The organism is Ramlibacter sp., assembly GCF_035627355.1.
In the GTDB taxonomy this organism is placed as follows: Bacteria; Pseudomonadota; Gammaproteobacteria; order Burkholderiales; family Burkholderiaceae_C; genus Ramlibacter.
The window spans coordinates 1-55,512 of sequence record NZ_DASPLW010000030.1; the positions used below are offsets into that span (position 1 = coordinate 1).

Consider the following 55,512-nt stretch of genomic DNA (forward strand, 5'->3'; position numbering starts at 1 on the left):
GGCGGGAATCCAGTGCGTCCGCCTTCGGCAGCGCCGTAGGCGCGCTGCTGGGTCACGGGGGAGTTCGCTCGCTTCGCTCGACCATGATCTGGGTCCCCGCCTTCGCGGGGACGACGCGCTTCGCTGCGCTCAGCGCGTCGATTGCCACAGCGGGACCTTGCCGCCCTTGTCGTCGGCGCCCAGGCGCTCGATCAGCTGGCCCAGGTCGCGGTCCAGGCGTGCGAGGGTGCGCTCGTCCAGCTCGGTGAGCGCCTTCGGCAGCACGCCGGCAAAGGGGCCGGGCGCCTTCTTCAGGATGCGCGCCCCGGCCGGCGACAGGCTCAGGTGCACGGCGCGCTTGTCGGCTTCGGTGCGGTCGGACAGCACCAGGCCCTGGGCCAGCAGCGGGCGCAGCAGGTTGCTGGCGGTGGACTGGTGGATGTCCATGGTGCGGGCGAGCCGGCTGACGCCGATGCCGGGCGAGTCGCCGATCACGCTGAGCGCCCACAGCTGCGCGCCGGAGACGCCGGCCCGGGTCTCGACCGAGCGGAAGTGCGACTTGACGCTGTTGACGACGATGCGGAACTGCCGCAGTACCCGCAGCGCGGACGGCGAGAGCTCGGGGGCCGGTGTCGGCACGGCGCGGGCCGCGCGGCGGGGTGTGGGCATGGGCGCAATGATAGGCAGCCCGGCGGGCAGCCGCCGCGCCCCGGCCGGCGCCAAGGGGCGCGCCCTCAGGCCTGCTGCAGCGCCACCCTGCGCTCCTGCAGCCAGGCGCGCAGCGGCACGTAGGCGGCGCCTGCCACGGCACCGAACAGCAGGTGGTCGATGACGGTGGTCAGGCCGCGGTTGTCCGCGAACCAGGGGAACAGCGTGGGTGCGATCAGCCAGAAGTTGAGGGCGTACAGGGCCAGGCCGACCAGGGCGCCGCGCAGGCACGCCGCGGGCAGGTCGCGGTCGCGCACCAGCAGGTCCACCACGCGGCCGAAGTTGATCGCCAGCGCGAGGTGGATCAGCAGCCCGAAGCCGCCGATGGTCAGGTCGATGTCCGCCGGCGGCGGCAGCGCCCCGTCGCCCAGCAGCATGGCCGAGATGCGGTGCAGCGGCTCCCAGCCGACGCCACCCTGTACGGTGGCCGCGAAGCCCATCTGCGCCAGCAGGTAGGCGATGCCGGCGACGAGGCCGGCCAGCACGCCGGCGACGGGTTCGGGCGGGGAAGGGGAGCGGGAAGCGGTGGACCGACTCATGCAGCCAATTGTATTTGGACAAATTCTTTTGTCTTCACCGGGCAATCCCGGCCCCGGCGCACGGAACTGCGCCGGCCGCCGCGGGTCGAAGCCGCGCAGCCCGGCCGGGAGCCGGCCTGCGCCTACACGGCTGCGCCCGGGCCGGCCGCAGCATCGACGGAAATCCCACGACGGACGGGCTTGGACATGCGCGTGCTGCTGGTCGAGGACGACCGCATGATCGGCGAAGCGGTGCAGGACGCGCTGCGCGCCGAGCACTGGGCGGCCGACTGGGTGCGCGACGCCCCCATGGCCGATGCGGCCCTGGCGGCCGGGGCCTACGACGCCGTCGTGCTGGACCTGGGCCTGCCGCGGGGCAGCGGCCTGGACGTGCTCGCGCGGCTGCGTGCCCGCGGCAACCGGGTGCCGGTGCTGGTGGCGACCGCGCGCGATGCCGTGGCCGACCGGGTGGCGGGCCTGGATGCGGGCGCCGACGACTACCTGGTCAAGCCCTTCGACACCAGCGAGCTGCTGGCCCGCCTGCGCGCGCTGGTGCGCCGCAGCGCCGGCCAGGCCGACGCGCTGATCCGCCACCAGGACGTGACGCTCAACCCGGCCACCCGCGAGGCGACGCTCGCCGGCCGCCCGGTCACGCTGTCGGCGCGCGAGTGGGCCGTGCTCGAACCTATGCTGCTGCGCCCGGGCGTGGTGTTCTCGCGCGCCCAGCTGGAGGAGAAGCTGTACGGCTGGAAGGAGGACATCAGCAGCAACGCGGTCGAGGTCTACGTGCACGGCGTGCGCAAGAAGCTGGGCGCCGGGCTGATCCAGACCGTGCGGGGGCTGGGCTATGTCGTCCCGCGCGAGTGAGGCCGCCGCGCCGGCGCATTCGCTGCGCCGGCGGCTGCTCTGGCTGGTGCTGGCAGCGGTGGCGCTGGCCAGCGTGCTGCAGGCGGCCAGCGCCTATCGCACGGCGCTGCGCAACGCGGACGCGCTGTTCGATGCGCAGCTGCAGGCGCTGGCGCGCTCCGCGCAGGCGGGCCTGCCGCTGCAGCCCGGCGCCGGCGAGGCCGACTACACGGTGCAGATCTGGACCGGCAACGGCGTGCTGCTGTTCCGGGCCGGTCCGGCGCTGCCGCCGCCGGCGGTGATCGGCTTTTCCGAGGATCGGGTGGACGGCACGCGCTACCGCCTGTACACGCTGCGCGCGGGCGACCGGGCCGTGCAGATCGCGCAGGACCTCGACCGGCGGCAGGCCCGAGCGCGGGCCATGGCGCTGGACGCGGTGCTGCCGGTGGCGCTCCTCGGGCTGCTGCTGATGCTGGCGGTGTGGATCGTCATCGACCGCTCGCTGGCGCCGGTGCAGCGGCTGCGGCGGCAGGTGGCCGCGCGGCCGGCTGAGGACCTGTCGCCGCTGGATGCGGCCGGCCTGCCGCAGGAGGTCCGGCCGTTGGTGAACGACCTGAACTCGTTGTTCGGCCGGGTGCGCGAGGCGCTGTCCGCGCAGCAGCGCTTCGTTGCCGATGCGGCGCACGAGCTGCGCTCGCCGCTGACGGCCCTGAAACTGCAGGCGCAATCGCTGCAGCGCGAGCCGGCGGGCCCCGCGCGCGACGCGGCGCTGGCGCGGCTGGAGCAGGGGATCGCCCGCGCGATCGGGCTGGTCTCGCAGCTGCTCGCGCTGGCGCGCGAGGACGCGCAGCCGGCCGGCGCGTCCGGCGCCGTCGACCTGCAGGTGCTGTGCCGCGAAGCCGTGGCCGACGTGCTGCCGCTGGCGCGGGCCAAGGCGGTCGACGTCGGGCTGGCCGAGGTGCCGGCCGGACCTTTGGCCGTGCAGGGCGACGGCGAGGGCCTGCGCACGCTGCTGCGCAACCTGCTGGACAACGCCGTCAAGTACGCGCCGGCCGGCGGCCAGGTCGACATCCTGCTCGCGCCGCGCGGGGCGGGCGGGGTGCTGCTGGCGGTGGAGGACAGCGGCCCCGGCGTGCCGCCCCAGGACCGCGAGCGCGTGTTCGACCGCTTCTGGCGCGCGCCCGGGCAGGACGCCCCCGGCAGCGGGCTGGGCCTGCCGATCGTGGCGGCGATCACGCGGCGGCACGGCGCGCAGGTGCGGCTGGCGGCATCGGAGCGGCTCGGCGGGCTGCGGGTGGAGGTCGAGTTCCCTGGGCGTTCCGGCACCCCTGCGCAGGTGTAGGCACGGCAGCGCGCCTCTGCCGTCGTCCCCGCGGCGGCGGGGACCCAGGGCGTCCAGGCAGGCCGCGAAAGCGGACGCACTGGATTCCCGCCTCCGCGGGAATGACCAAACTTGGCTTAAGCGAGGCCTAAGGACCGCCGCGCACAGTCATGGTCGACGAAATCCCCAGGAGGACTGCACCATGAACCTGAACCGCTTCCGTTCCGCCCCCCTCGTGCTCGCCCTGGCCGCCGCCGGCATTGTCGGCGGTGCCGGCGTGGAACTGGCGTACCGCATGCCGGCCGCACAGGCCGCCGTGACGCAGCCGGCCGCGACGCAGCAGGCCTCGGCGCCGGCCGGCATGCCCGACTTCGCGCAGATCACGCGCGAGCAGGGCCCGGCCGTCGTCAACATCACCGTGTCCGGCATGCGCAAGACGCTCGCGATGCCCGAGTTCGGCGGCGACCCGTTCGAGTTCTTCCGCCGCTTCCAGGCGCCCGGCGGCCCCGGCCTCGAGCGCGAGGTGCCCGTGCGCGGCGCCGGCTCGGGCTTCATCGTCGACCCGAACGGGCTGATCCTGACCAACGCCCACGTGGTGAAGGGCGCCGACGAAGTGACGGTCAAGCTGACCGACCGGCGCGAATTCAAGGCCAAGGTGCTGGGCAGCGACGAGAAGACCGACGTCGCCGTCATCAAGATCGACGCGAAGGACCTGCCCACCGTCAAGCTCGGCTCCACGCAGAACCTGGACGTGGGCGACTGGGTGCTGGCCATCGGCTCGCCGTTCGGCTTCGAGAACACCGTCACCGCCGGCGTGGTGAGCGCCAAGTCCCGCACGTTGCCCGATGGCAGCGGCGTGGCCTTCATCCAGACCGACGTGGCGATCAATCCCGGCAACTCGGGCGGCCCGCTGTTCAACGCGCGCGGCGAGGTGGTGGGCATCAACTCGCAGATCTACAGCCGCTCGGGCGGCTACCAGGGCGTGTCGTTCGCGATCCCGATCGACCTGGCCGCGAAGATCCAGCAGCAGATCGTGGCCCACGGCAAGGTGGACCACGCACGGCTGGGCGTGGTGGTGCAGGAGGTGAACCAGGCGCTGGCCGACTCCTTCAAGCTGCCCCGGCCCGAAGGCGCGCTGGTCGCGCGGGTGGACCCCGGCAGTCCCGCCGACAAGGCCGGGCTGAAGGTCGGCGACGTGATCCACGCGGTCGACGGCAAGGCGGTCGTGGCCTCGGGCGACCTGCCGGCGCAACTGGCGGCCCGCCGCCCCGGCGAGCAGGTGCAGCTGGAGGTGTGGCGCAAGGGCCAATCGGTGGACCTCGCCGCCACCCTGGCGGCCGCGCAGGAGCAGCAGGCATCCGCCGACGACGAGGCCGGTCCCGCCAGCCCGGCCGGCGGCGGCAAGCTGGGCCTGGCCCTGCGGCCGCTGGGCGAGCAGGACGGGCGCAGCGGGCTGGTGGTCGAGCAGGCGGGCGGCCCCGCGGCCAAGGCGGGGGTGCGCCCCGGCGACGTCATCGTCGCGGTGAACGGCACGCCGGTGAAGACCGTCGAGGCCGCGCGCGCCGCGGTGGAGCAGGGCGGCAAGAGCGTCGCCTTGCTGGTGCAGCGTGGCGACGACACGCTGTTCGTGCCCGTGCCGGTGGGTTGACGCGCGGACGCGTGCGCCTGTTCACCTTGCTTACGGCATGCAACACGCGCACGCACGGGACGGCCGCAGCATGGACCCATGCACGCCACGTCCCGCTCTCCGCTCGCCCGCTCCCGCCTCGCGCTGCCCGCTGCGGCACTGATCCTGGCGCTGGGCCTGGCTGGCTGCGAGACCGTGCAGACCACGCAGCCCGGCGCCGTCGGGGTGACGCGCACCCAGCGCATGGCGGTCAGCTCCGAGGAGATCCAGGCAGCCTCGGCCCAGGCCTACCGGGACCTGCTGCAGGAGGCCGCGTCCGAGGGCGTGCTCGACCGGGACGCCGCGCAGGTCGCGCGCGTGCGTGACGTCACCGCGCGGCTGGTGCCCGCGACCAGCGCCTTCCGGCCCGAGGCCCTGGGCTGGACCTGGGAAGCGCACCTGTTCGACACCAACGAGATCAATGCCTTCTGCATGGCCGGCGGCAAGATCGGCGTCTATTCCGGCCTGCTGGACCGCCTGCAGCTCACCGATGCCGAGCTCGCGGCCGTGATCGGGCACGAGATGGCGCATGCGCTGCGCGAGCACGTGCGCGAGCAGGTGTCGCTGCAGCAGGCGCAGGAGCTGCCGCTGGCCATCCTCTCGGCCGTGACCGGCAACGAGGGGCTGGCCCAGCTCGGCGACATGGTGGCCGACGTGACGCTCTCGCTGCCGCGCAGCCGGCAGGCCGAGCTGGAGGCCGACCGCATCGGCGTGGAGCTCGCGGCGCGCGCCGGCTTCGATCCCACGGCGGCGGTGAGCCTGTGGCGCAAGATGCGATCGGCCGGTGGCGGCGCTCCGCCCGAGTTCCTCAGCACGCACCCGTCGGCCGCGGATCGCGAAGCGCAGCTGGTGCAGGCGGCGCAGGTGGTGATGCCGCTGTACCGGCAGGCGGTGGCGCGCCGCTGATGGCTTGCGACACCCGAAGGAGGTTTGCCAGCCGCAGCTGTCGCACGAGCGAAAAAAAGGGCCCCCGGTGAGGGGGGCCCAACCAGATGAGTCTGGCGGATCTCATCTTCCCAAAGGACCTCTCGGATCCCGGCTCCAGTGTATTTGCCCAAATGGGAATGGCATTCCGGGATATCCCCGTGCGCGGGCTGCACGGCGGTGGGAACTTTCCTGGATCATTCGGGTTAGCCCTAGGCGAAGGGCGCGAAGCTGACGGATCTGAAAGGCTAGCGCCGGTCGAGGACGCCGCCGCTGCCTTTCCCTTCGACCCGACGCTTGCCACGAAAACAGGCTCGTTTTCGTGGCAAAAGCATTCAACCCGTCCACTGCTCGCGCAACTGCCGCTTGAGCACCTTGCCGATGTCGCTGCGCGGCAGTTCGTCCAGGTAGCGCACGCCGGCCAGGCGCTGGGTCTTGCCCAGGCGCTCGTTCGCCCAGGCCTTCAGTTCGTCGGGCGACGGTGCGCCGGGTCCGGCCACCACGAAGGCGGCAGGCGACTCGCCCCACTCGGCGGAGGGCACGCCCACCACGGCGACGTCGGCCACCGCCGGGTGCTGGCGCAGCACCGCCTCGAGGTCGCCGGGGTAGATGTTGAAGCCGCCGCTGATCACCATGTCCTTGCGGCGGTCCATCAGCACCAGGAAGCCGTCCTCGTCGAAGCGGCCCACGTCGCCTGTGCGGATGAAGCGGTTGCCCTGGGCGTCGTACCACTCGGCCTCGCGCGTCTTGCCCGGCTGGTTGTGGTACGCCGTCATCATCGCGCCGGAGCGGCCCACCACCTCGCCGATCTCGCCCGGCGGCACCTCGCGGCCGTCCTCGTCGATCAGCCGGATGTCGTGGCCCTCGGCCGGCCGGCCCACGGTGTGCAGCTTGTGCGGGAATTCGTGCGCGAAGAGCATGCAGGTGCCGCCGCCTTCGGTCATGCCGTAGTACTCGGTCAGGCCGCCCGGCCAGCGCTTCAGGATGTCGGCCTTCAGCGCGGCGGAGAAGGGCGCGCTGGTGCAGAACTTCATCACGAAGGACGACAGGTCGAAGCGGTCGAAGTCCGGGTGGGCCATCAGGCGCTGGTACTGCACCGGCACCAGCATGGCGTGGGTGGCGCGCTCGCGTTGGGCCAGTGCCAGCCAGGTGCCGGCGTCGAAGCGCCCTTCGGTCAGCGCGATGGTGCCGCCGCGCGACAGCGCCGGGAACAGGCACACCAGCGTGGTGTTGGAGCACAGCGAGGTCGACAGCAGGGCGACCGAAGTGGGGCCGTAACCACCGGCTTCCGCCCGCGCCACGTGGGCCCAGCGCATGCCGTGCGACTGCACGATGCCCTTGGGCGTGCCGGTGGTCCCGGACGAATAGATGATGTTGAACGGCCAGTCGGGCTGGACGTCGACCGGCTGCGGCCTGGTGCCGGGCGGGGCGAGCCACTCGCTGACGCTCGTGGGCGCGCTGCGCTGGATCCCCGCCTGTGCGGGGATGACGGCATCCGGGTCCATCGAAATCCGCGGCACCGTGCTCTCCAGCGCCGGCACGCTGTCATCGGCGAACAGCAGCCGCGCTCCGCTGTCCGCAACCATGCCGGCCAGTTGCAGCGGCGTGGCCCCGGTCGGCAGCGGCGCCACGGCCACCCCGGCGCGCAGCGCGCCGAGGAACAGCACGGCATAGGTGATGCTGTTCGCGCCGCTGATCGAGATCGCCTGCCGAGGCTGCACGCCGTCGCGCTGCAGCGCCGCCGCCACGCGGTCGATCGCCGCGTCGAGTTCGCCCCAGGACAGGCGCCGTGCGCCCTGCACGAAAGCCGTGTGCCGCGGCCGCGCGGCAGCGTGCTCGCGCACCAGGTCGGCGATGGTGCGGAACGGGGGAAGCGGATGGGGTGCGGGTGCCGGGGCGGTCATGAAGTCGGGGCCATGCGGATCAGCAGCCTGCGATTCTGCCCCGCGCACGCCACCCAGGCGCGCTCAGCCCACCCAGGCGCGCTCAGGCCTGCCCCAGCATCTCCTTGGTCACCAGCACGACGCCGCTCTCGGTCCGGTGGAAGCGTTCGGCGTCCTGCTGCGGGTCCTCGCCGATCACGGTGCCGTCGGCGATCCGGCAGGCGCGGTCGATGACCACGCGCGAGAGCCGGCTGCCGCGCCCGATCTCGCACCCGGGCAGGATCACCGCCTCGCGGATGTTGCAGCACGAGTGCACGCGCACGCTGTTGAACAGCACCGCGTGGGTGAGGTCCGAGCCCGACACGATGCAGCCGCCCGAGGCCAGCACGTTGGCGATGGCGCCGTGCCGGCCCTTCTCGTCGGGCACGAACTTGGCCGGTGGCAACTGCTCCTGGTGGGTCCAGATCGGCCAGTCGCGGTCGTAGATGTTCAGCTCGGGCATGTCCGAGGCCAGGTCCAGGTTGGCCGCCCAGAACGCATCGACCGTGCCCACGTCGCGCCAGTACGGGTTGTGGCGCGTGCTGGCCGGCACGCTGGAGAGGTTGAGCGGATGCGCCAGCACGTCGCCGCGCGCCACCAGCCGCGGGATCACGTTCTTGCCGAAGTCGCGCTGCGAGGCCTGGTCGGCGCCGTCCTCCTCTAGCAGCCCGTAGAGGAACTCGGCATCGAAAACGTAGATGCCCATGCTGCCCAGCGCGCGGTCCGGCTTGCCGGGGATGGCCGGCGGGTCGGCGGGCTTCTCCAGGAAGCCGGTGATGCGGCGGCGCTCGTCGATCGCCATCACGCCCAGTGCGGTGGCCTCCATGCGCGGCACCTCGATGCAGCCAACGGTGCAGCGCGCGCCCGACTCCACGTGGTCCAGCAGCATCAGCGAGTAGTCCATCTTGTAGACGTGGTCGCCGGCCAGCACCAGGATGTACTCGGGCGCGTAGGACTTCAGGATGTCGATGTTCTGGAAGATCGCGTCGGCCGTGCCGCGGTACCAGTCGGCTTCGCTGATGCGCTGCTGCGCCGGCAGCAGGTCGATGAACTCGTTGGCCTCGCCGCGCAGGAAGTTCCAGCCGCGCTGCAGGTGGCGCAGCAGCGAGTGCGACTTGTACTGGGTCAGCACGCCGATGCGCCGGATCCCGGAGTTGATGCAGTTGGACAGGGCGAAGTCGACGATGCGGAACTTGCCGCCGAAGTACACGGCCGGCTTGGCGCGCCGGTCGGTCAGTTCGTGCAGCCGCGATCCCCGTCCGCCGGCCAGCACCAGGGCCACGGTGCGCTTGGGCAGCTGCCGCGCCAGGCTCAACCGCTCGGCGGTACGCGCGTCCTCGTCGAGCCGGGCCGTGGGGCCCAGGTGTTCGAATGCCAGGTCTTCCTTGGCCATGCGCGCCTCCTTGTTCAGGTTGCACTGTCCTCCTGCGGGGCGGCCTGCCCTGTAGGACTTGGGCGGAAGTGCGGGGCGGATGGCCGGCGCCGAGCCGCGTCGCGCGGCGGCGCTCAGGCGGTGGGGGCGACTTCGGCCTGTTCCAGCAGCTGCAGCAGGGCGGCCGGGTCCACCGGCTTGACCAGGTGCGCATCGAAGCCGGAGGCCAGCGTCAGGCGGCGGTCGCCGGCCTGGCCCCAGCCGGTGACGGCCACCAGCTTGAGCTGCCTGCCGCCGGGCCGCGCCCGCAGCGCGCGCGCCACCTCGTGCCCGTCCATGCCCGGCATGCCGATGTCCAGCAGCACCCATTGCGGCTCGAACTCCGGCGCCAGCCGCAGCGCTTCGGGGCCGTCGTAGGCGGTGCGCACCTCGTGCCCGCCCGACTCCACGAGCAGGGCCAGGCTGTCAGCAGCGTCGTGGTTGTCGTCCACCACCAGCACGCGCGCCGGCTGCGCGCGCGACGTCCATCCCGGCGGGGCGGAGCCGGCGGCCAGCGCGGGCGCGGCCGCCATCAGCGGCAGCCGGACTGTGAAGCGCGCGCCGCTGCCGATGCCGGCGCTCTCGGCCCGCACGCTGCCGCCGTGCATGCGCACGAGCTGCTGCACCAGGGCGAGCCCTATGCCCAGCCCGCCCTTGGCGCGACCGAGCGTGCGATCGACCTGCGTGAACAGCTCGAAGACGCGGTCCAGCATCTCGGGCGGGATGCCGGTGCCGTTGTCCTCCACCTCCAGCACCGCCTGCCGGCCCTCCACCCGCAGCGCCACGCGCACCTGGCCGCCGTCGGGGGTGTACTTGCACGCGTTGCTCAGCAGGTTGTCCACCACCTGCGCGATGCGCGTCGGGTCGGCGTGGATCAGCACCGGCTGGGCCGGCAGGTCCATGCGCACCTCGTGCTCGGCGGCATGGAACTGCGGCTGCAGGGCGTCGAGCGTGGCGCGAACGACCGAGCGCAGCTCGACGACCTCGCGCCGCAGTTCGATCTTGCCGCGCGTGATGCGCGACACCTCCAGCAGGTCGTCCACCAGCCGCACCATGTGCTGGACTTGCCTGTCCATCAGCTCCAGCATGCGGTCGCGCGTGCCTTCCTCCAGGCCGGGCACGCGCAGGATGGCCAGGCCGTTGCGGATCGGCGCCATCGGGTTGCGCAGCTCGTGCGCCAGCGTGGCGAGGAACTCGTCCTTTCGGCGGTCGGCGTTGCGCAGCGCCTCCTCGGCCTGCTTGCGCCGCGTGATGTCGAAGAACACGCCGACGAAGCGCACCGGCTCGCCATCCTCGCCATAGAAGAAGCGGCCGGCGGCCGACACCCAGATCTTGCGGCCGTCGATGCGCCGGTAGCGGTGCTCGGAGCGGAACACGTCGTGCGATTCCAGCGCGCGCTTCCATTCGGCCTGCAGCGCCGGGACGTCCTCGTTGGGGATGGAGTTGAGCCACATCTCCATGCTCGCCTCGCCGGTGGGCGTGGGCTCCATCCCCAGCACCTCGAAGCGGCTGCGCGACCAATGCATCCGGTCGTGGCTCATGTCCCAGTCCCAGGTGCCGACCGCGCCTATGGTCATGGCCAGCTGCATGCTCTCCTCGGCCGCCTGCAGCGCCTCCTGGGCCTGGCGGGCCGCGTCCTGGGCCCGGCGACGCTCGGTGACCTCGAAGATCACGCCGCATCCGCGGACCGGCTGGCCGTCCGCATTGCGTTCGACGTGGCCGCGGGCCAGCAGCCAGCGCGGGCCGCCGTCGGGCGCGCGGGCGCGAGTGCGGAACTCGACTTCGTACGGCGTGTCGTGCAGCAGCGCCCGCTCCCAGACCGCCTGCAGGTGCGGCAGGTCCTGCGGATCGACGGCCTCCTCCCAGTCCGTGGTCGTGAAGTCGCTGCGGTGCAGGCTCACCAGCGCCGAAGCGATTTCCGACCACTCGCCGCGGCCGGTCGCCAGGTCGATCTCCCAGATGCCGACGCCGGCCCCGGCGGTGGCGGCGAGCAGCCTTTCCTCGCTGACGCGCAGGGCCGCGGTGGTCCGGGCCGATTCGGTGACGTCGACGGCCGAGAAGAAGATGCCGGTGACCCGGCCTGCGTCGTCGCGGATCGGCTGGAACAGGAGATCGAACAGCCGCTCCTCCAGCGGCGCTTCGCGCGCGCGGCGGAAGCGCGCCGCCATCGAGCGGCCGATGAAGGGAACACCGCTGCGGTGCACCTCGTCCAGCAGCTGGATGTAGCCCTGCGCTTCGAGGTCGGGAAGGGCCTCGCGCACCGTCAGCCCCACCATGTCGGCATGGCCGGTCAGCTCGTGGACGGCCGCGTTGGCGACTTCGATCCGGTGCTCGGGACCGCGCAGCACCGCCAGCAGGTTGGGCGCCTGCGCGAACCACTGCTGCAGCCGCTGCGACTCGGCCTGCCGGTTGCGCTCGGCCAGCACCCGCTCGGTGGTCTCCTCGATCAGGCACAGCACGCCGGCGACGGCGTCGCCGGCGCGCACCGGGCTGCAGGACAGGCTGAACCAGGCCTGGCGCTCCGCGCCGTCGTGCGGCACGCTGCATTCGACGTTCTCCGCCTCGCAGGCTTCGCCCTGCAGGGCCCGCTCGTGCAGCCGGCCGACACACCGCCACATCTCCGGCCAGGCCTGTTCCAGCGGGCGGCCCAGCGCGGCCGGGTGCCGGTGGCCGAGGATGCGCCGGCAGGCGTCGTTGTAGACCAGGGAGAGCTCCGGGCCCCAAGCCAGGTACATGGGCCGGGCGGCCTCCAGCACGAGTGCCGCCACGGTGTGCAGTGCGGCCGGCCAGCACGTGGGTTCCCCCAAGGGCGAAGACGCCCGGTCCTGTGCCTGGAGGAGGTGTGCGACCTCGCCCCGGGCCGGGGGCAAGCGGGGGCTCATGCGTGGGTGCGGGAGCTTGGCCGGCACATGGTAGTGGCAACGGCAGGCCGGCTCAAGCAAGCGGCGGGCACGACCTTGGCAGAATCGGCCCATGAAAATCACCAAGGACACCGTGGTCACGCTGACGGTCAGGATTGCCGACAAGCAGGGCCGCCTGCTCGACCAGAGCCGCGGATCGGAGGCCTACCTGCACGGCGGCTACGGGAATACCCTCGAAAAAATCGAGGCCGCGCTGGAGGGCCGCGAACCGGGCGACCAGCTCACGCTGCAGCTGTCGGCGCAGGACGCCTTCGGCGAGCGTGACGAGAACCTGGTGCGCACCATCGCCAAGCGGGACTTCCCGCCGGGCGTGAAGGTGGGCGGCGTGCTCGAACTGCCGGGCGAGCAGGGCCAGCGGCAGGCCTTCCGGGTCGCCAGGATCAAGGGCGACACCGTGCACCTGGACGGCAACCATCCGCTGGCCGGTCAGGACGTGCGCTTCCTGATCAAGGTGCAAGGGGTGCGGGCGGCCACGCCCGAGGAGATCCAGCATCGCCACGCGCATGGCGAGCATGGACACCATCATTGATCCGGCCGGAGTCCCCGCATGAAGTTCCGCATGGCGGAGAACTCGTTGTTCGCGGTGCTGCTGCGCTCGTCGTGGTGGATCAGCATCGCGGTGGCGCTTGTGCTGGTCGCGCTGACGCAGGCGCTGCTGCCGCCGGACTACCGCAACGTGGGCAGCATGGGCGCGCTGCCTTTCTTCGTGATCGGCGCCATCGCCTTCTGGCGCCAGCTCGGCGCGCCCAGCCCGGCGCAGGCGCAGGTGCTGCTCGACGGCGCGAGCCGCATGCCGTGGCCCGAATTCGAACAGGCGCTGCGGGCCGGCTTCACGCGCGAAGGCTGGCAGGTGCGGCCGGGGCAGGGCGGCGCCGACCTGCTGCTCGAGCGCAACGGGCAATCCACCCTGGTGTCGGCACGGCGCTGGAAGGCGGCTCGGCACGGCGAGGACGCGCTGCAGGCGCTGGACCAGGCCATGCAGCGGCAGGAAGTCGGCCGCGGCGTCTACGTCGCGCTGGGCGAACTCAGCCCGCAGGCGGCCCGGCTTGCCAAGTCGCGGCAGATCGAGGTGCTGCAGGGGGCGAAATTGGCCCGTCTGCTGCGGGGCTGATCGCTCACGCCGCCGCTATTCCCGACTAAACTGAGCAGGCTTGCGCGCGACCCGCGCAGGACCTGAGGAGGGCGACGGCTTACCCGCCGTCGCGTTCCGACCGTTGCAGACCCGATGGCGCGCCAGAAGCGCGCGGAGCGATTGCATGAGCGAGCACCAGCCCCTGCGGCTGCACGTGCCGGAGCCCTCCGGGCGTCCCGGCTGTGCCACCGACTTCTCCTACCTTCCCCTCTCCGAAGCCGGCGCCGTGCGAAGGCCGCCGGTGGACACCACCCACTTCGACACCAACGACCTGGCCTACGCGCTGATCCGCGTGCTCGATGGCGAGGGCCGCGCCGTCGGCCCCTGGGCACCGGAGATCTCGACCGCGCAGCTGCGCAAGGGCCTGCGCGCCATGATGCGCACGCGCGCCTTCGACGCCCGCATGCTGGTCGTGCAGCGGCAGCGCAAGATCTCCTTCTACATGCAGGCGCTGGGCGAGGAGGCCATCGCGTGCGCGCACGCGGCTGCCATCGAGCCGGGCGACATGTGCTTCCCGACCTACCGCCAGCAGGGCCTGCTGCTCAGCCGCGACGACATCCCGATGGTCGAGCTGATGTGCCAGCTCATGAGCAACCGGCGCGACCCGATGAAGGGCCGGCAGCTGCCGGTGATGTACTCGTACAAGCGGGCCGGCTTCTTCTCCATCTCGGGCAACCTCGCCACCCAGTTCATCCAGGCAGTGGGCTGGGCGATGGCGTCGGCGATCCAGGGCGACACGCGCATCGCCTCGGCCTGGATCGGCGACGGCGCCACCGCCGAGGCCGACTTCCACACCGCGCTCACCTTCGCCCACGTCTACCGCGCGCCGGTGATCCTGAACGTGGTGAACAACCAGTGGGCGATCTCCACCTTCCAGGCGATCGCCGGCGGCGAGTCCACTACCTTCGCCGCGCGTGGCGTGGGCTGCGGCATCGCCTCGCTGCGGGTGGACGGCAACGACTTCCTGGCCGTCTATGCGGCGTCGAAGTGGGCGGCCGAGCGGGCCCGCTCCAACCTCGGGCCGACGCTGATCGAGTGGGTCACCTACCGGGCCGGCGCGCATTCGACCTCGGACGACCCGTCCAAGTACCGGCCGGCCGACGACTGGCAGCGCTTCCCGCTGGGCGACCCGATCCAGCGGCTCAAGCAGCACCTGATCGGGCTGGGCGCCTGGTCGGAGCAGGAGCACGAGCAGGTGCGGCTGGAACTGGAGGCCGAGGTCGCCGCCGCGCAGAAGGAGGCCGAGAGCTACGGCACCCTGCTGGACAGCCACATCCCGAGTCCGTCCGAGATGTTCGAGGACGTCTATGCCGAGATGCCCGCGCACCTGCGCCGGCAACGCCAGCAGCTGGGGGTATGACCATGCTGACCGAAACCCGCGAAACCACGGCGGTCGCCTCCGCCGCCGGCGAGACGAAGCAGATGACCATGATCCAGGCCCTGCGCTCGGCCATGGACGTGATGATGGCGCGCGACGGCAAGGTGGTCGTGTTCGGCCAGGACGTGGGCTACTTCGGCGGCGTGTTCCGCGTCACCGAAGGCCTGCAGGCCAAGTACGGCAAGCACCGCTGCTTCGACACGCCGATCAACGAGGGCGGCATCGTCGGCGTGGCGGTGGGCATGGGCGCCTACGGCCTGCGGCCGGTGGCCGAGATCCAGTTCGCCGACTACTTCTACCCGGCCTCCGACCAGATCGTGTCGGAGGCGGCGCGCCTGCGCTACCGCTCGGCCGGCGACTTCACCTGCCCGATCACCATCCGCATGCCCTGCGGCGGCGGCATCTACGGCGGCCAGACCCACAGCCAGAGCCCGGAGGCGCTGTTCACCCACGTGTGTGGGATCCGCACCGTGATGCCCAGCAACCCGTACGACGCCAAGGGCCTGCTGATCTCGGCCATCGAGTGCGACGACCCGGTGATCTTCCTGGAGCCCAAGCGCCTGTACAACGGGCCGTTCGACGGCCACCACGATCGGCCGGTGGTGCCCTGGTCCAAGCACGAGTTGGGGCAGGTGCCCGAGGGCTACTACCGGGTGCCGCTGGATTCGGCCTCGGTGTTCCGGACCGGCGCGCAGGTCACGGTGCTGACCTACGGGACCATGGTGTGGGTGTCCGAGGCCGCGGCACGCGAGGCGGGCGTGGACGCCGAGATCATCGACCTGCGCTCGATCTGGCCGATGGACCTGGACACGGTGGTGGCGTCGGTGAAGAAGACCGGCCGCTGCGTGATCGTGCACGAGGCGACCCGGACCAGCGGCTTCGGCGCCGAGCTCTCGGCGCTGGTGCAGGAGCACTGCTTCTATCACCTGGAAGCGCCGATCGAGCGGGTGACCGGCTGGGATACGCCCTATCCGCATGCCCAGGAGTGGGCCTATTTCCCGGGGCCGGACCGCGTGGGCGCGGCCCTCAAGCGCGTGCTGGAGGGCTGAACCATGGGGATCTACGCAATCAAGATGCCGGACATCGGCGAGGGCATCGCCGAAGTGGAGCTGGTCGAGTGGCGCGTGCAGCCGGGCGACGAGGTGAAGGAAGACCAGGTCGTCGCCGACGTGATGACCGACAAGGCCACCGTCGAGATCCCGTCGCCCGTCGCGGGCAAGGTGCTGGAGCTGGGCGGCCAGCCCGGCGAACTGATGGCCGTCGGCGCGGAACTGGTGCGCATCGAAGTGGCGGGCGAGGGCAACGTGAAGGGATCGCCTCCGGCTACTGCCGCGGCGAAGGCCGCCGCCCCCGCACAGGCCGCCGCCCCCGCGCAGGCCGCCGCCCCCGCGCAGGCCGCTGCGCCTGCGGGACTGCCGCCGGACCGCAAGGACGACGTCACCCAGGAGAACCCGCCGGCCGCGCCGGCGCCCTCGCGGCCGTCGGCGCCGGCTGCCGGACGGCCCGCCGCTCCCCGTCCGCCTGCCGTGACCCCGCCGCCGCGGCGCGCACCGGGCGAGCGGCCGATCGCCTCGCCGGCCGTGCGCCGGCGCGCCTGGGAGCTGGGTATCGAGCTGCAGTTCGTGCACGGCAGCGGACCGGCCGGCCGCATCGAGCATTCGGACCTGGACGTCTACCTGGCCTCGCGCGGCCAGCCGCAGCCGGCAGCAGCGACCGGCCTGCGCCAGAAGCATGGCGAGCAGCAGGTGCCGGTGATCGGCCTGCGCCGGCGCATCGCGCAGAAGATGCAGGAGGCCAAGCGCCGCATCCCGCACTTCAGCTACGTCGAGGAAGTCGACGTGACCGAGCTGGAGTCACTGCGCGCCAAGCTCAATGAGCGTCACGGTGCCACGCGCGGCAAGCTCACCGTGCTGCCCTTCATCGCGCGCGCCGTCGTGCTCGCGCTGCAGGACTTCCCGCAGATGAACGCGCGCTTCGACGACGACGCGGGCGTGGTGACACGCTACGAGCCGGTGCACCTGGGCATGGCCACGCAGACCGAGTCCGGGCTGATGGTGCCGGTGCTGCAGCACGCCGAGGCCATGGACCTGTGGACCTTCGGCCGCGAGGTCGCGCGGCTGGCCGAGGCCACGCGCAGCGGCAAGGCGGCGCGCGAGGAGCTGAGCGGCTCGACCATCACCATCACCAGCCTGGGCCCGCTGGGCGGCATCGTCACCACGCCGGTGATCAACCACCCGGAAGTGGCCATCGTCGGCGTCAACCGCATCGTCGAGCGGCCGGTGTTCCAGGGCGACGCGATCGTCAAGCGCAAGCTGATGAACCTGTCGTCCTCCTTCGACCACCGCGTGGTCGATGGCATGGACGCCGCGCAGTTCGTGCAGGCCATCCGGTCGCTATTGGAAACGCCGGCCCTCCTGTTCGTGGATTGATCCGATGAAGACACTCGAGAAGAAGCTGCTGGTCATCGGCGGCGGTCCCGGCGGCTACGTGGCCGCCATCCGCGCTGGCCAGCTGGGCATCCCCACCGTGCTGGTGGAAGGCGAGCACCTGGGCGGGGTGTGCCTGAACGTGGGATGCATCCCGTCCAAGGCGCTGATCCACGCGGCGGGCGAGTACGAGAAGGCCGTGCGCTTCGCCGGCGACAACGCGCTGGGCATCCGCGTGCAGCAGCCGTCCATCGACCTGGCGCGCCTGCAGCAGTGGAAGGACGGCGTGGTGGGCAAGCTCACCGGCGGCGTCGCCGCGCTGCTGCGCAAGGCGGGCGTGCAGGTGGTGCGCGGCTGGGCGACGCTGGTGGACGGCAAGACGGTGGACGTCGCCGTGCCCGACGGCGAGCCGCTGCGCATCACCTGCGAGCACCTGCTGCTGGCCACGGGCTCGGTGCCGGTGCAGCTGCCGACGCTGCCGTTCGGCGGCCCGGTGATCACCTCCACCGAGGCACTGGCGTTGACGGAGCGACCGAAACACCTGGTCGTGATCGGCGCCGGCTACATCGGGCTGGAGCTGGGCATGGCCTGGCGCAAGCTGGGCGCCGAGGTGACGGTGGTGGAGGCTGCCGGCCGCATCCTGCCGACCTACGACGAGGAACTCGCCAAGCCGGTGCTGGCGTCGCTGCGCCGCATGGGCATCGTCCTGCACCTGAACTGCAAGGCCGAGGGCCTGACCGAACGCGGCCTGCGCGTACGTAGCAGCAAGGCCGACGAGTTCGCGCTGCCGGCCGACCGGGTGCTGGTGGCCGCGGGCCGCGTGCCGCGCACCCAGGGCTACGGCCTGGAAGGTTTGCAGCTGGACATGGACGGCCGCGCGGTGAAGGTCGACGACCAGTGCCGCACCTCCATGCACAAGGTCTGGGCGATCGGCGACCTGACCGGCGAGCCGCTGCTGGCGCACCGGGCGATGGCCCAGGGCGAGATGGTGGCGGAACTCATCGCCGGACACCGGCGGCGCTTCGACCCGATGGCCATCCCCGCCGTGTGCTTCACCGACCCGGAGTTGGTGGTGGCCGGCCTCACGCCGGCCGACGCCGAGGCGCGCGGCCTCGAGGTGCGGGTGTCCTCCTTCCCTTTCGCGGCCAACGGCCGTTCGCTGAGCATGGAGTCCGCCGAAGGCTTCGTGCGCGTGGTGGCGCGCGCCGACACGCACCAGGTCCTCGGCTGGCAGGCCGTCGGCGCCGGCGTGTCCGAACTGAGCGCGGCTTTCTGCTATGCGATCGAGATGGGCGCCCGGCTGGAAGACGTGGCCGGCATCATCCACGCCCACCCGACGCTGGGCGAGGCGGTGCAGGAAGCAGCGCTGAGGGGGCTGGGGCGGGCGCTGCATATCTGATGCGGGCGGGTCATCCCCGCCCCGTCCTGGTCATCCCCGCGACGGCGGGGATCCAGACCTCGAACGACCTTGTCCCCACGGGCACCCGAGCCGGACAGTACATCGCTCCCATGCCACCCATGACAAACGGCTGAGCCTTTCCAGTAGGTTCCTGCGTTGAAGCCGTGCCGCCGTCCCGCGCCAATACGGGGACGCAACCCGAAAGGCGCCCAGCATGGCCATCAACGTCACTTCCTTCGGCAACACGCCGCAAGCCGGCGACGACCTGTTCCTCTCCGGCGCCACGGAGCTGACGGAGGACTCCACCTGCGTCGTCTGGCTCGATGTCATGCTCAATGACAAGGGCGGCGCGGCCAAGACGCTGTACGCGCTGGACGACGGGCTCAGCGACGGAACGACGCTGCGCCCGGTCGACCTGCTGGTGCAGGACACGGCGCGGACCGAGGCGCTCAGCACCGACACCAGCCTGGCCGGCGCGCGCATCTGGATCACTTCGGACGGCCGTGTCGGCTACGACCCCGGCACGCTCGGCGAGGCCTTCGCGCAGCAGCTGCAGTCGCTGAATGCGGGCGAGTACCTGTACGACAGCTTCACGTACGCGATCCGGCTGGGCAACGGCACGCTGAGCTGGGCCACGGCCACCATCCAGTTCGCCGGCGCGAACGACGCCCCGGTGGTGACCGGCGCCGTGGTCGGCAATGCCGTCGAAGACGGAGCCGCGCTCACGCTGGACGCGCTGGCCAATGCCAGTGACGTGGATGCCGGCGCCGTGCTGTCGGTGGTGGACGTGCCGGGGACCCTGCCGCCTGGCGTGAGCTACGACGCGGCGACGCACAGTTTCACCATCGACCCCAGCCATGCCGCCTACCAGCACCTGGGCGAGGGCGTCGTGCTGCCGGTGACGGTGACCTACGGCGTCTCGGACGGCACGGCGACCACGCCGGCGGCGGTGACCTTCACCCTCACGGGCAGGAACGACGACGCGGTGATCGACGATCCGGCCGCCAGCGAGGTCACCGAGGACGCGGACATGGGCACCGGCGTGCTGCAGGCGAGCGGCGTCCTGGCGATCAGCGACGTGGACGATGGCGAGGATTCGTTCCAGACGGCCGTCGTCGGCGCTGACGACAACCTGGGAAACCTGGAGCTGGCGGCTGACGGCAGCTACACGTACAGCGTGGCGAACGAGGCCGTGCAGTCTCTCGGTGCCGGCGACACGCACGTGGACACGTTCACCATCAAGTCGCTGGACGGCACGACCAAGGAGGTGAGCTTCACCATCCACGGCGTGAACGATGCAGCGGTGATCGAGGACCCGAACAATGCCTCGGTCACCGAGGACGAGGGGGAGGTGGGTGGCAAGCTGAGCGCCACCGGCACCATCGGCATCACCGACGTCGACGATGGCGAAGATTCGTTCCAGACAGCCGTCATTGGCGCGGCCGACAACCTGGGCAGTCTGGATTTGGCCGCCAACGGCAGCTACACCTACAGCGTCGCCAATAGCGACGCGCAGTTCCTCGGTGGCGGCGACACGCACGTAGACACGTTCACGGTCAAGGCGCTGGACGGCACGAGCAAGGACGTGAGCTTCACCATCCACGGCATGAACGATGCGGCCGTGATCGAGGACCCGACCAATGCCTCGGTGACCGAAGACATGGATGTGAGCGGCGCCGGCAACCTCACCGCGAACGGCACCATCGGTATCACCGACGTCGACCAAGACGAGGGCTTCTTCCAGACGACGGTGGTGGCAGGCCCCGGAGCGCTGGGCAGCCTGGAGTTGGCGGCCGACGGCAACTACACCTACAGCGTCGCCAACGGCGACGTGCAGTCGCTGGGTGCCGGCAGCACCCACGTGGATAACTTCACCATCAAGTCCCTGGACGGCACGAGCAAGGATGTGAGCTTCACCATCTACGGCATGAACGATGCGGCCGTGATCGAGGATCCGACCAATGCCTCGGTCACCGAAGACATGGATGTGAGTGACGCCGGCAACCTCACAGCGATCGGCACCATCGGTATCACCGACGTCGACCAGGACGAGGGCTTCTTCCAGACGACGGTGGTGGCTGGCCCCGGAGCGCTGGGCAGCCTGGAGTTGGGCGCCGACGGCAACTACACCTACAGCGTCGCCAACGGCGACGTGCAGTCGCTGGGCGCAGGCAGCACCCACGTGGATACCTTCACCATCAGGTCGCTCGACGGCACGAGCAAGGATGTGAGCTTCACCGTCCACGGGGCGAACGATGCCGCGGTGATCGGCAATCCCAGCGATGCTTCGGTGACCGAAGACATGGATGTGAGTGACGCCGGCAACCTCACAGCGATCGGCACCATCGGTATCACCGACGTCGACCAGGACGAGGGCTTCTTCCAGACGACGGTGGCGGCAGGCTCCGGAGATCTGGGCTCGTTGGACCTGGCGGCCGACGGCAGCTACGCGTACAGCGTCGCCAATAGCGACGCGCAGTTCCTCGGTGCCGGCGACACGCACGTGGACACGTTCACGGTCAAGGCGCTGGACGGCACGAGCAAGGACGTGAGCTTCACCATCTACGGCATGAACGATGTGGCCGTGATCGAGGACCCGACCAATGCCTCGGTCACCGAAGACATGGATGTGAGCGGCGCCGGCACTCTCACGGCGACCGGCACCATGGCGATCACCGACGTCGACCAGGACGAGGGCTTCTTCCAGACGACGGTGGTGGCAGGCCCCGGAGCGCTGGGCAGCCTGGAGTTGGCGGCCGACGGCAACTACACGTACAGCGTCGCTAATAGCGACGCGCAGTTCCTCGGTGCCGGCGACACGCACGTGGACACGTTCACGGTCAAGGCGCTGGACGGCACGAGCAAGGACGTGAGCTTCACCATCTACGGCATGAACGATGCGGCCGTGATCGAGGATCCGACCAATGCCTCGGTCACCGAAGACATGGATGTGAGCGACGCCGGCACTCTCACGGCGACCGGCACCATAGCGATCACCGACGTCGACCAGGACGAGGGCTTCTTCCAGACGACGGTGGTGGCAGGCCCCGGAGCGCTGGGCAGCCTGGAGTTGGCGGCCGACGGCAACTACACGTACAGCGTCGCCAACGGCGACGTGCAGTCGCTCCGTGCCGGCAGCACGCACGTGGATACGTTCACGGTCAAGTCGCTGGACGGCACGACCAAGGAGGTGAGCTACACCATCCACGGGGTGAACGACGCGGCCGTGATCGAGGGCCCGACCAATGCCTCGGTGACCGAGGACGAGGGGGAGGTGGACGGCAAGCTGAGCGCCACCGGCACCATAGCTATCTCCGACGTCGACCAGGACGAGGACTTCTTCCAGACGACGGTGGTGGCAGGCCCCGGAGCGCTGGGCTCGTTGGACCTGGCGGCCGACGGCAGCTACACCTACAGCGTGGCCAGTGACGACGTGCAGTCGCTGGGCGCCGGCGGGACCCATGTCGACACCTTCACGATCAGCGCGCTGGACGGCACGACCAAGGACGTGAGCTTCACCATCCATGGGGTGAACGATGCGGCGGTGATCGGCAATCCCAGTAATGCTTCGGTGACCGAAGACATGGATGTGAGTGGCGCCTGCAACCTCACGGCGACCGGCACCATCGGGATCACCGACGTCGACCAGGGCGAGGCCTCGTTCCAGACGACGGTGGTCGCGGGAGCCGGTGCGCTGGGCTCGCTGGTGCTGGCCGCCGACGGCAGCTACACCTACAACGTCGCCAATGCCGCAGTGCAGTCCCTTGGCGGAAGCGACAGCCACGTCGACACCTTCACGATCAGTGCGCTCGACGGCACGACCAAGGACGTGAGCTTCACCATCCAGGGGGTGAACGATGCAGCGGTGATCGGCGAGCCGACCGACGCCTCGGTGACGGAGGATGCCGATGTCGTCGCGGGCGACCTGACGGCGACCGGCACCATCGGTATCACCGATGTCGACCAGGGCGAAGCCTCGTTCCAGACGACGGTGACGGCAGGAGCCGGTGTGCTGGGCTCGCTGGCGCTGGCCGCCGATGGCAGCTACACCTACAGCGTTGCCAACACCGCGGTCCAGTCCCTCGGCGGCGGCGACAGCCACGTCGACACCTTCACCATCACTTCGCTCGACGGCACGACCAAGGATGTGAGCTTCACCATCCAGGGCGCCAACGACGTCGCCCTCATCGCCGGCGTAGCCAGCGGCAGCGTGCAGGAGGACACCAATGTGGATGGCGGGCTGCTGACCACCGGTGGGCAGCTGACCGTCTCGGACCTGGACGCCGGCGAGTCCGGCTTCCTGGCGCAGGCCGCGATCGGCGGCACCTACGGCAGCTTCACGCTGGACGCCGAGGGGAACTGGACCTACGCCGTGTCCAACAGCCTGGCGGCGCTGCAGGCGCTGAACGCGGGCCAGTCGCTGACCGACAGCTTCGAGGCCTTTTCGCTGGACGGCAGCGCCAGCCAGACCGTGACGGTCACGAGCCACGGCATGGACGACATTACACCCTTGCCCACGCAGCCGACGACCGGTTCGGACACCTACAACTTCGCCGCAGGCGGCAGCGGCAACTACCTGATCAGCGACCCGGGTGGCAATGGCGACAAGATCAGCCTCACGGGCGACGGAGCAGTGCTGACGGCGCTGAACTTCGAGAAGATCGGCAGCGACCTGCTGATCCAGCTCGACGGGCACAGCATCACCGTCCAGAACCATTTCGGCAGCAACGAAATCGAGACCATCAGCTTCGCGATCGGCCAGACCTACGCCGGCTATTCGCTGGCTGGAACCTTCAACATCTACTCCAATCCGGGCTTCGTGGCCGGCAACGGCAGCAGCGCCGATGTGGTGGCCGGCACCTCGGGCGGCGAGACCCTGGACGGCGGCGGCGGGAACGGCGGCCGGGACCTGCTGTTCGGCAACGGAGATAACGACATCTTGATCGGCCGAAATCAAGGCGACCTTCTCGTCGCGGGAGCCGGCAACGACAACCTGCAGGGCGGCGACGGCAACGACGTGCTGGTGGGCGGCGCCGGCTCCGACACCTTCCTGTTCAACTCCGCCCTGTCCGCCGCCAGCAACGTCGACCGCATCGCCGACTTCGAGGCGGGCGGGATCGACACCGTGATGCTGTCCAAGGCGACCTTCGCCGGCCTGGCAACCGCCGGATCGGCCGCCGGCACGACGCTGCAGCCCAGCGAGTTCCTCGCGGTTGCCGACGCCGGCACGGCGAGCGTGGACGCCGGCGTCCACGTCCTCTACGACCCCGGCACCGGCAACCTCTACTACGACTCGAACGGCGGCTCTTCGGCCGGGCGCACCCTGTTCGCGACGCTGGACCCGTCGGGGCTGACCGGCACGGTCGACGCCTCGGACTTCAAGGTCGGCCTCTGAGCGGCGGGCGATGGACGCCTTGGCCGCCCTGCTGCGCCGCCCCCTGGCCTGGGTGGCGTTGCTGTCGCTGCTGGTGAACCTGTTGCTGCTGGCCCCGGCGCTGTTCATGCTGCAGGTGTTCGACCGCGTGCTGTCCAGCCGCAGCCAGGAAACGCTGCTCGCGCTGCTGCTGGGCGTGGGGCTGGCTATCGCCTTCATGCTGGTGCTGGACCTGCTGCGCAATCGCCTGCAGGGCGTGATCGGCAGCCTGGTGGCCGACGCGCTGGCACCGCGGGTGGCGCGAGTGCTGCTGGCGCGCATGGCGGGCGCGCGCGAACGCGTGCCGGGCGAGGGGCTGCGCGACGTGCAGGCGCTGCGCAACCTGTTCTCCGCGCAAGGCCTGGTCGCGCTGCTGGACCTGCCCTGGGTCGCGGTGTATGTCGGGGTGATCTGGCTCGCGCACCCGGTGCTGGGCATGGGAGCGCTGGCGGCCTCCGTGGCGATGCTGGTGCTGGCGCTGGCGAACGACTTGGCCACCCGGCGCGGCATCGAGGCCGTGCAGACGCAGGCCGCGCAGGCGACCCGCTCGCTGGAGGCGTCGCTGCAGAACGCCGAGGTCGTGCAGGTGCTGGGCATGGCACCGGCCGTGCTGGAGCGCTGGCAGTCGCTCAATACCGCTTGCGCGACGGTGCAGCAGGCGCTGGCCCGCCGCTCGGTCCCGCTGGCAGCGGCGACCCGGGCGCTGCGCCAGGTGGTGCAGGTGCTGATCCCCGCGCTGGGGGCCTGGCTGGTGATCGACGGCCAGGCCACGCCCGGCGTGCTGGTGGCCACCACGCTGCTCCTCGGTCGCGCGCTGTCGCCGGTGGAGCAGGTGGTCGGCAGCTGGCGCCTGCTGGCCGAGGGGCGGCTGTCGCTGCGGCGGCTCTCCGCGCTGCTGGCCGAGGCCGATGCCGAGCCGCCGCGCATGGCGTTGCCCGCGCCGTCCGGGCGGCTGCAGGCACAGGGGCTGGTGTTCCACGCGCCGCAGGGCGAACGCCTGCTGCTCGCCGGCGTGTCGCTGCAGTTGGCGGCCGGCGAGTCGCTGGCCATCGTCGGGCCCAGCGGCGCCGGCAAGTCGACGCTGGTGCGGCTGCTCACCGGCCTGTGGCAGCCCAGCGCCGGCACGGTGCGGCTGGACGGCGTCGACCTGGCGCAGTGGCCGCGCGAAGAGATCGGCCCCTGGCTGGGCTACGTCCCACAGGACGTCGAACTGCTCGCCGGCACCGTGGCCGAGAACATCGCCCGCATGGGACCGGTCGATGCCGAACGGGTGGTAGAGGCTGCGCGCCGTGCGGGCGTGCACGAGCTCGTGCTGTCGCTGCCGCAGGGCTACGACACGCTGCTGCTGCCGGGCGGCACCCTGCTGTCGCCGGGCCAGCGGCAGCGGCTGGCGCTGGCCCGGGCGCTGTACGGGCAGCCGCGGCTGCTGGTGCTGGACGAACCGAACGCCAATCTCGATGGCGACGGCGAGGCGGCGCTGGAGGGCATCCTGCGCGGCCTGGCCGGGCAGGTGACGGTGGTGGTCGTGACGCACCGGGTGGCGCTGGTGCGGCACGTCGACCGGATGCTGGTGCTGGAGGGCGGCCGCGTGCGCCACTACGGCCCGCGCGAGGAGGTGCTGCAGGCCATGAAGCCGAAGGCCGTGGCGACCGGCGGCGCGCAGGTCATGCCACTGCCGCGGACGGACAGCGTGCCGCAGGCGCGCCCATCGCTGGCTGGGAGCGTGGCATGAGCACGGGTCTCGCCGCCGTGGCACTGCCGCCCATCGACCGGCACCTGGCCGAAGCGCGCCGGCTATGCCGTGTGGCCGCCGTCGTGATCTTCTTCGGGCTGCTGCCGCTGGCCGCGTGGCTGTCGCTGGCGCCGCTGGCCTCGGCGGTGGTCGCGGCCGGACACGTCAAGGTGGACCTGGACCGCCGGCCGGTGCAGCACGCCGAGGGCGGCACGGTGCTGCAGGTGCTGGTGCGCGACGGCCAGTCGGTGCGGGAGGGCGATCCCATGCTGGTGCTGGGCGACGTGTCGGTCGACGCCGACCGCAACCGGCTGGCGTACCGCGTGCAGGCCGAGCGCGCCGGCCTGGCTCGGCTGGAGGCCGAGCAGCTGATGGCGGCCAGCGTGACCTTTCCGCCGGAGCTGCTGCAGGCCGCGGACGCCGATGCGCGCCTGGCCGAACAGCTGGCCAAGGAGCGGCAGCTGTTCGCCACCCGGCGCGCCGCGGTGCTCGGCCAGGTGCAGCTGCTGCAGGCGCAGCGGGCGCACGCGGCCGAGGAGATCGCGGCGCTGCAGTCGCAGGTGGAGAAGGCGAGCGCCTCGCTGGACTACCAGAAGGTGGAACTGGAGACGAACCGCAAGCTGCTCGGCGACGGCTTCATCTCGCCGACCCGCGTGGCGCAGATCGAAGGCCAGGTGGCCGACTACGGCGCGAGGATCGAGGAGCGCCGCTCCGAGCTGGCGCGGGCGCGCCAGCGCATGACCGACGCCCAGCTGCGCATCAGCGCGCTGGAGGGCGACTATCGCCAGCAGGCCAGCGAACAGCGGCGGGTGGCGGCGGCGCGGCTGTCCGAGCTCGAGCAGGAGCTGCGCAAGTCGGCGGACGCCGCCGCGCGCCAGGTGATCCGCGCGCCGGCCAGCGGCGTGGTGCTGGACCTCAAGTACCCGGCCGCCGGTTCCGTGATCGCGCCGCGCGAGACCATCGCCGACGTCGTGCCCTCCGATGCCCGCCTGCTGACCGACGCGCGCATCCGCCCCGAGGACATCGAGCGCGTCGCGCCGGGGCAGGAGGCGCAGATCCGCTTCACCGCGTTCAAGGCGCGCGCCACGCCGCTGGTGCGGGGCCAGGTGGTGTACATCTCGCCCGACCGGCTGCTGGACCCCGCCACCCACGCCGCCTACTACGCGGTGCAGGTCGAGGTCGACTCTGCGTCGCTGGCGGAGGCGGGCGACCTGAAGCTGCAGGCCGGCATGCCGGCCGAGGTGTTCCTGCGTGGCGAGCGGCGCACGCCGCTGGCCTACCTGCTGGAGCCGCTGTCGGATTCGATGCGGCGCGCGGCGCGGGAGCGCTGAGCGGCCCGGCGAACGGGATCAGTTCGTGGTGGCGCTGCGCTGCGGCGCGGCGGAGGCGGCCGGTGCGGCGGAGGCGGACGCTGCCTTGGCGACGATCAGCCCGCGGAACTCGGTGAGCTTGGCCTGCAGGCGGCGGCGCTGCTCGGGCGCCATCCGCAGCAGGATCTTCTGCCCCGCCGGCAGCCCCTGCAGGCGCTCGTCGACGAACTCGTAGCGCACCCAGGGGCGTTCCGGCTGGTGCGGGCCCTTGATCTCCAGCAGCCGCACCTGCAGGGGCCCGGGGGGCTCGGGCGTGCGCAGCAGCAGGTCGATCACTTCGACCAGCCGGTCGTTGAAATAGCGCTTGCCGAAGCCCAGGTTCTCGTAGGCCTGCTGGAACAGCGGGTAGGCGCCGATGTAGAGATCCACCGCGGCGGCCGAATCGACCTTGTCGACGAAGTTCACGAAGGCCGCGTAGCGCTTGGCGTTGTCCTCGGCGATCACGACGCCGTCGCCCTGGGCGCGGGTGGCGAAGCGACCCGGCGTGGGCAGCACCGGCCAGGCCGCCGCCGGCGCGTGCTCGCGCGCCAGGTTGTCGACGGTGGCGACGAAGCGGGTGGGGAAGTCGGTCTCGCGCAGCAGGGCCAGCCCGCTGCTGCCCAGCAGCTCGCGCAGCGAAGCGGCGAAGTCCGCAGGCGCCTGCGCGGCGGGCACGGGGTGCTGGATGGCGGGCTCGCTGGCGGCGGGTGCGGCGGCCTGCGCCGGTGCCGTGGGTGGGGCCTCCACGGTCGTGGGCTCGGGGGCGGTGTCCCGGACGTAGTAGAACCAGTAGAGCGCGCCCAGCACGACCAGCACTGCCAGCAGGAGGCCGGCGCCCAGGCCTCTGCGCGACCGCCTGGGCACATAGCCGTCGGGCCTGAACATCAGATCGTCTTGGTTGGGCATCGGTCCACTGTGCCTCGCTGCGGGCGCAGCTTCAATCATGGATGTCCCTGTGCGAGACGGCGCACCCAGGTGAACGCTGCACGGCGGCGGAACAGCCGCCGCAAGGGCGCCAGCAGGAGCCAGCAGGCCAGTGCCCCGCCCGCGAGTGCGATCGTGCTGTGCAGCACCGATGCCAGCCGCCGGGCGCTCGGCGCAGGCGGGTCGCTGGATGCGGCCGCGGCGCGACCGGGTGTTCCCGCAGCACCCGCGCTGCCGCAAGGGCCATCGCTCACCTGCTCGCTGCGCTGCCCGTTCGGTTCGAACACGACGACGCGGCAGCGCGCCTGCGGCGCGGCCTCCGAGGCGCCCACCAGCGACAGCGCGTAGCCGGGCGGCGCACCGGTGCGTGTCCAGGGGAGCACGGCCAGGTAGACGGCCAGGACCATCAGCGGCAGCGCGAGCGAGGCCCAGAGCAGCGCGAACCAGCGGAACTGCCGCGGCGTCATGCCCGGCGCGCTGCGGCGCTCCGCCCGGCAGTGCGGGCACACGCGCACGCGCAGGCCGACGGACGCGCCGCAGAAGGGACAGCTCAGCGGTTCGATGGCGGCGGACATGCGCAGGCCTCGTGCATGAGCCACATCATGGCCCGGCGCGGACCGGCGTGGGGCCCTTGCCGGGGGTTTTCCCAATCGCCGCCATGGCGCAAAGCAATTTCACATGCCGCGCCCGCAGCCCTACATTGGAAGCATGCTCCTGCGCCGACTCGATGCTTCCCTCGCCAAGACGGCCAGCTTCGCGGTGATCCACCTGGCGATCGCCGTCACGCTGGGCTGGCTGTTCACGGGTGGCTTCGTGCTCGCCGGTGCGCTGGCGCTGGTCGAGCCGCTGCTGAACACGGGGGTGGCGCACCAGCTGAACAAGCGGATCGACCGCTCGCGCCTGCCGGCCCGGCGGCGCGCGACCGTACGCGCGGCACTGTTGACCTCGTCGCACCTGGTGGTGGCGACCGGCTGCGGCTGGTGGTTCACCGGCAGCCTGGCCGCGGGCGGGGCGTATGCGCTCATCGAGCCGCTGGCCAACGCCGTCGCGTACCACTTCTTCGATCGGGCCTGGAACGCGAGGTCCCTGCGGATGGGTTCGGCTGCCGCGGCGGCGGCGTGAGCGCGCACGCAACAGTCGGACTGGCTCAGCAGGGCCCGCGCCGCGAGATTGCCCACAATGGACTCTCGACCGTGAACGCATCGCCCGTGAAACCGAACATCCCGAATGCCGAACTGATCCAGGCCGTCCTGAACGGCCAGGTGGTCCAGGTCACGCCCAACGACGACGACGGCTGGACCGACATGGATCCCACCGTGGCCGTCGCCACCCTGGTGCGATCCGCACCGGGGCTCAAGTTCCGCATCAAGCCGCAGACCCTGGTGCACTGGCTGCCGGTCTACCGCAACGCGCGCGAGGGCGCCGGCATCGGCAACGTCTACGTCGACCGCAGCCGTGTCCCGCGCGAATTGCCCGCCGGCCCGGTGGTGAAGCTGCTGCGGCTGGAACTGGATTCGGAATCGCTGGAGCCGATCTCGGTGACGAGCGAGCGGGTCTGATCGGCCCGTGCGAGCCCGGAAGCCTGACTTTCCCTATCGCGGCCCTGGTCGGCCAGGGGCTACAGTCATCCGTTCAACCCGGACGGAAACGACATGTCGCTGGACTGGCTCAAGGATTCGAATCTCATGGCACCGCCGCGCGCGGTGCGCGTCCAACTCGACGACGGCTGCTTCGTGCTGCGCTCCCCCGAGCAGCTCAAGCCCTATGCCCGCTGCATCGGCGAATGGCTGGAGCACTGGGCGGCCGAGACGCCGCAGGCCCCTGCGTTCGCCGAGCGCAACCCCGATGGCAGCTGGCAGCGCCTGACCTGGGCCGAGGCGCGCGAGCGCGTGGGCCGCATCGCGCAGTCGCTGCTGGACATGCAGTTGCCGCCGAACGCGCCGGTGGTCGTGCTGTCGGACAACGGCATGGAGCACCTGCTGCTGGCGCTGGCCGCGATGCACGTGGCCATCCCGGTGTGCACGGTGTCCAGCGCCTTCTGCCGCATGACCAGGGACTACAGCAAGGTCCACGGCATCCTGAACACGCTCGGGCCGGCGCTGGTCTATGCGTCCGACGCCGCGGTGTACGGCGCGGCGATGAGCAGCAGCGGCCTGGACTGCCCCATGGTGCTGGGCCGCGGGGCCGAGCAGGTGCCCGGCGCCATCCCCTTCGGCGTGCTGCTGGAGAAGAAGGAGGGCCCGGGCGTGATGCGGGCCTTCGAGGCGATCACGCCGGACGTGCACGCCAAGTACCTGCTGACATCCGGTTCCACCGGCCACCCCAAGGTGGTGATCAACACGCACCGCATGCTGTGCGCCAACCAGCAGATGATCGCGCAGGCGTGGCGCTTCCTGGCGCACGAGAAGCCGGTGCTGGTGGACTGGCTGCCCTGGAGCCACACCTTCGGCGCCAACCACAACCTGCACATGGTGCTCCGCAACGGCGGCACCCTGGTGATCGACGAGGGCCGGCCGGCGCCGGGCCTGATCGAGAAGACCCTGGCCAACATGGCCGAGGTGCAGCCCACCATCTGGTTCAACGTGCCGCGCGGCTTCGACGTGGCGCTGCCCATCCTGGAGAACGACCCCGAGCTGGCCAAGAAGGTGTTCGCGCGCATGCGGGTGGTGTTCTACGCCGGCGCCGCGCTGCCGCAGGCCAGCTGGGAGCGCCTGCAGGCCGTGGCGCGCAAGGCCCGCGGCGAGGAGGTGTGGCTGACCACCTCCTGGGGCGCCACCGAGACCTCGCCGGCCATCACCAGCGCCCACTGGGAGCTGGACCGGGCCGGCGTCATCGGCGGCGTGCTGCCCGGGCTGGAGCTGAAGTTCGTGCCCGACGGCGAGAAGCTGGAGATGCGGGTGCGCGGCGTCAGCATCTTCCCCGGCTACCGCAACTCGCCGCGCCAGACCACGGAGGCCTTCGACGACGAGGGCTACTACTGCCTGGGCGACGCCGGCTACCTGTTCGACGAAGCCCACCCCGAGCGCGGCGTGGTGTTCGACGGCCGCGTGGCCGAGGACTTCAAGCTCACCACCGGCACCTGGGTGTCGGTCGGCACGCTGCGCGTGCGTGCCGTGTCGGCACTGGCCCCGCTGGCGCAGGACGTGGTGGTCACCGGCCACGACCGCAGCGAGATCGGCCTGTTGATCTTCCCGACCCCGGCCGCCGCTGCCATGGACAAGGCCGAACTCGCCGCCAAGGTGTCCGCCGCGCTGCGCCGCCTGCGCGAGGAGGCGGGCGGCAGCTCGTCGCACAGCCCGATGCGCGCGCTGGTGCTGGCCGAGCCGCCCAGCGTGGACACAGGCGAGATCACCGACAAGGGCTACATCAACCAGCGCGCCGTGCTGCAGCGGCGGGCGGAGCTGGTGAAGCGGTTGTACGAAGGCGGCGAGGGGGTGATCCTGCCGGCGTGACGGCAATCGCGTCGCGGTACGAGCCATGCCCTGCGGAGCCATCCATCGGCCATCATCGCGAAAGCTCGGAAGTTGGTCATCCCCGCGGAGGCGGGGATCCAGTGCGTCCGCCTTCGGCGGCTGCAAAGGAAGCCCTGGATTCCCGCCTTCGCGGGAATGACACAGGAACGAACGGAGTAACTTGTCCATGAACGATCAACGAGTCCGCGTCAGCGTAGACCCCACCGGTGTCGCCGAGGTCGTCCTCGCCCGCCCGGACAAGATGAACGCCCTCGACCCCGCGATGTTCGAGGCCATCACGGGCGCGATCGAGCGCCTGCGCGCCGACACCGCCGTGCGCGCCGTGGTGCTGCACGGCGAGGGCCGCGCCTTCTGCGCCGGCCTGGACAAGGGCAGCTTCGAGGCCATGATGCGCGGCGACCGCAGCTTCGGCGACATCGAGCGGCGCACGCACGGCCTGGCCAACATCTGGCAGCAGGTGGCCTGGGGCTGGCGCGAGCTGCCGGTGCCGGTGATCGCAGCCGTGCAGGGCGCGGCCTTCGGCGGCGGTTTGCAGATCGCGCTGGGCGCCGACGTGCGCTAAACCCGGCCCGACACCAAGTTCTCGGTCATGGAGATCAAGTGGGGCCTGGTGCCCGACATGAGCGGCTGCGTGTTCATGACCGAGCTGCTGCGCGCCGACGTCGCGCGCGAACTCACCTTCAGCGGCCGCATCGTCGAGGGTGAAGAGGCCGTGCGCATCGGCCTGGCCACGCGCAGCTTCGAGGACCCGCTGGCCGAGGCGCGCCAGCTGGCGCGCCAGATCGCCGCCAGCAGCCCGGACGCGATCCGCGGCGCCAAGCGCCTGCTCAATGGCGCCTCGCCGGTCCGGGCCGATGCCGTGCTGCTGGCCGAGTCGCGCGAGCAGAAGGCGCTGATCGGCAGCCCGAACCAGGTCGAGGCGGTGAAGGCGGGGCTGGAGGGCCGGGCAGGCGTGTTCAGCGCCGGCGCTGCGAAAGCGTGAGCGAGGAGGGAGCTGCGGTGAACATCCACTCGTTCATGCAGGGTTACAAGGCTGCGTGGGAACGGCGCGACCCCGCGATGTTCGCCGCGCTATTCCAGTCCGATGGCCGCTACCACAACATCCCATTCCAGGTGCAGCGAGGCCGGGACGAACTGGCCGCGTACTGGAAGCGCGTGCAACTGCAGGAAGACGTGCAGGTGAGCTTCGAGGTGCTGTCCAGCGACGCGAGCTCCGGCATCGCGCACTGGCACGTGACCTACCAGGTCGCGTCGGAGGAACTGTTCCAGGTCTGGGCCCGCTCCACCGGCACCAACCTCGTCGCGCGCCAGCCGGGCGACCCGCTGCCGCGCATGGTGCTGGACGGCGTGCTGCAGGCGCGGTTCGAAGTCGGCCTGTGTGCCGAGGCGCGCATCTGGTGGCACAGCATGCCCCAGGCGGCGACCTGACCGCCTGACCCGGCGCCGGTCGCGAGGACGCGCTCGTGCGCCTGTGGTCCCTGCATCCCCAGTACCTCGACGCACGCGGTCTGGTCGCGCTGTGGCGCGAAGGCCTGCTCGCCCAGGCGGTCCTGCGCGGCGAGACGAGGGGCTATCGCCACCACCCCCAGTTGATCCGGTTCCGCGCCTGTGCGGCGCCGCTGGACGCCATCGCGATCTACCTGCAGGAGGTCCACCGCGAGGCCACTCGCCGCGGCTACGCCTTCGACGCCGCCAAGCTGCGGCCGGCGGGCAGCGCGGTGACCATCCCGGTCACCGATGGGCAGGTCGCGTGCGAGTGGCGCCACCTGCGAGCCAAGCTGGCGGTGCGCGATCCGGCCGCGCTGGAGCGCATTCGGGACGTGGTCGTGCCGGGGTGCCATCCGCTGTTCGTCGTTTGCGCGGGTGGGGTGGAGGCGTGGGAGAGGGCGGAGGGCTCTTAAGCCGACTCGTGGGTGCAGACGAGTCCGCCGCCTGCAAATCAACGTCCTCGACATGCGGTTGTCGCCTTAGTAGGCGAGTTCGGATCTACTACAGATAGGCGTTATCAATGCGTGGCTGTCGTGCGGGCAGTCGCCCTCCAGTGGACTTGGCCCAGATCTGCCACGTCCGAGGAAGCATTGCGACCATCTCGGAAATCACTACTTGCTGGACGTACGCGCAGCAATCTATTACCTTTATCCTAGCATCGCGATTGGGACATTCGAATCCCGTCGTTCATGCAGGAACTGGTCTAGCCCAATATGTAAACTCGATCAACACGGAGGCCCCATGACATCACGCACTGAATTGCAGAATTGGGTCATCGCAGCGCTCAAATCAAAGGGCGGGTCGGCGAGCATTGTTGAGGTCGCGAAGCACATTTGGGCAAACCACGAGGCCGAACTGAGGGCTTCAGGCGACCTTTTCTATACTTGGCAGTACGACATGCGGTGGGCATGCACGAAGCTTAGAGAACGCAAGCTTGTGCAAGCTGCCGAAGTTTCAGACCGCGGCGAATGGCGCTTACAGCCGCAATTGCTGACGACTTAGGGGTCATCAGAGGCACGAAGTGCGGGGGCGCCGAGATTCGTCGATCCCCGCCTTTTTGGCCGCTGACCTTTACGGTTATTCCGCCCCATGAAGCTGATTGACGCGCTCTTGCTTCTCTTGGCTCCCGAGCGATATGTCGTTCGCGCCACCGAGCACGCAATCTCAGCAGAATTCCAGAGGAATCGCCAGCTGCGAGAGCAGTTCCCAAACCAGAATCTTCCCGTGCAGCGGCGAGCCGAAATCGAGACGAACGTCCGATCGCAGGTCACCGTCGTTCGGACCAGTGTTCTTTCCAGCATCGGTATCACTCTCGCTGCAATCGTCGCTGGCGTACTTGGAGGAGTCGCGCTGGGCAGCGTAGTTGGCGCCCCATCTAGGTTCGCTCTCTACTTGCTGCAAGGTGCTGGCGCTGCCATCCTTTTGGGGGCCACCCTATCAGAGGTTGGGAGAAGGATTGAGACTTGGTCGCGGGAAAGCCTGGCAGAGGAGATCAATGCGTTCCTTTTCCGATGGCTCTATGTGACCGGTACGTTCTTGTTTGTCGTGTCCGTAGCCTGGGATACGACATGACATACGAGTTGACGTGGACGTCTTTATTGGCTGGCTTTCGCCAGCAAAGTCCTCCAGCCACTTCTACGTAACTCTGCAGAGGATGTCGCTATGGACTCACGAGTCGCAAAGCTCAAGACGCCCATGGAATGCGAAGTTTTCGCGGCGAATGCGAGGGCACGGGGCGCCCCTGAATTGGCGGAACAGGCCCGAAAGCGGGCTGTGCAACTCCGCGCCCAATCTCATGGGGCTCAATCAGACGTCGAGCGCGAATGCCTGGAAGCCGTGTACGCGTACGAGGAAATCCTCTCGGAGAAGCGCGGACGGCGTCAGCCTGCCGGCCGCACTTGGCAGATGATCCACCGCCACGGCGTCCTCCCGGCCGTTGAACGCATCGTGACTAAGCGTGGTGAATCCACCGGCTACAGCGCGCTGGCTGAAATGGGTCTACACGAGTTTGCTTTCGAGGCTGTTGTACTGCGGAATCAGCAACACTTCTCCGAGCAGGCGATCGCTTGTTCGCGTGAACGTCTCGGGGAGCACGGTGCAGCCTAAGGGTTTATTCGACGCTGAGGCGCAGTGGCGACATTGCGACGCAAATCGTCCGTGGGAGCAGATGTTTCGGGGTCAGAGCTTCTGCCCGCCAGGCAGCTCGACCCTGGATCACAGATTTCTTGCGAGCATGGTGCTCGCTTAGGGCGTTGACGATCGGGGCTAACTGATCACGTTAGGACTTCCTCACGCGCGCCAGTTCCAGGAAGAGCACCATGGCCAAATACCTCATCTCGTTCCCAAGCGCCGTAATGGTCGTTCCAGACGGTGAGTGGGAGGCGGTGATTCACGACTCGCACGCGGTGATCGACCAGGCCAAGGCGGCCGGCGTGTATGTGTTTGCCGGAGGAATCGACGAACAGGTGCCGCCCGTGTTCGTGTCCGCTGAAGGTACGGTCGGCGAGGGCGGCTATCCGTGGGCGCCCCCGTTGAACGGCGGCTTTGCCGTGCTGGAGCTTGCGTCGCGTGAAGAGGCCATCCAATGGGCTGCGCGCTTGGCGAAGGCCTGCCGCTGCAGCCAGGAACTTCGCGTCTTCGGATTCGATCCTCAGTCCTAGTGCAGGTTTTCCGCAGGCCATAGGGACAATCGCGCTGCTCCCTGCAACGGGCGGGCAGCTGCCGGCAGACTCCGTACGCCGGCGCTGCCGCGCATGTCGTACCTTGAGCGCACACGGAGACCCGATGAAACCCACCCTGAAACCCGGCATCCGCTACGAGCACCGCTATCGGGTGCCTGCCAGCAAGACCGTCCCTGCGCTCTATCCGGAGGCCGAGGAGTTCCTCGCCATGCCGGAAGTGTTCGCCACGGGCTTCCTGGTCGGCTTCCTCGAGTGGGCCTGCATCAAGGCCATCAATCCACACCTCGACTGGCCAAGGGAGCAAACCGTCGGGATCCACGTCAACGTGAGCCACTCCGCTGCGACCCCGCCGGGGATGGAGGTCACTGCCAGCGTCGAGCTCATTGCCGTCGAAGGGAAGAAGCTGGTCTTTCGCGTTCGTGCCACCGATGGCGTGGACGTGATTTCCGAAGGGACGCACGAGCGGTTCGTCATCGACAGGGAGCGCTTCGACGCCAAGGTCCGGGCCAAGGCCGGTCAGGCCTGACAACCGTCGAAGGAGGCCCCATGACCCTCAAGCGCATGGACAACGTCGGCATCGTGGTCGAGGACCTCGATGCCGCCATCGCGTTCTTCAGCGAGCTGGGCCTTGAGCTGGAGGGCCGCGCGCCGATCCAGGGTGACTGGGCCGACGGCGTCACCGGGCTGCGCGGCATGCACGTCGAGATCGCGATGATGCGCACGCCGGATGGGCACGGCCGGCTCGAACTTTCACGATTCGTCGCGCCCGCCGTGGTCGCCGATCACCGCCGCGCCCCGGTCAATGCCCTGGGCTACCTGCGCGTGATGTTCACCGTGGAGGACATCGACGACACCCTCGTGCGGCTGCGCAGGCTTGGCGCAGAACTGGTCGGCCAGGTGGTCCGGTACCAGGACGCCTATCGGCTCTGCTACATCCGGGGGCCCGAAGGCATCCTCATCGGCCTGGCGCAGGAGCTCGGCCAGGGCGCTTCCGAATGAAGCAGGACGCATGCCCAGGCGCACCAAGCCCTACCTGATCCGCGCTTCCTTCCGGCCGGATGCGCAGATCGACTACGACGCCTACCCCTTCAGCATTCCGGCGGTCCGGGAGCTCGGGGACTTCGACTTCCACCCGAACGTGACCTTCCTCGTCGGCGAGAACGGCGCCGGCAAGTCCACGGTCCTGGAAGCGCTGGCGATGGCGCTCGGCTTCGGCAGCGAGGGCGGGACGAGGAACGTCCAGTTCAAGACGGCCGAATCGGTTTCACCCTTGCACGACGTCCTGCGGCTGGCCCGCGGGACGCCGAAGCCGACGATGGCTACTTCCTGCGGGCGGAGAGCTTCTTCAACGTCGCGACCTACATGAACGAGACCGGCTACCTGGAAGGCTACGGCGGCCGCTCGCTGCACCGCCAGTCGCACGGCGAGTCCTTCATGGCCGTGCTCTTGCACAAGCTGCGGGGCAACGGGATCTATCTCCTCGACGAGCCGGAAGCCGCGCTGTCGCCCGGCCGCCAGCTGGCGGCGCTGCGCGCGATCCACCAGCTGGTCGAGGACGCGTCCCAGTTCGTCATCGCCACGCACTCGCCGATCCTGCTGTCCTACCCCAACGCGAAGATCATCCAGTTCGACGCGTCCGGGGCCAGCGAGACGACCTTCGAGGAGACCGAGCATTTCGCGGTGACCAGGGACTTCCTGAACAACTACCCGAGGCGCCTCGACCAGCTGCTGGCCGATGACGACCCCGGGGAGCCTGCGACCCGCGGTGCAAACCCGCCGGCCGGCCGGCGCCGCCGCTAGGCTGTACGAAGGCTGCTTCGAAAGCCACGCGGCTGATGCGGCGCAAGCGGGCGCCGCGGCCGAGGCCCACAATCGGGTGCGAGCAGGGCGTCCGGCCGCCCTGCAGGAGGAATCGACGATGAAGCTGATCGACACCTTCCAGGACGAGCACGTGCTGATCGAGCAGGTGCTCGGGTCCTTTCGCGTGTACGTCGACGGCCTCGTCCAGGGAACCGCGGCCCCGGATGACGGCAAGCGCTTTGCCGCCTTCTTCACCGAGTTCGCCGGCCGGTTCCACCACGAGCGGGAGGAGCAGGTGTTCTTCGATGCGCTCGTGAAGGAGGCGGAACTCCCGGCCGAGCGCGGGCCCGTGTTCGCCGTGATGTGCGAGCACGCCGAGATGGAGGAATGGCTGCGCGAGATGGTGCCCTTGCTCGAACACGGACTGCCGTCCGGGGACCCGGGGGAGCGGCTTAAGGCCATGGCCGTCCGCTACTCGCACGCCCTCTGGCGCCACATCGACGCGGAGAACTCCGTGCTGTACCCGGAAGGCGCGGAGCGGCTTCGCCGCTGCGGCGTCCACGAGTTGCCGGACCGGCCCATGAGCGAGTCCGAGGCGGCTGCGCGCGAGGGCGCCGCGGCGCTGCTGCTGCGCTATCCGCCGGTCGAGGATGCTGCGCTCACGCGCGGCGAGGGCTGCTTCATGTGCCGGTCCCACGGCGACACCTGCAAGGGGCTCGAGGCGGAGTGGTGGAGCGATCTCGAGTGGGACGAGTTCTTCATGAAGTGAGGCGGGCGCCGGCATGAAGCTCTACGCCCACCCCTTCTCCTCCTACTGCCAGAAGGTGCTGGTCGCGCTGTACGAGAACGGCACGCCCTTCGACTATCGCAACCTCGAGGATGCCGCGGCCAAGGCCGAGCTCGAAGCGCTCTGGCCGCTGGCGCGCTTTCCGGTGCTGGAGGACCGCGGGCGCACCGTCCTCGAGACCAGCACCATCATCGAGTACCTCCAGATCCACCATTCCGGGCCCGTTCGCCTGCTGCCGGATGGCGATGCCGGCATCGAGGTGCGCATGCTCGACCGCATCTTCGACAACTACGTGATGACGCCCATGCAGAAGATCGTGCTGGACCGGCTGCGCCCGGAGGCCGAGCGCGATGCCTGGGGCGTGGCCGAGGCGCGCACCCAGCTCGACCGGATCTACGGCTGGCTCGATGAGCGCCTGGCCGGGCGCACCTGGGCCGCCGGCGCATCGTTCACGCTGGCCGACTGCGCGGCGGCGCCGTCGCTCTTCTATGCCGACTGGGCCCATCCGATCCCGGAGGCCCGTGCCACGCTGAGGGCCTTCCGCGCGCGGCTGCTGGCCCATCCGTCGGTGGCGCGGGCGGTGGACGAGGCGCGCCCCTTCCGCCGCTACTTCCCGCTGGGCGCGCCGGACCGCGACTGAAGGGCGCAGCTCCGCGCGTCACGTGCGGTCGGGCGCTTGTACGATGGTCGGCCGGCAGCACCGAGCGGCCCAGCCATGAGGGCTGTCGAATCCGGGCGCGGTCGATCGTCGTATGGATGGAGGGTCACCCTCCATCCCGAAAGTCGAAAGGATTCGCCATGCCAGCCAGCCATGTGATTCGTCTCCACCGCGTGCTCAAAGCGCCGCCCGAGCGCGTGTACCGCGCCTTCCTCGACCCGGCCGCCTTGTGCAAGTGGCTGCCACCCGACGGCTTCACCGCCACGGTGCACCACCTGGAGCCCAAGGTGGGCGGGACCTACCGCATGTCGTTCACCAACTTCACCAACGGGCACAGCCATTCCTTCGGCGGCAGCTACCTCGAGCTGCAGCCGAACGAGCGCATCGTCCACACGGACGTCTTCGACGACCCGAACCTGCCGGGCGAAATGCGGGTGACGATCTCGCTCAAGGCCGTGTCCTGCGGCACGGATCTTGACGTGGTGCAGGAGGGTGTCCCGGCCGTCATCCCGGCGGAGGCCTGCTACCTCGGATGGCAGGAATCGCTGGCGCTGCTCGCCCGGCTGGTCGAGCCCGAGATCAAGGAGTAGGGAGGGCCCGACCATGCATCCGCGCATCACCGTCCTCACGCTGGGCGTGGACGACCTGGAACGGGCGGTCTCGTTCTACCGGGACGGGCTGGGCTTCGTGACCCAGGGCATCGTCGGCCAGCAGTTCGAGCACGGCGCGGTCGCCTTCTTCGATCTCGATCGGGGCCTCAAGCTGGCCCTGTGGCCGCGCAGCAGCCTGGCGGCCGACACCGGCCTGGCGGTCCAGCCCGCCAGCGCGACGGACCTGTCGATCGGCCACAACGTCGCCTCGCGCGAGGAGGTGGACCGGGTGATGGCCCAGGCGGCGCAGGCCGGCGCCCGCATCGTCAAGCCGGCGCAGCCGACCTTTTACGGCGGCTATGCCGGGTACTTCCAGGACCCGGACGGCCACCTGTGGGAGGTCGTCTTCAATCCCGGCTTCGACACGGGCGCGTAGCCGCCGCCGCCCGGCCCGCGGGCGGGCCGGGCGGCCATTCGCTGGGTATCAGTCGGCGGCGCGCAGCGCCTCGGCGATCCAGCCGTCGAAGGTCTTCTGGTGGGCCTTGATCCAGCCGTCGACGTGGCGCTCGATGTCGGCGGGCTTGTCCTCGCCACGGCTCATGCGCAGGTTCTGCGCGTTGATGTCGGCGACGGGCAGTTGCATCACTTCGAACAGCTTAGCGGCCGCCGGGTTGGCTTCGGCGAACGCCTTGTTGGCGACGATCTGCTGCTTGTTCACCTCGAAGCCGTAGTCCTTGCCATTGGGCAGGCGGGTGTTGGCCTTGCGGCCCTGCTCGGACGTGGAGGAGAAGGGCACTTCCAGCCAGACGACGTCACGGCCCGGGCGCAGCACGGCGCTCACCCAGTAGGGTGTCCACGTGTAGTACAGGACCGGCTTGCCTTCCTTGAAGCGCGCGATGGTGTCGGCGATCAGGGCGGCATAGCTGCCCTGGTTGTGCGTGATGGAGCCACGCAGGCCGTAGGCGTCGAGGTGGTGCTCGATCGCGCGCTCGCAGCCCCAGCCCGGGTTGCAGCCGGTGAGGTCAGCCTTGCCGTCCCCGTCGGTGTCAAACAGCTTGGCGATCTTGGGATCCTTCAGCTGGCCCAGGTTGGTGATGCCGTGGGCTTCGGCCGTCTTGCGGTCGATCAGGTAGCCCTGCGCCGCGTTGTCCGAGTAGACGCCCTTGCGGTACAGCTTGGCGTCGCCGCCGGACTCGCGGTAGAAGCCGGCGTGCAGCGGGTTCCAGTGCGCGGCGCCGAAGGTCACGTCGCCGTTGGCCAGCGCGACGTGGCCGGTGGCGTACTCCAGTTCCTTGATCGGGGCGACTTCGTAGCCCAGTTTCTTGAGCGCGCGAGACACCAGCAGCGTCTGGAAGGTCTCTTCCGCCAGCGAGCTCTTGACGGGCTGCACCTGGATGCCTTCGCCGGGCAGCTTGCCGGCAGCGGCGACGGGGAGCGCGAGGCCCAGGGCGAGGGCGCTTGTGGCCAGGAAGGCCAGGGGACGGCGCAGGTTCACATGCATGGGTAGGACTCCTTCTCGGTTGACAAACGGGGACGAGCCGGCCCGGCCGCGGCAGGGTTGCCGCGGTTACGGAGCCGGGTTCAGTTGGCTTCGACGGCGGGGGCCGGCGATGCGGAGGGCGTGGTGGCCGGCGGACGCGGGCGCGCCACCAGCCGCAGCAGCAGCCCGGCCGGGCCGGCCTGCCACCAGCGCCGGGTGCCGCGGCGCGGCGTGCCCAGGGCCTGCGTCAGGCGGTCCAGCGTGATCGCCAGCAGCACGATGCCCAGGCCGCCCACGGTGGCCAGGCCCATGTCGAGGCGGCCGATGCCGCGCAGCACCATCTGGCCCAGGCCGCCGACGGCGATCATGGAGGCGATCACCACCATGGACAGCGACAGCATCAGGGCCTGGTTGATGCCGGCCATGATGGACGGCATGGCCAGCGGCAGCTGCACCTTCACCAGCAGCTGCCAGGGCGAGGCGCCGTAGGCGCGCGCGGCCTCGATGAGGTCGGGCCGCACCTGCCGGATGCCCAGCGCGGTGAGCCGCACCAGCGGCGGCAGCGCGAACACGATGGTGACGATCACGCCCGGCACGTTGCCGATGCCGAACAGCATCACCACCGGCACCAGGTAGACGAAGGCCGGGGTGGTCTGCATGGCGTCCAGCAGCGGCCGCAGCAGGCGCTGCGCGCGGTCGCTGGCCGCCAGCAGGATGCCCATCGGCAGCCCCACCAGCAGGCAGAACACCAGCGAGGTCAGCACCAGCGAGAGGGTGACCATGGCCTCCTGCCAGATGCCCAGCATGCCGAGCAGCAGCAGCGACACCACCGCGCCCACGGCCACCGCGCCGCCCACGAACTGCCAGGCCAACAGGCCCAGCACGCAGGTCAGCGCCAGCATGGGGGCGCTCTGCAGCAGGCCTTCCACGCCGGCCAGGGTGGCGTCGATCGGCTGGCGCACGGACTGGAACGCGGGCCGGAAATGGCCCACCAGCCATTGCAGGCCGTCGTTGATCCAGGCTTCCACCGGCAGCGAACCGTCCCACAGCTGCTGCAGCTGGAAGCCGGGTTCGACCACGGGGGTGGCGGCCGCATCGGCTGCCGTTCCGAGCCAGTCCTGGCCGGCCGCATCGGCGGTGCCGCTCCAGGGATCGGCGGCGTCGGACGGCGCCGGGCCGGTGCTCCACGGGTCGGCGGCTTCGGGCGCGGCCGCGCCGCTGCTCTCAGGGTCGGCTGCGCCGGCCGGCGCCGGGCTGGCGAGGGGCGGATCGCCAGCCGGGGGCGCCACGACGGTGTCGGCCCACGAGGGAGCCGGCGCCACCCTATCGTCGGCCCAAGAGTCGGCCTGCGCGAGAGGGGTGTCTTTGTCTTGTTCGTTCATGTCGGCTACGCGGTCAGGCGGCTCTCGTGGGAGCCGCGGTCCAGGAACTTCAGCAGGGTGTTCTTGCTGATCGCGCCGACGAGGCGCCCGCCGTCCTCCACGACCGGCACCGGCCAGGGGACCTCGGCCACCTGCCCGAACAGCTCGCCCACCAGCTCGCCGGCAGCGATGGCGCGCACGTCCGGCAGGAAGGCGTGCTGCAGTCCGAGCGGACCCTCGTGGCCCCGCAGCGCGGCGCGCAGCGAATCGGCGGAGACGACGCCCAGGTAGCGCCGCTGCGGATCCACCACGCAGGCGTGGTCGCGGTCCTCGTCCTGCAGCATCTTCAGCGCGGCGCGGCAGCCGCGGTGCGGCTCCTCGGCCACCACCACCGGGCCGCGGCGCGCGATGTCGCCGGCCTTGAACACGGCCGCCGCATCGACGCCGCGCACGAAGGCGCGCACGTAGTCGTCGGCCGGCGCACGCAGGATCTCCTCGGGCGTGCCGACCTGCACCACCTGGCCGTCCTTCATGATGGCGATGCGGTCGCCGATGCGCATGGCCTCGTCGAGGTCGTGCGAGATGAACACGATGGTGCGCCGCTTCACCTGCTGCAGCCGCAGCAGCTCGGCCTGCATCTCGCTGCGGATGATGGGGTCGAGCGCCGAGAAGGCCTCGTCCATCAGCAGGATCGCGGGGTCGGAGGCCAGCGCGCGGGCCAGGCCCACGCGCTGCTGCATGCCGCCCGAGAGCTCGTCGGGATAGCTGTCGCCCCAGCCCTGCAGGCCGACCTGCGCCAGCGCCTGGTCGGCCTGCGCGAGCCGCAACGAGCGGCCCACGCCGGCCAGCTCCAGCCCGAAGGCGGCGTTCTCGCGCACCGTCACGTGCGGCAGCAGCGCGAACGACTGGAACACCATGCCGAAGTCCTTGCGGCGCAGGCTGCGCAGGCGGGCCTCGGAGTAGCGGTTGATGTCCTCGCCGTCGATGACGATGCGCCCGGAGGTCGGCTCGATCAGGCGGTTGAGCAGGCGCACCAGCGTGGACTTGCCGGAACCCGACAGGCCCATCACGACGAAGATCTCGCCGGCTGCGATGTGCAGGTTGGCGTCGTACACGCCGATGGACTGGCCGGTGCGTTCCAGGATCTCGTGCTTGGCGCAGCCGCGGCGCGCCAGGTCCAGTGCCTGCTGCGGCGCGTCGCCGAACACCTTGAAGACGTGGTCGACCAGGATGTCCTTGGCCATGGGCTTTCCTTCCTCTGGCTTCTTGCTTGTCCTGTACGGCCGCACACGGGCGGTCGCGCGAATACCGGGCCGCGCGGCAGGCACTGAAGACGACGGATGCGACGAAGCCAGAGCCTGGGACACGCCGGGAAGGCCATGCAGCGGGCCTGGTCAAGGGGGCTGCACGGGACCGGCGCGCTGCGGCGTCGGGGGCCGGCACGAGGGCCGGCAGCTAGCCGGAACAAAGCCGGCGGGGAAGACCCTGCACCGCGACGGGAATCGGAACGTTCCGCGAGTAGTGCCGGGTGGCCGGGCCCGAGGGCACGGCACTTGGTATGGACCGGATTATAAAGCGGCCCTGTCGAGCTGACCTTTCCAGATTCTGGAACGATCGCTGTCCGGTCGCGGTACGCGGCACGGGCGTGGAGACGAGACGCCGCACGTGGAACGGGCCCGCACGACGCAGCCTCTACACTCGACCGCATGCTTCGTGACGTGCTGCTGTTCCTCCACCTCGCCGGCGCCATGGTCTGGGTGGGCGGAATGGTCTTCGCCTATTTCTGCCTTCGCCCCGCTGCCGCCCAGGTGCTGGAGCCGCCGCAGCGCCTGACGCTGTGGGCCCGCACCTTCGGCCGCTTCTTCCCCCTGGTCGGCGTGGCCATCGCCCTGATCCTCCTGAGCGGCTTCACCCTGCTGCTGCAGGTGGGCTTCGCTGCGGCGCCGGTCGGCTGGCATGCGATGATGACGCTGGGACTGCTGATGTCCGGCCTGTACGCCTACATCGTGCTGGTGCCCTACACCGCGCTCCAGCGTTATTGCGAAGCGGCGGCCTGGCCGGCGGCCGCCGCCACCCTGAACCGCATCCGCCAGCTGGTGGCGCTCAACCTGGTGCTGGCGGCGCTCACCGTGGCGGCCGCCGTGTCGGCGCGCTGACCGGCGCCGTCCGCGCTCAGCGGCCGACCACCTGCGGCACGATGGTGCGGATCAGTTCCAGCGTGGCCTTCTGCGCCGGCGTGGCCGGCCGCTGCAGGCTGGTGGCCAGCGACAGCGCGATGCGCAGCGGCGGCCGGCCGATCTGCTGGGCGGTGTAGGCCGAGGGGCGAGGGGAGTTCAGCAGGGCGTTGCGCGACAGGATGGCGCAGCCCGCGCCGTCGAGCACCAGGTCCAGGATGGCGGTGACGCCGTCGATCTCCAGCGCGACGTCCGGCTTGCAGCCGATGCGGGCCATGGCCGATTCCACGTGCATGCGGATCGCGTTCGGCCGGCTCGGGATCACCAGCGGCAGTTGCGCGACCTCGCGCAGTTCCACCGGGCCGGGCGGCGGATCCTCGTGCAGGCCGGGGGGGCGGGCCCGCACCAGCAGCAGGTCCTCGTCCAGCAGCGGCGTGACGTCGATCTCGCGCGAGGGCTGGGCGTTGTACAGCACGGCGATGTCCAGTCGCCCATTGATCAATCCTTCGAGCAGGCCGGTGGACAGGGCCTCGCTGATCGACAGCCGGGCGTCCGGCATCGCTTCCCGGAAGGCCCGCGTCAGGGGCACGGCCAGCACCCGCGCCACGCTGCTGGGCAGGCCCAGCGACACGCTGCCGGCCAGTCCGCCGCGCAGCCGGCCCAGGTCGTCGCGGGCGCGTTGCACCTGGTGCAGGATGCCGCGGCCGTGCTCCATCAGCACCTTGCCGGCTTCGGTGGGCACCGCGCCGCGGCCGTTGCGCACCAGCAGGTTCTGGCGCAGTTCCACTTCCAGCAGGCGCACCTGCCGGCTGAGGGCGGGCTGCGCCACCCCGAGCTCGACCGCGGCGCGGGTGAAGCTGCCCAGTTCCGCGACGCGGACGAAGTACTCGAGCTGCCTGAGGTCCATGTGAATAGCTTTCACCCGATTATGCTGAACTGCTATACCTGCTAGTCGGAGTGCGGGCTGTTGGCAGCGGCCATGGCCGCCCACAATCCGGCCATGACTGCAGCGATCCGCGGAATCTCGTCCATGGCCACGCGGCAGGTGCTGGGCGAGCTGTCCCGCGCCTGGACGGAGCGGTCCGGCGTGCCCGTCGAGATCGAATCGGTGGGCGGCGTGGATGCCGCCAGGCGGGTCGCCGCCGGCGAGCCTTTCGATGCGGTGCTGCTGGCGGCCGACGCCATCGACAAGCTGGTCGCGGGGGGCCATGCGCTGGCCGGCAGCCGGGTCGACCTGGTGCGCTCGGGCGTCGCGGTGGCCGTGAAGCGCGGCGCGCCCCAGCCCGACCTCGGCAGCGAAGAGGCCGTGCGCGAGGCGGTGCTGGCCGCACCCACCATCGGCTATTCCACCGGACCCAGCGGCACGGCGCTGCTGAAGCTGTTCGAGCGCTGGGGCATCGCCGACACCGTGCGGCCGCGTACCGTGCAGGCGCCGGCCGGCGTGCCGGTCGGCTCGCTGGTGGCCCGCGGCGAAGTCGCCCTCGGCTTCCAGCAACTGAGCGAGCTGATGCACCTGGACGGCGTGGACGTGGTCGGGCCGCTGCCGGCGCCCATCCACATCACCACGGTTTTTTCAGGGGCGGTGTGCACCGCCTCCGGCCAGCCGGGCGCGGTGCGCGAGTGGCTGGCCTTCATGGCCTCCCCCGAAACGGCCGGCATCAAGCGCGCCTGCGGCATGGACGCCGCCTGAACGACACGCGATTTCCCAGGAGACCCTCACCCATGATCATCGACTGCCACGGCCACTACACCACCGCGCCCAAGGCGCTAGAGACCTGGCGCAACCAGCAGATCGCCGGCATCAAGGACCCGTCCGCCAAGCCCAAGGTGTCCGACCTGAAGATCAGCGACGACGAGATCCGCGAATCGATCGCCAACAACCAGCTGCGCCTGATGAAGGAGCGCGGCAACGACCTGACGCTGTTCTCGCCGCGCGCCAGCTACATGGCCCACCACATCGGCGACTTCGAGGTGTCCAGCACCTGGGCCGCGATCTGCAACGAGCTGTGCCATCGCGTGTCGCAGCTCTTCCCCGAGCACTTCGTGCCGGTGGCCATGCTGCCCCAGTCGCCGGGCGTGGACCCCAGGACCTGCATCCCCGAGATGGAGAAGTGCATCAAGGAATACGGGGCCGTGGGCATCAACCTGAACCCCGACCCGTCGGGCGGCCACTGGAAGGAGCCGCCGCTGACCGACAAGTGGTGGTACCCGATCTACGAGAAGATGGTCGAGTGGGACGTGCCGGCGATGATCCACGTCAGCACCAGCTGCAACGCCTGCTTCCACACCACCGGCGCGCACTACATCAACGCCGACACCACGGCCTTCATGCAGCTGATCCAGGGCGACCTGTTCAAGGACTTCCCGACCCTGCGCTTCATCGTTCCCCACGGCGGCGGCGCCGTGCCCTACCACTGGGGCCGCTACCGCGGCCTGGCGCAGGAGCTGAAGAAGCCGCTGCTGGACACGCACGTGATGAACAACGTGTTCTTCGACACCTGCGTGTACCACCAGCCCGGCATCGACCTGCTCAACACGGTGATTCCGGTGAAGAACGTGCTGTTCGCCAGCGAGATGATTGGCGCCGTGCGCGGCATCGACCCGACCACCGGCCACTACTACGACGACACCAAGCGCTACATCGACGCGTCGACCCTCCTGTCGGCGCAGGACAAGCAGGCCATCTTCGAAGGCAACACGCGGCGGGTGTTCCCGCGGCTGGATGCGCTGCTGAAGCAGCGCGGGAAGTAGGCCTTGGTTTTCTCCCTCCCCCTCTGGGGGAGGGCCGGGGAGGGGGCACGCCACTCAGCCAATGCGGTCCCGGGTGCCCCCACCCTAACCCTCCCCCAGAGGGGGAGGGAACAAGTCAGGCCTGACCCTCCCCCGGGAGGCGAAGGGAACAAGGAGATAAACATGCATGAACTCGGCGTCGTCTATCGCAACATCCAGCGCGCGGACGCGGAAGCGGCCGACAAGCTGGGCCACTACGGCTCGGCCACCGTGCACGAGGCCATGGGCCGGGTCGGCCTGCTCGCGCCCTACATGCGGCCGATCTACCCCGGCGCGCAGGTGTCCGGCACGGCTGTCACGGTGCTGCTGCAGCCCGGCGACAACTGGATGATGCACGTGGTCGCCGAGCAGATCCGCCCCGGCGACATCGTGGTGGCGGCCGTCACCGCGCCCTGCACCGACGGCTATTTCGGCGACCTGCTGGCCACCTCGTTCAAGGCACGCGGCGCGCGCGCCCTGGTGATCGACGCCGGCGTGCGCGACATCAAGACCCTGGCCGAGATGCCGTTCCCGGTGTGGAGCAAGGCGATCAGCTCGAAGGGCACGATCAAGGCCACGCTGGGTTCGGTGAACATCCCCGTGGTGTGCGCCGGCATGATCGTCCACCCCGGCGACGTGATCGTGGCCGACGACGATGGCGTGGTGGTGGTCCCGGCCGCGATGGCCCGCAAGACCCTGGACGCCGCTGCCGCCCGCGAGGCCAACGAGGCCGCCAAGCGCGCCCGCTTCGCCGCCGGCGAGCTGGGGCTGGACATGTACAAGATGCGCGAACCGCTGGAGAAGGCGGGGCTGCGGTACATCGACTGAACAGGCCGCAACCGTCATCTTTCAGTTCCGTCATCCCCCGCGCAGGCGGGGGATCCAGACCTCCGGACCCCAATGGTGGAAGCCCTGGATCCCCGCCTTCGCGGGGATGACAGGGGGCAGGGGATGACGAAAGGCAGGGAATGACAGGGGAAAAGAACAAATGAGCAAACCCACTTCGGGCGACTTCACCAAGACCGCCGGCTGGCTCGACTGGTACGCCAACCCGAGCAAGCCGCAGTTCCGCCTGCCGCCCGGCAGCGTGGACGCGCACTGCCACGTGTTCGGCCCGGGCGCCGAGTTCCCGTACGCCCCCGAGCGCAAGTACACGCCCTGCGACGCCAGCAAGGCGCAGTTGTTCGCGCTGCGCGACCACCTGGGCTTCGACAGGAACGTGATCGTGCAGGCCACCTGCCACGGCGCGGACAACCGCGCCCTGGTCGATGCGCTCAAGGCCTCGAACGGCCGGGCACGCGGCGTCGCCACCGTGAGGCGCAGCGTCACCGTCCGCGAGCTGGAGGAGATGAACGCCGCCGGCGTGCGTGGCGTGCGCTTCAACTTCGTCAAGCGGCTGGTGGACTTCACGCCGCGCGACGAGCTGATGGAGATCGCGGCCCGCATCGCCCCGCTGGGCTGGCACGTGGTGATCTATTTCGAGGCGGTGGACCTGCCCGAGCTGTGGGACTTCTTCACCAGCCTGCCGACCACGGTCGTCGTCGACCACATGGGCCGGCCCGACGTCGGCAAGCCGGTCGACGGCCCGGAGTTCGGCCTGTTCCTGAAGTTCATGCGCGAGCACCCCAACGTCTGGAGCAAGGTGAGCTGCCCCGAGCGCCTGTCGGTCAGCGGCCCGCCGGCGCTGGATGGCGAGCGCAACGCCTACCGCGACGTGGTGCCGTTCGCGCGCAAGGTGGTGGAGACCTTCCCCGACCGCGTGCTGTGGGGCACCGACTGGCCGCATCCCAACCTGAAGGGCCACATGCCCGACGACGGCCTGCTGGTGGACTTCATCCCGCACATCGCCACCACGCCCGAGCTGCAGAAGAAGCTCCTCGTGGACAACCCGGCCCGGCTGTACTGGCCCGAACTCGCCCAAGGAGGCTGACCATGCCGCTTGACAAACCGTACAAGGACGTGCCCGGCACGACCATCTTCGACGCCGACCAGAGCCGCAAGGGCTACTGGCTCAACCAGTTCTGCATGTCGCTGATGAAGGCGCCCAATCGCGAGCGCTTCAAGGCCGACGAGCGGGCCTACCTGGACGAGTGGCCCATGACCGAGGAGCAGAAGCAGGCCGTGCTGGCGCGCGACCTGAACCGCTGCATCCAGCTCGGCGGCAACATCTACTTCCTGGCCAAGATCGGCGCCACCGACGGCAAGAGCTTCCAGCAGATGGCTGGCTCCATGACCGGCATGTCCGAAGAGGAATACCGCGACATGATGATCGGCGGCGGGCGCCCGTCGACGTGGACCCCACCCGCGAAGGAGCAGAAATAAATGGCCCGCATCACCGCATCCGTCTACACCTCGCACGTGCCGGCCATCGGCGCGGCGATGGACCTGGGCAAGACGCAGGAGCCGTACTGGCAGAAGGTGTTCGCCGGCTACGAGCCCTCGCGCGAGTGGATCAAGGCGAACAAGCCCGACGTGGTGTTCCTGGTCTACAACGACCACGCCACCGCCTTCAGCCTGGAGATCATCCCGACCTTTGCCATCGGCACGGCCGCCGAGTTCGCGGTGGCCGACGAAGGCTGGGGCCCGCGCCCGGTGCCCAAGGTGGAGGGTCACCCGGAGCTGGCCTCGCACATCGCGCAATCGGTGATCCAGCAGGACTTCGACCTCACCATCGTCAACAAGATGGACGTGGACCACGGCCTGACGGTGCCGCTGTCGCTGATGTGCGGCCAGCCCGAGGCCTGGCCGTTCAAGGTGATCCCGTTCGCGGTCAACGTGGTGCAGTACCCGGTGCCCAGCGGCAAGCGCTGCTTCATGCTGGGGCAGGCGATCCGCAAGGCGATCGAGAGCTTCGACGGTGACCTGAACGTGCAGGTCTGGGGCACGGGCGGCATGAGCCACCAGCTGCAGGGTCCGCGCGCCGGCCTGATCAACAAGGAGTGGGACAACCGCTTCCTGGACCGCCTGGTCGACGACCCGCAGGGCCTGGCCGAGGTGCCGCACATCGAGTACGTGCGCGAGGCCGGCAGCGAGGGCATCGAGCTGGTGATGTGGCTGATCGCGCGCGGCGCGATGGCCGACGTCGCGGGCGGCAGGAACAAGCCCGTCGTGAAGCACCGCTTCTACCATGTGCCTGCGTCCAACACCGCCGTCGGGCACCTGATCCTGGAGAACACGTGATGAGCAAGACCCTTCGCATCGCCCTGGCCGGCGCCGGCGCCTTCGGCCAGAAGCACCTCGACGCCCTGAAGCTGATCGACGGCGTGCAGGTCACCTCGGTGATCGGCCGCGAGCTGGACAAGACCCGGGAAGTGGCCGCCAAGTACGGCGTGGGCCACGCCACCACGAACCTGGACGAGACCCTGGCGCGCGACGACGTCGACGCCGTCATCCTGTGCACGCCGACGCAGATCCACGCGGCGCAGGCCATGGCCTGCCTGAAGGCCGGCAAGCACGTGCAGGTGGAGATCCCCCTGTGCGACAAGCTGGAGGACGGCCGCGCGGTGGTGGAGCTGCAGAAGAAGACCGGCCTGGTCGCCATGTGCGGCCACACCCGCCGCTTCAACCCCAGCCACCAGTTCGTGCACAAGCGCATCCAGGCCGGCGAGTTCCACATCCAGCAGATGGACGTGCAGACCTATTTCTTCCGGCGCACCAACATGAACGCGCTGGGCCAGCCGCGCAGCTGGACCGACCACCTGCTGTGGCACCACGCCGCGCACACGGTCGACCTGTTCCAGTACCAGACCGGCAGCAAGGTGGTGAAGGCCAACGCGATCCAGGGCCCCATCCATCCCACGCTGGGCATCGCGATGGACATGAGCATCCAGCTCAAGGCCGAGAACGGCGCCATCTGCACGCTGAGCCTGTCGTTCAACAACGAAGGCCCGCTGGGCACCTTCTTCCGCTACATCGGCGACACGGCGACCTACATCGCCCGCTACGACGACCTGTTCAACGGCAAGGACGAGAAGATCGACGTGTCCAAGGTCGACGTGTCCATGAACGGCATCGAGCTGCAGGACCGCGAATTCGTCGCCGCCATCCGCGAAAGTCGCGAGCCCAACGCCAGCGTGGCCCAGGTGCTGCCGTGCTACGAGGTGCTGCACCAGCTGGAGCAGCAGCTCGCCTGAGCGGCCGGTCGCCGCACCCGGCGCCTGGACGGCGCCGATGCGGCGGAGAATGGGCGCCATGAACCGGCGCCTGATCCTCGCCAACCTCCTGGGCTGGCCCATGGGCCGCCTGCTGGCCCAGGACGATCCGCCCCGCCCGCACCAGAAGATCTCGGCGGGCCAGCTGCACACCATGCTGTCGGCCCGCTTTCCCGTGCGCTTCGGGATGCCGGGCCTGCTCGAGATCCAGATCCGTGCGCCGCGCCTGCTGCTGCTGCCCGCGCGCAACCGGATCGGCGCGGCGCTGGAGGCGCAGGTCGGCGGGCCCGGCGTGGGGCCGGTGCCGCCCGGCGAGATGGACCTGGTCTTCGCCCTGCGCTACGAGCCGGCCGACCGCACGGTGCGCGCCCACAGCCCGGAAGCTTTGGCGGTGCGTTGGCCGGGACTGACCAGCGATGCCCTCGAGCTGGTGCAGGGCCTGCTGCCGGGCCTGGCCGCCCAGGTGGGCGAGGTCGTGCTGCACCAGTTTTCGCCGCGGGACCTCGCGCTACCGGACACCATGGGCTTCGTGCCGGAGCAACTGCAGGTCCACGACGACGGCCTGGACGTCATCTTCGGGCCCAAGCCACGGGCGTGAGCGTCCGTACCGGCCTCGTGCGGGGCTGCCGGTAACGTCGTGATGCCGAAGAGGCCGGCGGTTCACAAGCCGGCGCGTGTGCTGCCTTGCATGGCCGCGAGGGAGGCGGATACTGGTTGCTCACGCCTCACCGACACACAGGAGGTCCCCATGTGCTACCTGGCTCGTCATCAGCAAGCCATGCCGGGGAAGGGCCATGCCACCGCGCCGACGGACACTGGACAGCACCGGCCCCGCTGGGCGGGAGTGGGTGCGGCGGTTCTCGTCGCCGGGCTGTCTGTCGCCGCCGTCCTCGTGCCGCCCGCCGTGCCCCCGGTGTCGGCCGATGAAGCGCAGGGCGTCGTAGCGACGGTCGCCTCGGCCGTGGCGCCGGCGACGGCACCGGCACAGGTGGTCGAGCAGGTCCGGATCACCACCACCCTCGATGACGGCACGCCGACGCCCACCGAGGCCGCGCGGTCGGTCGGAGGCGCCTGCGCCCACGACATGTAAGCAGGGACCGGGCGGGCCGTTACGGCCCGCGCTGGCGCGCCCGCGTTCGCCGCGGCATTGCACTCTTCACACAGGTTCGCACCGGCTTCGCGAACCCGACAGCTTCGGGCGCCACCATCGCAGCACCCCAATCCCAAAAGGAGATGCGAGATGGGCAAGACCGCTTCCATCACCCTGCTGGCCGGCACCCTGCTGATGGCCGGCGCTGCCTCCGCGCACACCGCGGCCTACGTCGTCGCTCCTGCGCCGCGGGTCGTGCACACCCACGCCGGGCCGCAGCGCACCTTCGTCCCCGGGCACTGGGAACAGGTCGGCCCGAACCGCCGCGTGTGGGTCGCCGCCCAGTGGGTCGTGGCCCCGCAACATGCGGGGCCGGCGGGCCGTGCCGGCTTCGGCCCGCGCGGCGACCGCGACCGCGACGGCGTCCCCAACCGGTTCGATCGCGACCGCGACGGTGACGGCGTGCCCAACCGTTTCGACCGCGCCCCGGACCAGTGGCGCCGACACTGATCGGCTGTCCAAAACCGGTCGCCGGCCCGCTGTCAAGTGACACGCGGGCCGGCGATGGCTGAGTGAGGTTTTCGGCAGGTTCTGCTGGCGAAGATCCGGGAAAACCCGACAATGCGCGCCATGGCAAAGAAAGAAAGCACGGCGGTACTCGCCGACCAGGACATCCGCATCGTCATCGAGGACGAAAAGGAGCTCACGCCGAAGGAACTCGAGCAGGAACGCAAGGCCGCGCTGGAGGAGCAGAAACGGCTGTGCTGGCTGTCGCAGACAGCCGAAGAGCTGGCGGGGCGGATTCCCGTCTCCGTGTTCGCGATGGGCCAGCTGGCGTCCTGAGCGGTAGATCCACCCACCCACTGCCGCGCCGGGGCGGCATGACAAAGGGGGCCACGAGGCCCCCTTTGCGCGACCGCTCGTCCCGTTACCGGCCGTCGCGATCGGAGTCGCCGGGCATGGCCCGCTCGGCGGAGTTCTTCACCCGGTCCCAGGCGTCGCGCGACGCATGCCGGGCGTGCTCCCACTCCAGCTTGGACTGGCCGCGCGAGCTGTCCCAGTCACGGCGCAGTTCGGGCTCCATCTCGTCGAAGTTGCGATCCGGGTAGCGCGTGTAGCTGTCCACCCCGTGCCGGTAGGCCGGACCGTAGTCGTCGTAGGTCGAACCGCTGGCGATGTACGGGCGGCTCGAATAGTTCTCGCGCCAGTACTGGTCTTCGGCCTTGGGGTCCACGGCCTTGGCGATGCCCTTGCCGGCCAGCGCGCCGACCACGGCCCCCGCTGCGGCACCGACGGCCGCGCCGACGGGGCCCGTCATGCCGCCGATGGCGGCGCCAGCCGCCGTGCCGCCGGCAACGCCGCCGGCCGCGCCACCCACTACCGCCCCGGCGCCTGTGGCGGCCTTGTGGTTCTTGTCCTTGTCGGTGGCCTGGCCCTTGGCCAGGGGCTTGTCGGTGCGGTTGTCCTTCATGTGCGTACTCCTTGGTGCAAGTCGTCGAAGGCATCCACCATAGGTCGAGCGCGTGAAGCCGGGCAGCCCCGTTCGGCGCATCGGGCTGCCAGCCGGTGCCGACGGTGGTGTCGGCCGTGTCGCACGTCGCGCTTCGAGGGCGCGGGACAAGGCCACCGGGCAGTGGGGCAGCGGCGCGCGCGAGCATCCGTTAGGCTTGCCCGATATCAACTCGCATTTGCCATCCACGACCATGCACACGCGTCAACTCGGCCCCTTCAACGTCTCCGCCATCGGCCTCGGCTGCATGAACCTCAGCCATGCCTATGGCACGCCGCCGTCGGCGGAGCAGGGGGAGCGGGTGCTGCTGGCGGCGCTGGACGCGGGCGTGACGCTGTTCGACACCGCCGCGCTGTATGGCTTCGGCGCCAACGAGACGCTGGTCGGCCGCGTGCTCAAGCCGCATCGCCAGCGCCTGACCCTGGCCAGCAAAGGCGGCATGGCCGGCGTAGCGGGCGAGGACGGCGTGGTGCGGCGGGTGATCGACGGCCGGCCGGAGGCGATCCGCAGGAACTGCGAAGACAGCCTGCGCCGGCTGCAGACCGACGTGATCGACCTCTGGTACCTGCATCGCTGGGACAAGAAGGTGCCGATCGAGGAGAGCGTGGGCGCCATGAGCCGCCTGGTGGAGCAGGGCAAGGTACGCACTCTGGGCCTGTCCGAGGTCTCGGCGGCGACGCTGCGCAAGGCGCATGCGGTGCATCCGATCGCGGCGCTGCAGACCGAGTACTCGCTGTGGACGCGCAATCCCGAGATCGCGGTGCTGGACGCGTGCCGCGAGCTGGGCGTCACCTTCGTAGCCTTCAGCCCCGTGGGACGCGGCTTCCTGTGCGATGCGGTCCACGACGTCGATGCGCTGGATGCGAAGGACATCCGCCGCGCGATGCCGCGCTTCGCGCCGGAGCACCATGCGCGCAACCTGCGATTGCTGCCCGGCTACAAGGCACTGGCCAGGGAAGCCGGCTGCACGCCGGCGCAGCTGGCGCTGGCCTGGCTGCTGCACAAGGGGAAGGACATCATCCCGATCCCGGGCACGACGAGCGTCGAGCACCTGCACGAGGACCTGGGCGCGGCCGACCTGAAGCTGGACGCCGGGCTGGTCGCTCGCCTGGAAGCGCAGATCAACCAGCAGACCGTGAGCGGCAACCGCTACAGCACGCAGTCGCGCGCCGAGGTGGATACCGAGGAGTTCTGAGGGCGGTCGAGGCTCACGTCCCCGCGACCGGCTGGCGCCGCCCGCGCCACCAGGACACGATGCCGCCGAAGACCGCGGTGAGCAGCAGCAGGACGAGGGCGCCCACGGCCCAGGTGATCCAGATCAGCACCGGCATGGCGCTGGCGGCCCAGCCGGTGACCGAGTCCAGGGCCGGGGCGGCTTGCGCCAGCCAGGGGCCTATCGCCTCCAGCCACTGGCGCCAGGCCTCGCCGAACCAGGGCTCCAGGGGCGGCGGCAGCTGCAGCGTGGGCAGGCGGTTCACCGCCACGTCCCAGCTCACGTCGACCAGCGCGGTCCACAGCGCATGCACGCCCC

General features: G+C 70.3%; 53 protein-coding genes and 2 pseudogenes (1 of these 55 only partly in view). 42 read left to right on the forward strand and 13 right to left on the reverse strand.

The genetic code is table 11. From position 1 onward, the window contains the following. Positions 1-129: 129 nt before the first annotated feature. Together VEC03_RS08110 and VEC03_RS08115 are read right to left on the reverse strand one after the other, a co-directional pair. Positions 130-648: a MarR family winged helix-turn-helix transcriptional regulator gene (locus tag VEC03_RS08110; protein ID WP_324914249.1), complete on the reverse strand. Its 519-nt coding sequence runs from the start codon at positions 646-648 to the stop codon at positions 130-132. Between the two features lie 65 nt (positions 649-713). Then, positions 714-1,226 (reverse strand): hypothetical protein, encoded by a 513-nt coding sequence (locus tag VEC03_RS08115; RefSeq protein WP_324914251.1) that lies wholly within the window; start codon positions 1,224-1,226, stop codon positions 714-716. Between the two features lie 186 nt (positions 1,227-1,412). Between VEC03_RS08115 and VEC03_RS08120 the strand changes: the two genes are divergently transcribed. The 4 genes from VEC03_RS08120 (at position 1,413) to VEC03_RS08135 (ending at position 5,944) form a co-directional block, all read left to right on the forward strand. Beyond that, on the forward strand, positions 1,413-2,072 hold the full coding sequence (locus VEC03_RS08120; RefSeq protein WP_324914410.1) for a response regulator: 660 nt from the start codon (positions 1,413-1,415) through the stop codon (positions 2,070-2,072). Beyond that, on the forward strand, positions 2,053-3,393 hold the full coding sequence (locus VEC03_RS08125) for an ATP-binding protein (protein ID WP_324914252.1): 1,341 nt from the start codon (positions 2,053-2,055) through the stop codon (positions 3,391-3,393). The genes VEC03_RS08120 and VEC03_RS08125 overlap by 20 nt, the downstream gene beginning before the upstream one ends. 181 nt (positions 3,394-3,574) lie before the next feature. Continuing rightward, positions 3,575-5,020 (forward strand): DegQ family serine endoprotease, encoded by a 1,446-nt coding sequence (locus VEC03_RS08130; protein WP_324914254.1) that lies wholly within the window; start codon positions 3,575-3,577, stop codon positions 5,018-5,020. Between the two features lie 78 nt (positions 5,021-5,098). Continuing rightward, entirely contained in the window at positions 5,099-5,944 is an 846-nt protein-coding gene (locus tag VEC03_RS08135) for a M48 family metallopeptidase (protein WP_324914255.1), read from the forward strand. A 353-nt stretch (positions 5,945-6,297) separates the two neighbouring features. Here the strand turns inward: VEC03_RS08135 and VEC03_RS08140 are convergent, their stop codons facing one another. The 3 genes from VEC03_RS08140 to VEC03_RS08150 form a co-directional block, all read right to left on the reverse strand. Continuing rightward, positions 6,298-7,866: a class I adenylate-forming enzyme family protein gene (locus VEC03_RS08140; protein WP_324914256.1), complete on the reverse strand. Its 1,569-nt coding sequence runs from the start codon at positions 7,864-7,866 to the stop codon at positions 6,298-6,300. 82 nt (positions 7,867-7,948) lie between these two features. Beyond that, on the reverse strand, positions 7,949-9,277 hold the full coding sequence (glgC, locus tag VEC03_RS08145; RefSeq protein ID WP_324914257.1) for a glucose-1-phosphate adenylyltransferase: 1,329 nt from the start codon (positions 9,275-9,277) through the stop codon (positions 7,949-7,951). 113 nt (positions 9,278-9,390) lie between these two features. Further along, positions 9,391-12,063, reverse strand: a complete 2,673-nt coding sequence (locus tag VEC03_RS08150) for a PAS domain-containing hybrid sensor histidine kinase/response regulator (RefSeq protein WP_324914259.1) — start codon at positions 12,061-12,063, stop codon at positions 9,391-9,393. A 205-nt stretch (positions 12,064-12,268) separates the two neighbouring features. On the opposite strand from VEC03_RS08150, the gene VEC03_RS08155 reads away from it, so the two are divergent. The 9 genes from VEC03_RS08155 (at position 12,269) to VEC03_RS08195 (ending at position 27,027) form a co-directional block, all read left to right on the forward strand. Continuing rightward, positions 12,269-12,745, forward strand: coding sequence for a peptidylprolyl isomerase (locus VEC03_RS08155; protein ID WP_324914260.1), 477 nt, complete (start codon positions 12,269-12,271; stop codon positions 12,743-12,745). Positions 12,746-12,763: 18 nt separating this feature from the next. Further along, positions 12,764-13,327 (forward strand): restriction endonuclease, encoded by a 564-nt coding sequence (locus VEC03_RS08160; RefSeq protein WP_324914261.1) that lies wholly within the window; start codon positions 12,764-12,766, stop codon positions 13,325-13,327. A gap of 145 nt (positions 13,328-13,472) precedes the next feature. Continuing rightward, entirely contained in the window at positions 13,473-14,708 is a 1,236-nt protein-coding gene (locus VEC03_RS08165; RefSeq protein ID WP_324914263.1) for a 3-methyl-2-oxobutanoate dehydrogenase (2-methylpropanoyl-transferring) subunit alpha, read from the forward strand. Between the two features lie 2 nt (positions 14,709-14,710). Continuing rightward, positions 14,711-15,775 (forward strand): alpha-ketoacid dehydrogenase subunit beta, encoded by a 1,065-nt coding sequence (locus tag VEC03_RS08170; RefSeq protein WP_324914264.1) that lies wholly within the window; start codon positions 14,711-14,713, stop codon positions 15,773-15,775. 3 nt (positions 15,776-15,778) lie between these two features. Beyond that, positions 15,779-17,155, forward strand: coding sequence for a dihydrolipoamide acetyltransferase family protein (locus tag VEC03_RS08175; protein ID WP_324914265.1), 1,377 nt, complete (start codon positions 15,779-15,781; stop codon positions 17,153-17,155). A gap of 4 nt (positions 17,156-17,159) precedes the next feature. Further along, the gene (gene lpdA / locus VEC03_RS08180; RefSeq protein ID WP_324914267.1) at positions 17,160-18,551 is read left to right on the forward strand and encodes a dihydrolipoyl dehydrogenase; all 1,392 of its coding nucleotides are present in this window, start codon (positions 17,160-17,162) and stop codon (positions 18,549-18,551) included. A 214-nt stretch (positions 18,552-18,765) separates the two neighbouring features. Then, positions 18,766-23,946, forward strand: coding sequence for a VCBS domain-containing protein (locus VEC03_RS08185; RefSeq protein ID WP_324914268.1), 5,181 nt, complete (start codon positions 18,766-18,768; stop codon positions 23,944-23,946). Between the two features lie 10 nt (positions 23,947-23,956). Next, the gene (locus VEC03_RS08190; protein ID WP_324914269.1) at positions 23,957-25,696 is read left to right on the forward strand and encodes a type I secretion system permease/ATPase; all 1,740 of its coding nucleotides are present in this window, start codon (positions 23,957-23,959) and stop codon (positions 25,694-25,696) included. Beyond that, the gene (locus tag VEC03_RS08195) at positions 25,693-27,027 is read left to right on the forward strand and encodes an HlyD family type I secretion periplasmic adaptor subunit (RefSeq protein ID WP_324914271.1); all 1,335 of its coding nucleotides are present in this window, start codon (positions 25,693-25,695) and stop codon (positions 27,025-27,027) included. Before VEC03_RS08190 ends, VEC03_RS08195 begins: the two co-directional genes overlap by 4 nt. A gap of 18 nt (positions 27,028-27,045) precedes the next feature. Here the strand turns inward: VEC03_RS08195 and VEC03_RS08200 are convergent, their stop codons facing one another. Together VEC03_RS08200 and VEC03_RS08205 are read right to left on the reverse strand one after the other, a co-directional pair. Continuing rightward, positions 27,046-27,930: a DUF3014 domain-containing protein gene (locus tag VEC03_RS08200; protein WP_324914272.1), complete on the reverse strand. Its 885-nt coding sequence runs from the start codon at positions 27,928-27,930 to the stop codon at positions 27,046-27,048. Positions 27,931-27,986: 56 nt separating this feature from the next. Beyond that, complete coding sequence (locus VEC03_RS08205) at positions 27,987-28,544, reverse strand: hypothetical protein (RefSeq protein WP_324914273.1); 558 nt, start codon at positions 28,542-28,544, stop codon at positions 27,987-27,989. Positions 28,545-28,677: 133 nt separating this feature from the next. On the opposite strand from VEC03_RS08205, the gene VEC03_RS08210 reads away from it, so the two are divergent. From VEC03_RS08210 to VEC03_RS08285, 16 genes and pseudogenes are all read left to right on the forward strand, one after another. Next, positions 28,678-29,091 carry a DUF2061 domain-containing protein gene (locus VEC03_RS08210; protein WP_324914275.1) on the forward strand — a complete coding sequence of 138 codons (414 nt, stop codon included), beginning with the start codon at positions 28,678-28,680 and terminating at the stop codon, positions 29,089-29,091. Between the two features lie 71 nt (positions 29,092-29,162). Continuing rightward, entirely contained in the window at positions 29,163-29,528 is a 366-nt protein-coding gene (locus VEC03_RS08215; protein ID WP_324914277.1) for a hypothetical protein, read from the forward strand. 93 nt (positions 29,529-29,621) lie between these two features. Beyond that, positions 29,622-31,421 carry a feruloyl-CoA synthase gene (locus VEC03_RS08220; protein WP_324914278.1) on the forward strand — a complete coding sequence of 600 codons (1,800 nt, stop codon included), beginning with the start codon at positions 29,622-29,624 and terminating at the stop codon, positions 31,419-31,421. 187 nt (positions 31,422-31,608) lie between these two features. Next, positions 31,609-32,424 (forward strand): annotated as a pseudogene (locus VEC03_RS08225) (crotonase/enoyl-CoA hydratase family protein). A gap of 17 nt (positions 32,425-32,441) precedes the next feature. Further along, positions 32,442-32,870: a nuclear transport factor 2 family protein gene (locus VEC03_RS08230; RefSeq protein WP_324914279.1), complete on the forward strand. Its 429-nt coding sequence runs from the start codon at positions 32,442-32,444 to the stop codon at positions 32,868-32,870. A gap of 35 nt (positions 32,871-32,905) precedes the next feature. Beyond that, positions 32,906-33,343: a pyrimidine dimer DNA glycosylase/endonuclease V gene (locus VEC03_RS08235; protein WP_324914281.1), complete on the forward strand. Its 438-nt coding sequence runs from the start codon at positions 32,906-32,908 to the stop codon at positions 33,341-33,343. Between the two features lie 676 nt (positions 33,344-34,019). Continuing rightward, positions 34,020-34,502: a hypothetical protein gene (locus tag VEC03_RS08240; RefSeq protein ID WP_324914282.1), complete on the forward strand. Its 483-nt coding sequence runs from the start codon at positions 34,020-34,022 to the stop codon at positions 34,500-34,502. 90 nt (positions 34,503-34,592) lie between these two features. Then, positions 34,593-35,036, forward strand: coding sequence for a hypothetical protein (locus tag VEC03_RS08245; protein WP_324914283.1), 444 nt, complete (start codon positions 34,593-34,595; stop codon positions 35,034-35,036). A 212-nt stretch (positions 35,037-35,248) separates the two neighbouring features. Beyond that, positions 35,249-35,590 carry a transcription initiation protein gene (locus VEC03_RS08250; RefSeq protein WP_324914285.1) on the forward strand — a complete coding sequence of 114 codons (342 nt, stop codon included), beginning with the start codon at positions 35,249-35,251 and terminating at the stop codon, positions 35,588-35,590. 124 nt (positions 35,591-35,714) lie between these two features. Then, a complete protein-coding gene (locus VEC03_RS08255) occupies positions 35,715-36,137 on the forward strand; it encodes a thioesterase family protein (protein ID WP_324914286.1) in 423 nt (140 codons plus the stop codon). Positions 36,138-36,157: 20 nt separating this feature from the next. Then, positions 36,158-36,610, forward strand: coding sequence for a VOC family protein (locus tag VEC03_RS08260; RefSeq protein ID WP_324914288.1), 453 nt, complete (start codon positions 36,158-36,160; stop codon positions 36,608-36,610). A gap of 10 nt (positions 36,611-36,620) precedes the next feature. Beyond that, positions 36,621-37,411, forward strand: a pseudogene (locus VEC03_RS08265) (AAA family ATPase). A 118-nt stretch (positions 37,412-37,529) separates the two neighbouring features. Further along, positions 37,530-38,180, forward strand: a complete 651-nt coding sequence (locus VEC03_RS08270; RefSeq protein ID WP_324914289.1) for a hemerythrin domain-containing protein — start codon at positions 37,530-37,532, stop codon at positions 38,178-38,180. Between the two features lie 13 nt (positions 38,181-38,193). Further along, positions 38,194-38,838 (forward strand): glutathione S-transferase family protein, encoded by a 645-nt coding sequence (locus VEC03_RS08275; protein ID WP_324914290.1) that lies wholly within the window; start codon positions 38,194-38,196, stop codon positions 38,836-38,838. Positions 38,839-38,996: 158 nt separating this feature from the next. Next, complete coding sequence (locus VEC03_RS08280) at positions 38,997-39,446, forward strand: SRPBCC family protein (RefSeq protein WP_324914292.1); 450 nt, start codon at positions 38,997-38,999, stop codon at positions 39,444-39,446. Positions 39,447-39,459: 13 nt separating this feature from the next. Then, positions 39,460-39,882 (forward strand): VOC family protein, encoded by a 423-nt coding sequence (locus tag VEC03_RS08285; RefSeq protein ID WP_324914293.1) that lies wholly within the window; start codon positions 39,460-39,462, stop codon positions 39,880-39,882. Between the two features lie 48 nt (positions 39,883-39,930). Here VEC03_RS08285 and proX read toward each other — a convergent pair whose 3' ends face one another. The 3 genes from proX to proV form a co-directional block, all read right to left on the reverse strand. Beyond that, positions 39,931-40,947, reverse strand: coding sequence for a glycine betaine/L-proline ABC transporter substrate-binding protein ProX (gene proX / locus VEC03_RS08290; RefSeq protein ID WP_324914294.1), 1,017 nt, complete (start codon positions 40,945-40,947; stop codon positions 39,931-39,933). A gap of 80 nt (positions 40,948-41,027) precedes the next feature. Continuing rightward, positions 41,028-42,308 carry a glycine betaine/L-proline ABC transporter permease ProW gene (gene proW / locus VEC03_RS08295; RefSeq protein WP_324914296.1) on the reverse strand — a complete coding sequence of 427 codons (1,281 nt, stop codon included), beginning with the start codon at positions 42,306-42,308 and terminating at the stop codon, positions 41,028-41,030. A 5-nt stretch (positions 42,309-42,313) separates the two neighbouring features. Continuing rightward, on the reverse strand, positions 42,314-43,531 hold the full coding sequence (gene proV, locus VEC03_RS08300) for a glycine betaine/L-proline ABC transporter ATP-binding protein ProV (RefSeq protein WP_324914297.1): 1,218 nt from the start codon (positions 43,529-43,531) through the stop codon (positions 42,314-42,316). Between the two features lie 462 nt (positions 43,532-43,993). On the opposite strand from proV, the gene VEC03_RS08305 reads away from it, so the two are divergent. Next, positions 43,994-44,443: a CopD family protein gene (locus VEC03_RS08305; protein ID WP_324914298.1), complete on the forward strand. Its 450-nt coding sequence runs from the start codon at positions 43,994-43,996 to the stop codon at positions 44,441-44,443. A 16-nt stretch (positions 44,444-44,459) separates the two neighbouring features. On the opposite strand, the gene VEC03_RS08310 is transcribed toward VEC03_RS08305, so the two are convergent. Then, positions 44,460-45,368, reverse strand: a complete 909-nt coding sequence (locus VEC03_RS08310) for a LysR substrate-binding domain-containing protein (protein ID WP_324914300.1) — start codon at positions 45,366-45,368, stop codon at positions 44,460-44,462. Between the two features lie 93 nt (positions 45,369-45,461). Here VEC03_RS08310 and VEC03_RS08315 point away from each other — a divergent pair, with 93 nt between their 5' ends. The 11 genes from VEC03_RS08315 to VEC03_RS08365 all read left to right on the forward strand — a co-directional run bounded on the left by VEC03_RS08315 (position 45,462) and on the right by VEC03_RS08365 (position 53,314). Then, the gene (locus tag VEC03_RS08315; protein WP_324914301.1) at positions 45,462-46,151 is read left to right on the forward strand and encodes a substrate-binding domain-containing protein; all 690 of its coding nucleotides are present in this window, start codon (positions 45,462-45,464) and stop codon (positions 46,149-46,151) included. A gap of 32 nt (positions 46,152-46,183) precedes the next feature. Then, positions 46,184-47,212, forward strand: a complete 1,029-nt coding sequence (locus VEC03_RS08320; RefSeq protein ID WP_324914302.1) for an amidohydrolase family protein — start codon at positions 46,184-46,186, stop codon at positions 47,210-47,212. Positions 47,213-47,374: 162 nt separating this feature from the next. After that, complete coding sequence (gene ligK, locus VEC03_RS08325; RefSeq protein ID WP_324914304.1) at positions 47,375-48,058, forward strand: 4-carboxy-4-hydroxy-2-oxoadipate aldolase/oxaloacetate decarboxylase; 684 nt, start codon at positions 47,375-47,377, stop codon at positions 48,056-48,058. Between the two features lie 160 nt (positions 48,059-48,218). Then, positions 48,219-49,160, forward strand: coding sequence for an amidohydrolase family protein (locus tag VEC03_RS08330; RefSeq protein ID WP_324914305.1), 942 nt, complete (start codon positions 48,219-48,221; stop codon positions 49,158-49,160). Positions 49,161-49,162: 2 nt separating this feature from the next. Further along, on the forward strand, positions 49,163-49,552 hold the full coding sequence (gene ligA, locus VEC03_RS08335) for a protocatechuate 4,5-dioxygenase subunit alpha (RefSeq protein WP_324914306.1): 390 nt from the start codon (positions 49,163-49,165) through the stop codon (positions 49,550-49,552). Continuing rightward, complete coding sequence (locus tag VEC03_RS08340) at positions 49,553-50,410, forward strand: class III extradiol dioxygenase subunit beta (protein ID WP_324914308.1); 858 nt, start codon at positions 49,553-49,555, stop codon at positions 50,408-50,410. Further along, positions 50,410-51,363 carry a Gfo/Idh/MocA family oxidoreductase gene (locus VEC03_RS08345; protein ID WP_324914310.1) on the forward strand — a complete coding sequence of 318 codons (954 nt, stop codon included), beginning with the start codon at positions 50,410-50,412 and terminating at the stop codon, positions 51,361-51,363. Before VEC03_RS08340 ends, VEC03_RS08345 begins: the two co-directional genes overlap by 1 nt. Before the next feature lie 58 nt (positions 51,364-51,421). Continuing rightward, positions 51,422-51,979, forward strand: coding sequence for a DUF1439 domain-containing protein (locus VEC03_RS08350; RefSeq protein ID WP_324914311.1), 558 nt, complete (start codon positions 51,422-51,424; stop codon positions 51,977-51,979). Positions 51,980-52,129: 150 nt separating this feature from the next. Next, positions 52,130-52,471: a hypothetical protein gene (locus tag VEC03_RS08355; RefSeq protein ID WP_324914312.1), complete on the forward strand. Its 342-nt coding sequence runs from the start codon at positions 52,130-52,132 to the stop codon at positions 52,469-52,471. A gap of 150 nt (positions 52,472-52,621) precedes the next feature. Continuing rightward, on the forward strand, positions 52,622-52,981 hold the full coding sequence (locus VEC03_RS08360) for a thrombospondin type 3 repeat-containing protein (RefSeq protein WP_324914314.1): 360 nt from the start codon (positions 52,622-52,624) through the stop codon (positions 52,979-52,981). A gap of 120 nt (positions 52,982-53,101) precedes the next feature. Beyond that, positions 53,102-53,314, forward strand: coding sequence for a hypothetical protein (locus VEC03_RS08365; protein ID WP_324914315.1), 213 nt, complete (start codon positions 53,102-53,104; stop codon positions 53,312-53,314). Between the two features lie 85 nt (positions 53,315-53,399). Here the strand turns inward: VEC03_RS08365 and VEC03_RS08370 are convergent, their stop codons facing one another. After that, positions 53,400-53,942, reverse strand: a complete 543-nt coding sequence (locus VEC03_RS08370; RefSeq protein WP_324914316.1) for a hypothetical protein — start codon at positions 53,940-53,942, stop codon at positions 53,400-53,402. 232 nt (positions 53,943-54,174) lie between these two features. On the opposite strand from VEC03_RS08370, the gene VEC03_RS08375 reads away from it, so the two are divergent. Then, on the forward strand, positions 54,175-55,176 hold the full coding sequence (locus VEC03_RS08375; RefSeq protein WP_324914318.1) for an aldo/keto reductase: 1,002 nt from the start codon (positions 54,175-54,177) through the stop codon (positions 55,174-55,176). Between the two features lie 13 nt (positions 55,177-55,189). On the opposite strand, the gene VEC03_RS08380 is transcribed toward VEC03_RS08375, so the two are convergent. Further along, positions 55,190-55,512, reverse strand: the 3' portion of a protein-coding gene (locus VEC03_RS08380; RefSeq protein WP_324914319.1) for a hypothetical protein. It continues 61 nt past the right edge of the window; the window shows 323 of its 384 coding nt (coding positions 62-384); the start codon falls outside the window, past its right edge — the gene reads right to left on this strand; it ends in the stop codon at positions 55,190-55,192.

What these genes read in the sequence shown, in the direction of transcription:
- VEC03_RS08165 (WP_324914263.1), top strand. Translation starts at nt 13,473, where the DNA reads ATGAGCGAGCACCAGCCCCTGCGGCTGCACGTGCCGGAGCCCTCCGGG.
- VEC03_RS08370 (WP_324914316.1), bottom strand. Translation starts at nt 53,942, where the DNA reads ATGAAGGACAACCGCACCGACAAGCCCCTGGCCAAGGGCCAGGCCACC.
- VEC03_RS08340 (WP_324914308.1), top strand. Translation starts at nt 49,553, where the DNA reads ATGGCCCGCATCACCGCATCCGTCTACACCTCGCACGTGCCGGCCATC.
- VEC03_RS08345 (WP_324914310.1), top strand. Translation starts at nt 50,410, where the DNA reads ATGAGCAAGACCCTTCGCATCGCCCTGGCCGGCGCCGGCGCCTTCGGC.
- VEC03_RS08240 (WP_324914282.1), top strand. Translation starts at nt 34,020, where the DNA reads ATGAAGCTGATTGACGCGCTCTTGCTTCTCTTGGCTCCCGAGCGATAT.
- VEC03_RS08250 (WP_324914285.1), top strand. Translation starts at nt 35,249, where the DNA reads ATGGCCAAATACCTCATCTCGTTCCCAAGCGCCGTAATGGTCGTTCCA.
- proW (WP_324914296.1), bottom strand. Translation starts at nt 42,308, where the DNA reads ATGAACGAACAAGACAAAGACACCCCTCTCGCGCAGGCCGACTCTTGG.
- VEC03_RS08355 (WP_324914312.1), top strand. Translation starts at nt 52,130, where the DNA reads ATGTGCTACCTGGCTCGTCATCAGCAAGCCATGCCGGGGAAGGGCCAT.
- VEC03_RS08275 (WP_324914290.1), top strand. Translation starts at nt 38,194, where the DNA reads ATGAAGCTCTACGCCCACCCCTTCTCCTCCTACTGCCAGAAGGTGCTG.
- VEC03_RS08280 (WP_324914292.1), top strand. Translation starts at nt 38,997, where the DNA reads ATGCCAGCCAGCCATGTGATTCGTCTCCACCGCGTGCTCAAAGCGCCG.
- VEC03_RS08135 (WP_324914255.1), top strand. Translation starts at nt 5,099, where the DNA reads ATGCACGCCACGTCCCGCTCTCCGCTCGCCCGCTCCCGCCTCGCGCTG.
- lpdA (WP_324914267.1), top strand. Translation starts at nt 17,160, where the DNA reads ATGAAGACACTCGAGAAGAAGCTGCTGGTCATCGGCGGCGGTCCCGGC.
- VEC03_RS08360 (WP_324914314.1), top strand. Translation starts at nt 52,622, where the DNA reads ATGGGCAAGACCGCTTCCATCACCCTGCTGGCCGGCACCCTGCTGATG.
- VEC03_RS08330 (WP_324914305.1), top strand. Translation starts at nt 48,219, where the DNA reads ATGAGCAAACCCACTTCGGGCGACTTCACCAAGACCGCCGGCTGGCTC.
- VEC03_RS08365 (WP_324914315.1), top strand. Translation starts at nt 53,102, where the DNA reads ATGGCAAAGAAAGAAAGCACGGCGGTACTCGCCGACCAGGACATCCGC.
- VEC03_RS08185 (WP_324914268.1), top strand. Translation starts at nt 18,766, where the DNA reads ATGGCCATCAACGTCACTTCCTTCGGCAACACGCCGCAAGCCGGCGAC.
- VEC03_RS08205 (WP_324914273.1), bottom strand. Translation starts at nt 28,544, where the DNA reads ATGTCCGCCGCCATCGAACCGCTGAGCTGTCCCTTCTGCGGCGCGTCC.
- VEC03_RS08350 (WP_324914311.1), top strand. Translation starts at nt 51,422, where the DNA reads ATGAACCGGCGCCTGATCCTCGCCAACCTCCTGGGCTGGCCCATGGGC.
- VEC03_RS08270 (WP_324914289.1), top strand. Translation starts at nt 37,530, where the DNA reads ATGAAGCTGATCGACACCTTCCAGGACGAGCACGTGCTGATCGAGCAG.
- VEC03_RS08310 (WP_324914300.1), bottom strand. Translation starts at nt 45,368, where the DNA reads ATGGACCTCAGGCAGCTCGAGTACTTCGTCCGCGTCGCGGAACTGGGC.
- VEC03_RS08130 (WP_324914254.1), top strand. Translation starts at nt 3,575, where the DNA reads ATGAACCTGAACCGCTTCCGTTCCGCCCCCCTCGTGCTCGCCCTGGCC.
- VEC03_RS08155 (WP_324914260.1), top strand. Translation starts at nt 12,269, where the DNA reads ATGAAAATCACCAAGGACACCGTGGTCACGCTGACGGTCAGGATTGCC.
- proV (WP_324914297.1), bottom strand. Translation starts at nt 43,531, where the DNA reads ATGGCCAAGGACATCCTGGTCGACCACGTCTTCAAGGTGTTCGGCGAC.
- ligK (WP_324914304.1), top strand. Translation starts at nt 47,375, where the DNA reads ATGCATGAACTCGGCGTCGTCTATCGCAACATCCAGCGCGCGGACGCG.
- VEC03_RS08260 (WP_324914288.1), top strand. Translation starts at nt 36,158, where the DNA reads ATGACCCTCAAGCGCATGGACAACGTCGGCATCGTGGTCGAGGACCTC.
- glgC (WP_324914257.1), bottom strand. Translation starts at nt 9,277, where the DNA reads ATGGCCAAGGAAGACCTGGCATTCGAACACCTGGGCCCCACGGCCCGG.
- ligA (WP_324914306.1), top strand. Translation starts at nt 49,163, where the DNA reads ATGCCGCTTGACAAACCGTACAAGGACGTGCCCGGCACGACCATCTTC.
- VEC03_RS08315 (WP_324914301.1), top strand. Translation starts at nt 45,462, where the DNA reads ATGACTGCAGCGATCCGCGGAATCTCGTCCATGGCCACGCGGCAGGTG.
- VEC03_RS08115 (WP_324914251.1), bottom strand. Translation starts at nt 1,226, where the DNA reads ATGAGTCGGTCCACCGCTTCCCGCTCCCCTTCCCCGCCCGAACCCGTC.
- VEC03_RS08110 (WP_324914249.1), bottom strand. Translation starts at nt 648, where the DNA reads ATGCCCACACCCCGCCGCGCGGCCCGCGCCGTGCCGACACCGGCCCCC.
- VEC03_RS08200 (WP_324914272.1), bottom strand. Translation starts at nt 27,930, where the DNA reads ATGTTCAGGCCCGACGGCTATGTGCCCAGGCGGTCGCGCAGAGGCCTG.
- VEC03_RS08255 (WP_324914286.1), top strand. Translation starts at nt 35,715, where the DNA reads ATGAAACCCACCCTGAAACCCGGCATCCGCTACGAGCACCGCTATCGG.
- VEC03_RS08195 (WP_324914271.1), top strand. Translation starts at nt 25,693, where the DNA reads ATGAGCACGGGTCTCGCCGCCGTGGCACTGCCGCCCATCGACCGGCAC.
- VEC03_RS08305 (WP_324914298.1), top strand. Translation starts at nt 43,994, where the DNA reads ATGCTTCGTGACGTGCTGCTGTTCCTCCACCTCGCCGGCGCCATGGTC.
- VEC03_RS08210 (WP_324914275.1), top strand. Translation starts at nt 28,678, where the DNA reads ATGCTCCTGCGCCGACTCGATGCTTCCCTCGCCAAGACGGCCAGCTTC.
- VEC03_RS08175 (WP_324914265.1), top strand. Translation starts at nt 15,779, where the DNA reads ATGGGGATCTACGCAATCAAGATGCCGGACATCGGCGAGGGCATCGCC.
- VEC03_RS08160 (WP_324914261.1), top strand. Translation starts at nt 12,764, where the DNA reads ATGAAGTTCCGCATGGCGGAGAACTCGTTGTTCGCGGTGCTGCTGCGC.
- VEC03_RS08170 (WP_324914264.1), top strand. Translation starts at nt 14,711, where the DNA reads ATGCTGACCGAAACCCGCGAAACCACGGCGGTCGCCTCCGCCGCCGGC.
- VEC03_RS08125 (WP_324914252.1), top strand. Translation starts at nt 2,053, where the DNA reads ATGTCGTCCCGCGCGAGTGAGGCCGCCGCGCCGGCGCATTCGCTGCGC.
- VEC03_RS08285 (WP_324914293.1), top strand. Translation starts at nt 39,460, where the DNA reads ATGCATCCGCGCATCACCGTCCTCACGCTGGGCGTGGACGACCTGGAA.
- VEC03_RS08220 (WP_324914278.1), top strand. Translation starts at nt 29,622, where the DNA reads ATGTCGCTGGACTGGCTCAAGGATTCGAATCTCATGGCACCGCCGCGC.
- VEC03_RS08140 (WP_324914256.1), bottom strand. Translation starts at nt 7,866, where the DNA reads ATGACCGCCCCGGCACCCGCACCCCATCCGCTTCCCCCGTTCCGCACC.
- VEC03_RS08245 (WP_324914283.1), top strand. Translation starts at nt 34,593, where the DNA reads ATGGACTCACGAGTCGCAAAGCTCAAGACGCCCATGGAATGCGAAGTT.
- VEC03_RS08120 (WP_324914410.1), top strand. Translation starts at nt 1,413, where the DNA reads ATGCGCGTGCTGCTGGTCGAGGACGACCGCATGATCGGCGAAGCGGTG.
- VEC03_RS08320 (WP_324914302.1), top strand. Translation starts at nt 46,184, where the DNA reads ATGATCATCGACTGCCACGGCCACTACACCACCGCGCCCAAGGCGCTA.
- proX (WP_324914294.1), bottom strand. Translation starts at nt 40,947, where the DNA reads ATGCATGTGAACCTGCGCCGTCCCCTGGCCTTCCTGGCCACAAGCGCC.
- VEC03_RS08190 (WP_324914269.1), top strand. Translation starts at nt 23,957, where the DNA reads ATGGACGCCTTGGCCGCCCTGCTGCGCCGCCCCCTGGCCTGGGTGGCG.
- VEC03_RS08375 (WP_324914318.1), top strand. Translation starts at nt 54,175, where the DNA reads ATGCACACGCGTCAACTCGGCCCCTTCAACGTCTCCGCCATCGGCCTC.